This is a genomic window from Aeromonas sp. FDAARGOS 1418 (assembly GCF_019048585.1).
Taxonomy (GTDB): Bacteria; Pseudomonadota; Gammaproteobacteria; order Enterobacterales; family Aeromonadaceae; genus Aeromonas; species Aeromonas caviae.
On sequence record NZ_CP077387.1, the window covers coordinates 295,015 to 351,599 of the forward strand.

Sequence of the window (56,585 nt, forward strand, 5' to 3'; positions counted from 1 at the left end):
TCACCACCTCATTTAATGGCTAGGCACACCTTGTTCACCGCCTATCGTGCTGATGGCCGACGCAGGTTCATTGCCCCAAGGAGCACAATATGACTCAGGAAAGCATCCAGACCCGCTACACGCTGGCTCCCGCCCTTGCCAGCGCCACCGAACTGGAGCAGGCCATCGCCCGGGCCATCGAGGCCAACAAGCAGGACTTCTTCCCCCTGCTGGAGCGGCTGGTGGATGTGGGCGACAGCCGGGTCAAGCTCAGCCAGAAGGATCCCCTGCGGGTGCTGGGGGTGGAACTCGACGAGGCTCGCACCGGCGGCACTGCCCGCCTCAGCTACGAATCCAACTTTTCCGAGAGCTGCCGCCTTATCGACGAATACGACCAGCACCAGACCAGCGTGGCCTTCACCCTCGACGGGGATCAGCTCGTCTTCGATCTTGAGCTGCCCATTGCCTGGAACTTCGATAACTAGGACCCCGGCCCTCCCCCAGCGCCCCGCCCATCACAAGAAAGGAGCCTTGCCGGCTCCTTTTTCACTGATTCACCGCATCGCGCGGCTCCTCCCGCCCTCTGCGTCCCCCTCAGGTGAGGTAGTTCAGGTGAGATAGTAACGCCACGACCGGACCGGCTCGGCGAAACCGATCCGGATGCAGAAGGGCGCCAGATCGTGATTGGCCTGCTCCAGGCTGAGGGGCTGGTGAGTATCTTCCTGGCACCACTGCACGAACTCGCCACTGTTGAAGCTCTAGTGATCCCCGTGAAAGACTCCGTGGGCCTCGATCAGTCCGATGGCTTTGTCTGTTTCCATGATTGGCCTCCCGGATTTGTGCTGTTCCTTTCAAGGTTAGTGAGCGGGGGCGATGGGCGGGGTCTGAATATCCATGCTATTAGCACAGTGGAGAACGTAAAGAAGAGTGTGAAGCAGGCTTCCGGCAGGATAGCGGCAAGCGGTGCTCGCACACGTTTGGTTACGCTGTGCTAATCAAACATACAACCCTTTATATAAAAGCTGACCTAGTTCACGACAATATGTAACTTGATGATGTTAGTCTACTGACGCCTAAATTAATTCTTGTTTTGCCTCCACTGTAAAATAGTTCTTTCTGCATAATTACCCACCATGTGAACCTATGGTTTAATTAACAACAGAGTAATGAGTCATGATGAGAAGTATTGTGTTACTGCTATCTGTTTTTCTTTTACTTATCAGCCCCGCTCATGCCAAAAACTGCAAGAAAGGGCAACCATGTGGTAACTCATGTATCTCATGGAGTAAAACATGCCGAATAAACACATATAACTATCAATTGGCGACTCCATCGACCTCATCGACCTCATCGGTCTCATCGACACCAAAGGTTTACGAGAATAAAGAGACCACATTGAAGTCTAGTAATGTGCTTATCAGATACGTTATCCCCTCTAGATTGAATGTCCGTGCGAAGCCAAATACGTCATCATATATCGCTACACGACTTGTAAAGGGTGATTTTGTTTTGCTATATAAAATAGAAGGGGGATGGGCTTACGTCAGTAAGCAGGGAAGATATGGCTGGGTAAAGAATAAATATCTCTCTATGTCTCCCGTCAGCTAATTAAAAAAGAAAGGAGCGATTTAATCGCTCCTTTCTGTTGATTGGTTACTACCTTACCCTTCCTGATTTTCCCCGGCAGCCGGTTCGGCGCCGGCGACGGTTTCAATCTCGATGCGATCGACCCGCTGCAGACCACGAGGCAGTTTGGCGCCGCGGCGGCCGCGCTCGCCGCGGTAGTAGTCAAGGTCAGATGGCTTGAGGGTGAGCTTGCGCTTGCCGGCAAACAGGGTGACCGACTGGCCCTGCGGGATGACGGCAGCCATCACCACAAACTCCTCCCGCGTCTTCACGCGCGCCGACGGGATGCTGATAAGCTTGTTGCCCTTGCCCTTGCCGAGCACCGGCAGGGTGCTCAGCGGGAACAGCAGCATGCGCCCCTCGTTGGAGATGGCCATGCAGAGATCGGTCTCCGGCGCGCCTATCTTCTGGGGTGCCATCACCAGGCCCCCTTCCGGTACGGTCAGCAGCGCCTTGCCGTTCTTGTTCTTGCCAATCAGGTCGTCGTATTTGCAGACGAAGCCGTAACCGGCGTCGGAACAGATCAGATACGGCTCGCCTTCGTTGCCCATCACCAGATGACGTACCTCTTCGCCGGCGCCCAGAGCAAAGCGGCCGGTGAGCGGCTCGCCCTGACTGCGGGCGGAGGGCAGGGTGTGAGTCTCCAGGGAGTAGGTTCTCCCCAGGGTGGAGAGGAACACCGCCTGCTGGTTGCTGCGGCCATGGGCGTGGGCCAGATAACCGTCCCCCGCCTTGTAGGAGAGGCCCGTCACATCCACGTCGTGGCCCTTGGCGGCGCGCACCCAGCCCTTGTCGGAGAGGATCACGGTCACCGGCTCGCTCGGGGTCAGCTCCTTCTCGGTCAGGGCCACGGCGGTGGCACGCTCCACCAGCGGGGTGCGGCGATCGTCGCCGTACTTCTCGGCGTCCGCCAGGATCTCTTTCTTGAGCAATGTGCTGAGACGGCGCTCGGAACCCAGGATCAGTTCCAGCTTGTCGCGCTCTTCCGCCAGTTCGTTCTGCTCGGCGCGCAGCTTGAACTCTTCGAGCTTGGCCAAGTGGCGCAGTTTGAGCTCGAGGATCGCCTCGGCCTGGGTCTCGCTGATATTGAAACGCTCCATCATCACCCGGCCCGGCTCCTCCTCGGTGCGGATGATCTCGATCACCTCGTCGATGTTGAGGTAGGCGATGAGCAAGCCTTCGAGGATGTGCAGGCGGGCCAGCACCTTGTCGAGGCGATACTGCAGGCGGCGGCGCACCGTCTCACGGCGAAAACTCAGCCACTCGGTGAGAATGGTCTTGAGATCTTTCACCTGGGGACGGTTGTCCAGACCCAGGATGTTGAGGTTGACCCGGTAGTTCTTCTCCAAGTCCGTGGTGGCGAACAGGTGGGCCATCAGCCCTTCCACGTCCACCCGGTTGGAGCGCGGCACGATCACCAGACGGGTCGGGTTCTCGTGGTCCGATTCATCCCGCAGATCGGTCACCATCGGCAGCTTCTTGGCCACCATCTGGGCGGCAATCTGCTCCATGATCTTGGCGCCGGAGGCCTGATGGGGCAGCGCCGTGATAACGATGTCGCCATCTTCTTCGCTCCACACCGCTCGCTGCTTGATGGAGCCCTTGCCGGTCTCGTAGATTTTGCGGATGTCGTCGCGGGGCGTGATGATCTCGGCATTGGTCGGGTAGTCCGGCCCCTGCACATGGGCCATCAGCGCATCCAGGCCGGCATTGGGGTTGTCCAAGAGCTCCACGCAGGCGTGGGCCACTTCCCGCGCGTTGTGGGGCGGGATATCGGTCGCCATGCCCACCGCGATGCCGGTCACCCCGTTGAGCAGGATGTGCGGCAGGCGGGCGGGCAGCACCACCGGCTCTTTCATGGTGCCGTCGAAGTTCGGCGTCCACTCCACCGTGCCCTGGCCGAGCTCGGAGAGCAGCAGTTCGGAGAAGCGTGACAGGCGCGCCTCGGTGTAACGCATGGCGGCGAAGGATTTGGGATCGTCCGGTGCCCCCCAGTTGCCCTGACCGTCCACCAGCGGGTAGCGGTAGGAGAAGGGCTGGGCCATCAGCACCATGGCTTCGTAACAGGCGCTGTCGCCGTGGGGGTGGTACTTACCCAGCACGTCACCCACGGTACGGGCGGATTTCTTGTGCTTGGAGAGCGCCGACAGCCCCAGCTCGCTCATGGCGTAGATGATGCGCCGCTGCACGGGCTTGAGGCCGTCGCCGATATGCGGCAGGGCTCGATCCATGATGACGTACATGGAGTAGTTCAAGTAAGCCTGTTCGGTAAAGGTGCGCATTGGCTGGCGCTCTACCCCGTCCAGACTGAGCTCGATGGCATCACTCATGTGATTATCTCTTTCGGTTCGGGAGCCGCCACAGGGCGACTCCGGCTAAATGCTTGCTGGCCCTGTCCGGGCCAGCCGACGGCTTAGATGATGGCGAGGTTGCCCTTCTCTTCCAGCCACTCACGGCGATCACCGGCGCGCTTCTTGGCCAGCAGCATGTCCATCAGTTGCAGGGTCTCGTCCCCATCTTCCCCTTCTGCCCCCCCTTCCGCGCCCATGGTGAGCTGCACCAGACGGCGGGTGTTGGGATCCATGGTGGTTTCTCGCAACTGCTTGGGGTTCATCTCACCCAGCCCCTTGAATCGGGTCACCATCACCTTGCCCTTCTTCTTCTCGGCTTCGACCCGTTGCAGCACGCCGTTCTTCTCGTCCTCGTCGAGGGCGTAGAAGACCTCCTTGCCGATGTCGATACGATAGAGGGGCGGCATGGCCACATAGACATGGCCCTTTTCCACCAGCGTGCGGAAGTGCTTCACAAAGAGGGCGCAGAGCAGGGTGGCGATGTGCAGACCGTCCGAGTCCGCATCCGCCAGGATGCACACCTTGCCGTAGCGCAGGCCACTGAGGTCGTCGGAGTCGGGGTCGAGCCCGATGGCCACCGAGATGTCGTGCACTTCTTGGGAGGCGAGCACCTGACCGGCCTCCACTTCCCAGGTGTTCAGGATCTTGCCGCGAAGCGGCATGATGGCCTGGAATTCGCGGTCGCGCGCCTGCTTGGCACTGCCGCCCGCGGAGTCACCCTCCACCAGGAATAGCTCCCCCTGCATGGGATCGGCGCAGCCGCAGTCGGTGAGCTTGCCGGGCAGGGCCGGGCCTTGCGTTATCTTCTTGCGCACTACCGTCTTGGCGGCGCGCATCCGGCGCTGGGCGCTGGAGATGCAGAGCTCCGCCAGCTGTTCGGCCAGCTCGGTGTTGCTGTTCAAGTAAAGGCTGAAGGCATCCTTCACCACGCCCGACACGAAGGCCGAGCTCTGGCGGGACGACAGTCGCTCCTTGGTCTGGCCGGCAAACTGGGGGTCCTGCATCTTGATGGAGAGGATGTAGGCGCAGCGATCCCAGATGTCTTCCGGGGTCAGCTTGACCCCGCGGGGCAAGAGGTTGCGGAACTCGCAGAACTCGCGCATGGCGTCGAGCAGCCCCTGGCGCAGGCCGTTGACATGGGTGCCACCGAGCGCGGTGGGAATGAGGTTCACATAGGATTCGGCGAGGCATTCGCCCCCTTCCGGCAACCAGCACAGGGCCCAGTCCACCGCCGACTGCTCGGAGCTGAAAGAGCCGACGAAGGGCTGCTCCGGCAGGCAGGTGAACTGCTTGACCGCATCGATAAGGTAATCCTTGAGGCCGTCTTCGTAGCACCACTCAAGCTTGATGCCGGTGTTCTTGTCGAGGAACTTGATGGTGAGGCCCGGGCAGAGCACGGCCTTGGCTTTGAGCAGGTGCTCCAGCTTGGAGACCGAGAAGCGCGGCGAATCGAAGTAGCGCGCCTCTGGCCAGAAGCGCACCCGGGTGCCGGTGTTGCGGCGTCCGCAGGTGCCGGTGATGGTCAGATCAGACACTTTCTCGCCCCGCTCGAAGGCGATGTCGTAGACCTGGCCGTCGCGGCGCACCGTCACCTCGACCCGATCGGAGAGGGCGTTCACCACGGAGATCCCCACCCCGTGCAAGCCACCGGAGAACTGATAGTTCTTGTTGGAGAACTTGCCCCCCGCGTGCAGCTTGCAGAGGATCAGCTCCACGCCGGAGACCCCTTCCTCCGGGTGGATGTCCACCGGCATGCCGCGACCGTCGTCGATCACCTCGAGGGACTGATCCTCGTGCAGGATCACCTCCAGATTGCGGGCGTGACCCGCCAGCGCCTCGTCGACGCTGTTGTCGATGACCTCCTGGCCGAGGTGATTGGGCCGGGTGGTGTCGGTGTACATGCCGGGGCGGCGACGCACCGGTTCAAGGCCATTGAGGACCTCAATGGCATCCGCATTGTATTGAGTGGACATGGAGGGCCTTGCGAATTGACGTTTGGGGGGAATCTTACTCGCTGGGAGGGCCCGGGACAAATGGGGCGCTCGCAAAGGGTGATCCAGAGGGGCTCCCGCCTCCCCGCCCGGGATCAGGCGGGCTCCCCGGGCAGGGCCTGCACAAGCTGGGAGAGGGAGCAGTGAAGTCGCCACACCAGCCCCGCCAGAGCCCGGGCCGCCGGGTCTGCATGTTCCCCCAGCCCTTGGCTGATGCGGTCCAGCTCCGCCAGGGTGCGCCCCAGGGTCTCGTGCTGTACACCCCCTTCGGTCAGAATGCCTTTCAGGCAGCGCAGACAGCCGTCCCGCACCAGATAGAGGGCCGGATCCCGGCTGCGCCAGAGCCTGAGCTGCCAGACGATATGGCTGCAGTTGAGCAGCACCACGCCCCAGCGCAGCACCCAGAGCCGGGCCCCCTGATCCTGACTCTGGCTGAGCTGGCTCACCGCGTGATAGACCCGGGATTCAAACTCCCCCTCGCTCTGCTGCGGGGCCGGGGCCAGCTGGTCCACGAAATCACGCCGCAGACGATGCATCAGGCGGCGGCTCTTGCGCCGATCCGAGCTAGGTCGCAGCAGCTGGAACGCCAGCCCTGCGCTCATCACCCCCAGTGCCTGGGCAAGGCTGCTGTTGACGAAGGCGAGGTAGTCGTAGCTCGGCGGATTGGTGATGGCGAGGAAGGAGCCGAGCAGCACGATGAGCTGGCCCCAGAGCGCCGCTCCCTGGGGGCGCTGCAATTTCAGCAGTTGCAGGGTGATGAGGGCGGGGAACAGCAGGGCGCAGAAGATCCAGAAGTCGTCGATGCGGATCATCAGCCCGAACTTGACCCCGAAGCAGATAAAGCTGAGCAGCACGATGGCCTTGAGCATGGTCTGGGCCCCCTTGGCCGGGGCCGGGGTGGCGGAATAGAGCACGCAGCAGATGGCGAGCAGGGTCAGGGCTGCGGCGCCCGCATCCCACTGGGTGTGGATCCAGAAGGTGCAGCCCAGCATCACGCAGAGGAAGGTACGCCCCCCGTTGTAGGCCGCCTCCAGGCCGTCGGTGTGGCTGGTCAGAGAGCTGTGGCGCGGCGACGCCGGCCACTCCTGGCCATCGTGGCGGGCCAGCCTTTCCAGCCAGCGCTGACACTCCAGGTAGCTCCAGCAGAAGTGGCGCAGCCGCAGCCAAAAGGCCTGACAGCGATAATCATCCCCCGAGCGGGCCACGAAGGGCGCCATCAGGCGGGCAATGCGCAGCTTGTCGCAGCCCCCCTGTCCCAGCTCCCGCAGCACGGCGGCCAGCATGGGGGCCGGGTCGACTGCGTCCTCTGGCCAATGTTGCAGCATGCGGCGCAGCCCCGAGATGAGGCTGACCATCCTCAGCTGGCGATGGAGCAGATAGTTCAGCAACTGGTTGTGGCGACGCAGGCGGTGGTGGCTCCAGACTGCCTGGATGCGCAGCACGTTCAGGGTGAGGATCTGACCGATCACCCCCTCGTGGGCGGTACGCACATCGGCGCCCGTCTCCCCGAGCCAGAGCAGCTGGGCATGTTCCAGCAGCCGGGTCTGGCTCTTGCCAAGGGAGTCCAGCAGAGTCTCGCCATCGGAGAAACTCGGCAGGATCATCATCATCAGGCCGCCGCAGAGGATGCCGACAATCACCTCGCTCACCCGGGCCTGGGCGATGTCGAAGATATGTTGCGGGTCGGTCAGGTTGACGCAGGAGAAGGCGATGATGGCGGCGGTATAGCCCGCCAGGGCGAAACCGTAGGAGACGTTGTTCTGATGGTGGTTGGAGATGTAGGTGCACCCCCCCAGCCAGAGGGCGATAAGCAGGCTGAAGAGCCAGGGATCACCGATGCCAAGGCCGGTGATCATCACCGCCGCCATGGCGCCGATGAGGCTGCCCACCACTCGCCCCAGGCTCTTGCTGATGACGCCCCCCACGGTGGGAAAGCTCACCACGGCGGCGGAGGTCATGGCCCAGTAGGGAGAGTCGAGTTGCAGCACGAACGCCAGCCAGAGCGACAGGCACATGGCCAGGGCATTGCGCAGGGCATAACGCCACTGGCCGCCGTTGGCCTTGCCCCAGGGGGTCTGGCGCCAGAGCGAGGGGATCACTCTAGTCCCCTATGGTGATGGTACAGGTCGTGCCCGCGATCAAGACCAGATCCGGGGGAATCGCCAGCAGCCTGATCCGCACCGGCACCCGCTGGGCCAGACGCACCCAGGGCACGTTCGGCTTGACGTCGAGCAGCAGCCCCTCACTGCCTTCCAGGCTCTGATCGTGAATGGCGCGCCCTATGCTTTCCACCTCCCCTCTGAGTACCCGATCCCCGCTGTAGAGCACCACCTCGGCCGGTTTGCCGGGGGCAATGTGCCTGAGCTTGGTCTCTTCGAAATAGCCCTGCACATAGAAGGAGTGGGTGTCTATCAGGGCCACCAGGGGCACCCCGGCGGTGGCGTAGTTGCCGACCCTGGCCTGCAAATTGGTGATGTAGCCGTCACTCGCAGCATGGACCTCGGTCCGGGCAAGGGACCATCTGGCCTGCTCCAGATTGGCCTGAGCCACCTCATAGGCCGCCTTCATCGCCTGGGCATTGAGCCTGGACTCATCCACCGCCTCGGCGGAGATGACGGTGCGGGAGAGGCTCTGGCGACGGTTCGCCTCGTGCTCCGCCTTGTCGAGATCCGACCTGGCCTTGGCCAGGGCCGCGCTGGCGTTGTCCAGCGCGATGCGATAGGGCTCGGGATCCAGGGTGAAGAGCAGGTCCCCCGCCTTCACCAGCTGGTTGTCCTTGACCCCTATCCTGACGATCTTGCCCGACACCTGGGGCGTGATGCTGACCAGCTCGGCCCGCACCTTGCCATCCCGGGTCCAGGGACCCTGCATGTAGTCGTTCCACAGCCACCAGAGCGACACCAGCGCCAGGGCAAAGACCAGCAGAGTGGAGAAGTATTTGAGGGTCGCAAGGGGTGATTTAGCCATGTAGCAATATCCATAGGGCGCCGCTGACGGCGAGGATGAAGAGGGAGAGATCCATCAGCAGGGGGTGCCAGACCTCGCCGCCGTAGAGCCAGTCCCGCAGCAGATGGTGCAGCGGCAGCCAGCCCAGCAGGCCGAGCAGCACGGCCTTGAACAGGGGCGGAAAGTAGAGCGAGGCCCCGAGGATCAGATCCGGCAGCGCTGAAGCAGTCGTCACGGGTGTGCCCCCTGTTGGCAGAGATGGAATGAAGAGAGAGGCCGGGGTCCGCCGGGAGACGGACAGGGCAAGGTTAACACAGCCATGGCGGGGGCTACACAAGCAGATGACCCCCTGAGGTGTCGTCACGGGAGTGGCACGACAACGCCTCGCCCGTCCTCCCCGCCACCCGTCGGTGCAGTCACCTCGCGTTCAATCGGCAACGGTATCTGCCGGGTGATGCACCCCGTCCCGGGTCGGCACCTCTCCCAGATCGAACGGGTTGACCCCCTCCAGACAGGCGAGGTTGTAGCCATATTCCGCCGGATTGGATCGGCGCTGGTGATGGGTGTAGATGCCGCAGACGCTGCAAAAGTAGTGTTTCGCGGTGCGGGTGTTGAACTGGTAGCAGCGAAGCGCCGCCTCCCCTTGCAGGATGCGGATGCCGAAGCGCGGCACCGAGGCGACGATGGCCCCTCGCCGCCGACAGAAGGAGCAGTCGCAGCGGCGCGGGTCCACCACGCCATCCGGCAGGGTCAGCTCCAGCACCACGGCGCCGCAGTGGCAGCTCGCCTTGTGTTTCTTCTGGATGGGGGTATTGCCGATGCGTGTGATCATGCTGCCTCCTTGCCGCAGTGTCAGGCTGCGAACCGGTTAATCGAACAGGGTATCCCCCCGCCCCTGCGACAGATGGTCATGCAGGGTGCGCAACTGGGACGCCACCACCCGGTGGCGGGAGAGTTCGGGCAAGGCGTCGATGGGGAAGTACCCCGCCCCTTTGGTTTCATCGGTGTCGGTAAGCAGAGCGCCCCCCGTCACCTCGCACAGGAAGAAGGCCTTGTGGGCGTGGGGTAGCTGCGGGGGATGGGGATGCTTGAGCTTGTCGAACAGGGCCAGCAGCTGCACCGCCCGACATACGAGGCCGGTCTCCTCCACCACTTCGCGCACCACGGCGTCCGCAGGCGAATCGCCGATGTCGCACCAGCCCCCCGGCAGGGTCCAGCAACCGTCACTGCGTTCCTGCACCAGCAGGACATGGCCCGCGTCGTTCTGAATGAAGGCCCGCACATCGAGCTTGGGGGTGGGATAGCCGCTATCGAGGGCAATCCAGTCGCCGATGGCGTCGGGAGCCAGCTCGCTCTGGCTGGCGATGAGCGTCACCGTGGCCGCTCGCAGCGCCTCGAAGCGGGCGATGTCGAAGGGATCCCGGGAGTAGGTGAGCCCCGCCTGGGCCGTGGCCAGCACCTGTTCGAGGAAGGCGGCCAACGGCGGTTGCATGGCTAGAGCCCGAGGAAACGGACGATCTGGGCGGGGTAGCGCTCGAAGCCTGTGAAGGCGTGATCGCCGCCGCACTCCAGGGAGAGACGGGCAAAGCGGTATTCGTCCAGCGCCTTGCGATAGTCGAGCACCTCGTCCTCCTGCTGTTGCAGCACCCAGAGCCGCTCGGGAGCAGTCACCGGCACCGCCAGCGCACTCAGCTCGTCCATGTGTCCGGGCAACAGTTCATAGCGTTCGCCGCTGTAGGGGTTGGTCTGGGGGCCGAGGTAGTCGCAGAGCAGCTCGTGGGGGCGCACCGCCGGGTTGATGAGGGCGGCGCGGCAACCGTACATCTCGCTCACTCGCGTGGCCATGAAGCCACCGAGGGAGCTGCCCACGGCGCCCAGTCGCAGGGCGCTGCCGTGGCGGGCCTTCAGGTCGGCGATGGCCTGCTCGATGGCAGCCCAGGCGGCCGCAGGGGTGTTGGGCTGGGCCGGGATCACCACCTCGATATCGGGCCTGTTCTCTGCCACCCAGGCCGCCATCTGCTGCGCCTTGGCCGAGCCGGGGGATGAATTGAAACCGTGCAGATAGAGCAGGACGGGCTTCATGCCTGCCTCCCCATTGGCTGCGCCTTGGCCGCGCCGGGAGAGGAGTTGAAACCGTGCAGGTAGAGGAGTACGGGTTTCATGGCAACGCCTCAGTAACCGGTGGCATTGGGGTCGGGCACGAACTGCCCCAGCGGCAGGCGCCACACCTGGCTCGCAACCCGGCCATCCGGGTGCAGGGTGAGATAGCGCCAGCCCGGGCCGGATTCGTCCAGTGCGAAACCGTCGGAGAGCGGCTTGAACTGGATGCAGGTAGAGGGGCTGGCGATGAGCCGCACTCCGTGGTGCACCTCGTCAAACTCCTGATGGACGTGGCCGAACAGGATGGTCTTCTGCTGCGGGTGGCGGGCCAGCACGGCGAACAGGTCGTCGGCATTCTTGAGGTTGTGCTGATCCAGCCAGGCGCAGCCCACCGGCACCGCCTGATGGTGCAGGGCGATGAGGGCATGGCGCTCGGGATGCTGGCGCAGGGCCTGATCCAGGGCCGCCAGCTGGTGATCCCCCAGCACCCCGTGGGGTTTGCCGCGCACCTGGGTATCCAGCAGGATCACCTGCCAGTGATCCCCCACCAGTTGCTTGGCCTCGCTGATGCCGGCCGCATGGAGGTATTCGGTCATCAGGGGGCCGTCGTCGTGGTTGCCGGGCAACCAGTAGATGGGGCGAGCCAGGGGCGCCATCATGGAGGCGAAGCGCTGGTAGGACTCCGGGCTGTGATCCTGGGAGAGATCCCCGGTGGCGAGGATGAGATCGAACGGGTGCTCGTTGGCCTGCACCCGCTCCAGCACGGCGGCCAGACTCTGCGCCGTGGGCACGGCCAGCAGCCGCCCCTCGGCACTGGCGAAGAGATGGGTATCGGTAATCTGTAACAGGCGCACACTGCCGTCCGGCGCCTGAGGTAGCTCTGTTTCCAAAATCACGCTTCTTTTTTATGGGTTCGACTAGAGGATGTTAATCAGGCTGGTGCCGTGTTTGAGACAAAATCTCAACCAATCGGCCAAGAATAGATTTACCTGCTCCTTTTCATCCCTGTGATGCATTTTTTGATTGGGATAATCATAACGTGGTTGCAACATTGAAATCTGTTGCGCCGCACACACTTCCGCCATTCGCACATCATGATACAAACGAATCTCTATCCGGGCTTGCAAGTAGCTCGGCAATTCGGGGTTGTGCTGGGCCAGGATCACCTGGCTGGTGAAGCGGCTCTGCTCGGTCACCGTGAGCTGGAACTGCAGGCCGTTGCCGACCTGATAGCGGCGCTCGGCACCCACGCTGCCACCGGGCGGCAACAGTTTCATCAGCGCCATGTAATTGACCTCGCAGGTACGCTGCAAGGACATCAAATCAGGCACATAGCGCTTCATCGGGCTCTGGACTAATGACATGTCGCGGCTCCCTCAATCAGGGTCCATGAAGGCTGGACCCACTGCACAGTGTTCCAGTCGGACACAGGGCACCTGACCCGGGTCTGAACGAGCGCCACCTCAGCGCCCCGCCAGCCAGCGTGCCCGCAGCTCGCCGTGATTCAGGGCCAGCCACTGCAGGGCGATGACGGAGGCGGCATTGTCGATGCGCCCCTCTTTGAGCCAGGCATAGGCCTGCTCGCGGCTCACCACGTGGACCCGGATGTCTTCCCCCTCTTCCGCCAGACCGTGGATCCCCTTGGCCTGACTGGCATCCACCTCGCCCACGAACACCTCGATGCGCTCGGTGCTGCCACCCGGGCTCACCAGATAGCTGATGGCGTGTTCGCAGCGTCCCACCTCGATCCCTGCCTCTTCTACCGCTTCGCGCCGCACCACTGCCTCGGCGGTCTCCCCTTCATCGATGATGCCGGCCACCAGCTCCAGCAACCAGGGGGTGGCGCTGGTCTCCATGGCGCCGATGCGAAACTGCTCCACCAGCACGATCTCGTCCCGCACCGGATCATAAGGCAGCAGGGCGGCGGCATGGCCACGTTCGAACAGTTCCCGGACGATGGGGGCGTTCCAGCCACCGGCAAACAGCCTGTGTTGCAGGCGGTAGACATTCACCTTGAAGAAGCCATTATATCCAGCTGATTTTTCAATGATTTTCACATCATCGCTGGAGTAGTGGCAGGTTTGAGGCAAGGCTTGCTGTGACATTCGAGACTCCTGCCAGCTTGACTTGGCTTGGTTTGACCATAATATTCGGGGGCATGAATGAACATTCATTCACTCGCTCTCGCCGACGATGAGGGAAGGATTTTAGCAGCCACAGGGCATTTGGCTAGGCGCGTTGCCGAGAAAACTCGCCCCGGACCTTGACGTTTCCGCAGCTGTAAAAGAGACAGTTCGCAATGAAATCTGCTTATAGTAGAGTGGTTAAGCTGAAATCAAGCTTGGTCGGTGACAATCCCCCCTTCATCCAGCGGACAGCTTTGGGTTGATACAAAAGGTTAAAACTATCATATGAAAAGAACACTCTTGTCAGTCATGGTGATGCTGGGTGTGAGCGGCGCCGCTCATGCCGAAAACCTGCTCGATATTTACCAACAGGCCCAGATCAAGGACACCCAGCTGCTGGAATCCAAGGCCAAGCGGGACCAGGCCTTCGAGAAGATCAACGAATCCCGTGCAGCCCTGCTGCCCCAGATCAACCTGGGCGCCGGCCTGAACTACCTGCAAAACAAGAACGACACCATGACCAACACGGGCGCTACCGGCTCCGTGACCCTGGATCAATCCGTCTACCGTCGCAGCAACTGGGTCAACCTGGATCTGACCGAGAAGAGCGCCACCCAGTCCGACGTGGCCTACAACCTCGAGTACCAGAACCTGATGCTGCGTACCGCCCAGGCCTACTTCGACGTGCTCAAGGCCATGGATACCCTGGAATTCGTGCGTGCCAACAAGACCGCGGTCGAGCGTCAGCTTGAACAGACCCAGCAGCGCTTCGAAGTGGGCCTGACCGCCATCACCGACGTGCACGAAGCCGAGGCCGAGCGCGATCAGGCGCTGGCGGACGAGATCAATGCCGAGAACACCCTGGACAACAGCTACGAGAGCCTGCGCGAGCTGACCGGTATCGACCACCGTCAACTGGACGTGCTCAACACCGATCGCTTCAGCCCGCAGAAGACCGCGTTCAACTCCGACAAGTGGCTGGAACTGGCCCTGGACAAGAACCTGGAGCTGCACAGCGCCCGCATCGGCAAGGACATCGCCAAGGAGCAGATCGATCTGGCCAAGACGGGCCACGAGCCGACCCTGGATCTGGGCGCTGGCCTCACCGCCGGTTACAACGACTACAAGGACGAGATCCGCAACCCCGAGAGCAACAGCAATCAGGGCAATATAGGCCTGAACTTCAACCTGCCGCTCTACACCGGGGGCGCCACCACCTCCCAGGTCAAGCAGGCCCAGTTCAACTACGTGGCCGCCAGCGAGCAGCTGGAGCGCAGCTTCCGCTCGGTGCAGAGCACTGTGCGTTCTTCCTATAACAACGTGAACGCCAGCATCGGCTCGGTGCGCGCCTACAGCCAGTCCGTCATCTCCGCCGACAGCGCCCTGAAGGCGACCGAGGCCGGTTATGAAGTGGGTACCCGTACCATAGTCGACGTGCTGGATGCCACCCGCAAGCTGTACCAGGCCAAGCAGAAACTCTCCGAGGCCCGCTACAACTACATCCTCAGCATCCTCTCCCTCAAGCAGGCTGCCGGCATACTGGAGCAGAAGGATCTGGAAGACGTGAACCAGGGCCTGATGCCCGCCGCCCAGGTCACCAAGAAGTCCTGAGCCGGATTCACGGCATGAAAAAAGGCGACCTTATGGTCGCCTTTTTGCTGCCTGCTTGCCGCCCGCCAGGGGCGAGTGGTCAGGCACCTCCGGCCGAGGCCGGAGGTGCTCAGCCGCGTTCGCGTATGGTCTTGATGATCTCGCTGGTGGAGCAGCCGTCCTCGAAGTTCAGCACCCGCACCTCGCCGCCGTTGGCGGTCACCTCGGCGTAACCGGCGATCTCTTCGGGCTTGTAGTCACCCCCCTTGACCAGCAGATCCGGCAGGATCTCGGCGATCAGTCGCTGGGGGGTGTCCTCACCGAAGGGCACCACCCAGTCCACGGCACCCAGGGCCGCCAGTACCGTCATGCGGCGCTCTGTGGGGTTGACCGGACGGCCCGGCCCCTTGAGGCGACGCACGGATTCATCGGTGTTGACCGCGACTATCAGGCGATCCCCCAGCTTGCCCGCATTGGCCAGGTAGGAGACGTGGCCCGCATGCAGGATGTCGAAGCAGCCGTTGGTCATCACCACCTTCTCGCCGCGCAGGCGGGCGGCCTGTACCGCCACCTTGAGCTGGGCCTCGGACATGACGCCAAAGCCGGTCTCCTGCTCGGTGTAGAGGGCGTTGGCCAGCTCCACCGGGCTCACCGTGGAGGTACCCAGCTTGCCCACCACTATGCCGGCTGCTGTGTTGGCCAGGGCGCAGGCCTCGTCCAGACTCATGCCGGCGGCAAGCGACGTAGCCAGGGTGGAAATGACGGTATCGCCGGCACCGGTCACGTCATAGACTTCGTGAGCCTGGGCCGGCAGGTGCAGCTCGGGCTGCCCTTCGCGGATCAGGGTCATGCCGTTCTCGGAACGGGTCACCAGCAGGGCGTCCAGCTCGAAGCGCTTGACCAGCTCCAGCCCCTTGGCGACCAGCTCCTCTTCGCTCTTCACCTTGCCCACCACTGCCTCGAACTCGGACATGTTGGGGGTCAGCAGGGTGGCGCCGCGATACTTCTCGAAATCCGTCCCCTTGGGATCCACCAGCACAGGGATGCCGGCGGCGCGGGCGCGGGCAATCATGCCAGGCACGTCGTTCAAGGCGCCCTTGCCGTAGTCGGAGAGGATCATCACGTCGGCCCCTGGCAGCGCCTGCTCCACCTTGCCCATCAGCAGGCTGGCGTCCACGTCGTGGAAGGCCTCTTCGAAATCGAGGCGCAGCAGTTGCTGGTTGCGGGACAGCACCCGCAGCTTGGTGATGGTCGGGTAGTCGGTCAGACGAACGAAATCACAGGCGACCTTGACCCCTGCCATCTGGCCGGCCAGGGCATCGGCGGCCTCATCCTGACCGGTCAGCCCCAGCAACACGGCCTGGGCACCCAGGGCGGCGGAGTTCAGGGCCACGTTGGCGGCGCCACCCGGGCGCTCCTCGATGTGCTCGACCTTGACCACGGGCACCGGCGCCTCGGGGGAGATGCGGCCGGTGGGGCCATGCCAATAGCGATCCAACATGACATCGCCAACGACCAGGACGCGGGCTTTCTCAAACTCGGGCAGGGTGATTTTCATCTGTATCGGCTCTCAAAACCTGAAAATTTCAGCGGCCGATTTTATCACACTCTTTTCCAGGACGTGAAAAAAGCACTGCCATGCCCGCCAAGGCGCCCCCCGCCTGACCCCTCTGACCAGGTGATGGCGATTCGCACCCGCCCCCGTTTTTCGGATAGAATCCCCAGATTGCGAGTGACAGCCTGTCCACGGGCACCGATCCCCCGTGTCGGCTGGGCTCCCTCCTTTGCCTTTGTGAACAAGAGACTCTTCATGGCCCAAGAACACGCTCCCCGCCTCGAACCCCGTCTGTTCCATCCCCGTTACTGGGGGAGCTGGCTGGGCCTCTCCCTGCTCTGGCTGCTGGTGTTGCTGCCCTGGCGCAGCCAGATGTGGCTGGGCCGCCAGCTCGGCACCCTGGCCCGCAAGCTGCTGAAATCCCGCGTCAAGATTGCCCGCCGCAACCTGGAGCTGGCGATGCCCGAGCTCAGCCGGGATGAGCGCGAAGCCCTCCTGGTGCAGAACTTCGAGAGCGTGGGTTGCGCCATCTTCGAGGTGGGCATGGCCTGGTTCTGGCCAGACTGGCGGATGCGCCGCCTGATGAAGGTGGAAGGGGAAGAGCACGTCATCAACGCCATGGAGAAGGGCCAGGGGATGCTGCTGCTCTCCTGCCACTTCCTCACCCTTGAGCTCAATGCCCGCTGCTTCGGCCTGGTGCGCCCCGGGGTCGGCGTCTATCGCCCCAACACCAATCCGGTGCTGGAGTACGCCCAGTACCACGGTCGCTGCGCCTCCAACAAATACTTGGTGGACCGGATGGACGTGAAGGGGATGATCAAGGCGCTGCGCAACGGCGACGCCCTCTGGTATGCACCGGATCACGACTACGGCAGCCATGCCAGCGTCTTCGTGCCCTACTTCGCGGTGGAGCAGGCCGCTACCATCACGGGTACCGCCACCCTGGCCCGGGTGAAGAACACCGTCACCCTGCCCTGCTACAACATCCGCACCCGGGAGGGCTACACCCTGCATATCGGGGCCCCGCTCGCGGACTACCCGAGCGGTGACGACCTGGCGGATGCCAGCCGCGCCAACCGCGAGATTGAAGCCGCCGTGCGCAAGGCGCCGGAGCAGTACATGTGGCTGCACCGCCGCTTCAAGACCCGCCCCAATCCGGACGATCTCGGCTACTACTGATGCCCTCCCGCCCCGTCGACCGGGCAAGTCCAGACGAGGATGGCACCGCGCCCCATGAAAAAGCCCTCGCACTGCGAGGGCTTTTTTGTTGGCTGCCAGCGTCTGCCTTACTGGCGGATCAGGCGGTAGATGGCGTAGCCGGGGTGCTTGGCGTCATCCATCGGCAGGGTGGACTGGTACGACAGATCCGCCCCCGCCAGGGCCTTGGCCTCGTCGGTCGGCGAGGAGTAGAGGCGCACGTCCACGTTGGCGGGCAGGGCCTTCATGTGCCAGTTGTTGTTGGCCGCCGGGCTGAAGCCGGCCGGGTTGTCCGCAGACTGGGCCTTCAGGTACTGGGCGATGATCTCCCGCGTCTCGAAGGGATCTTCATGGACGATGTTGCTGCCGTCGATGCCCGGGAAGTGGCCGCCGCCGCTGGCGCGGTAGTTGTTGGTCACCACGTAGAACTTCTGGGCCGGGTCCACGGGCTGGCCGTTGAAGGTGAGGCCGCTGATGCGCTGGCCGTCGCTCACCTTGACCCCGTCCTTGCTGTAGCGGGCCGGCTGGGTGATGTCCACCTCGTAGTTGACCCCGTCAATCACATCGAAGTTGTAGGTGGGGAAGCTCTCGTTCACCAGCCACTGCACCCCGGTCTTGCCGGTGTCGATCTGGTTGAACTGGCCGGCGCTCATCTCCAGCCACTCCTTGACGGTGGCCCCGTTCACCTCGACCACCTGCAGGGTGTTCGGATAGATGTAAAGGTCGGAAACGTTGCGCAGGGAGATGTCACCCTGGGCCACGTAGGTGAAGTCGTTGATGCCGTTGCGACCGCCACGGAAGGGGGCCGCCACCGAGAGGATCGGGTAGGACTCCTTGAGCAGGCCGTCTTGTTGCAACTGCTCCGCGTGGCGGCGCTGGGCATCGCTCACCAGCTGCACCGAGGGGTCGTCCTGCACCAGGGCGAAGAAGCTGTAGATGGGGGAGGTGATCTTGCCGAGCGGCTCGTCCAGCCACTGGTTGGTGGCGTCGTGATCCGCCTGCACCAGGTCCACCACCCGCTGATCCACCGCACTGCCCTCGCTGGCGTCTATCTTGCGCAGGCTGGCCTGGCTCTGCTTCACCTGCCACTTGCCGTCCACCTGCTCCAGCTTGAGGTCGATGATGCCGAGGTGGTTGCCCCAGTAGCCGGGCATCACGGTGGGGATGCCGCTCAGGGTACCGGCCTGGTTGTCCACCTCCGGCAGATCCGGGAAGTCACCCGGGAAGTTCTTGTGGGCGTGGCCCAGCATCAGGGCATCCACCCCCTTCACCTTGGCCAGATGCCAGGCGGAGTTCTCCATCATGGCCTCGTAGCTGCTGGCATTGATGCCGGTGTGAGCCACCACCACCACGATGTCGGCGCCCTTGGCGCGCAGCTCGGGCACATAGTGATTGGCGGTCTCGACCATGTCGGCCACCACCACCTTGCCCTCCAGATGTCGCTTGTCCCACTGCAGCACCTGGGGCGGTGTCAGACCCAGGATGCCCACCTTGACGCGCTGGCGCTGGCCCTTGTCATCGGTCACCTCGCGCTCCAGCAGCAGATAGGGGGTGAACTTGTTGCCGCTCCAGTCAATTTGCCCCTTGGCATCGCGCTTGAAGGCCCCCGCCTCGAACACGTTGGCGTTCACATAGGGGAAGTCGGCTCCCGCCAGCACCTTGCCAAGGTAGTCCAGGCCGTAGTTGAACTCGTGGTTGCCCAGGTTGCCCGCGTCGTAGCCCAGCTCGTTCATCGCCTTGAACACCGGGTGCGCCTGTTTCTCGAGGTAGCCGGCACCGGACTGCTCGAAGATGTAGTCCGCCAGCGGCGTGCCCTGAATGAGGTCGCCATTGTCGAGCAGCAGGTTGTTGGGGTTCTCGGCGCGGGCGGCGCGGATCAGCAGGGCGGTGCGGGAGAGGCCGAACTTGCGATCCTCCTTGTTCTGGTAATAGTCGTACCCCAGCACGTTGGAGTGGATGTCGGAGGTCTGGATCAGGCGCAGGGAGACGGTCCCCGGCTGCGCCTTGCTGTCATTCTCGTTGCTGCAGGCAGACAGCAGCACGATGGCGGCAATAGCCCCCAGCTTCATGGTGTTATTCACTGTTTTTTCCCTTTTATTATGAGTAACGCTTTACCAGCGCCGGGAATTTAACAGACGAATATGTCAGCAGATGGCACCGGGACTCATTTTTATGAAGCCCGGCACAAAAATAGCCTCATGAGGCCGGTATGGCACCCAACGCCAGCTTGGCCGCCAGCACCAGCATGATGAGACCTACAACAAGATCAATGGCTTGCTGCACCCGGCCCCGGGCAAGCCAGGGGGAGAGGGCCGCCGCCCCGAACGCCAGTCCGTAGAACCAGACCAGAGAAGCCAGCATGGCCCCCGCCGCGAAGGCGGGTCTGAGCTCCTCGGCAAACTGGCTGCCGAACGAGCCAAGCAGCATCAGGGTATCCAGATAGACGTGGGGATTGAGCAGAGTGACTCCGAGGGTCATGGCCAGCACGCTCTTCACCCCCATCAACCGGGGCGAGTCCGCCAGGGCCGCCTCCTGGCCGCGCCAGGCACTGCGCAGGGAACGGATACCGAACCAGCCAAGGAAGAGCACGCCGCCCCAGGTCAGCAGGGCCAGGCCGATCGGGCTGGCCGCCAGCAGGTTGGCCCCGCCGAACACCCCGATCCCGATCAGCACGAGATCGCACAGGCAGCAGAGGGTCGCCGTCAGCAGGTGGTGGTTGCGGTGAATGCCCCGGCTCAGCACGAAGGCATTCTGGGCCCCGATGGGGATGATCATGGCAAGGCCGAGGGTAAAGCCTTGCAGGGTGGTGGCGAACATGGGGAGGAGTTCCTGTGAAAGAGAGAAACGCACTATAAGGGGGCGCGGGTAATCAGAGAAATTCATTCATTTTCTGATGCATTCATAAAACTGATGATAACCGGGCCGAAACCACACAAAGAAGGTTGTCAATTGCAGGATCTGACAATTGTGGGGTCACAGCCCCGCCCCGAGAATCGGCGGCAGGATGGGACGGCGCAGGACAGCGGTGATGGCGACAGAGGGGATGCCAGGCGACGAGCCGGTGCCGCCGGGCCTGTATTCACTGCAGCAGGGAGGGGAAGTTGGTGACCACCACCTGCTCCAGGTTCGGCAGCAGGATGCCGCTGCTCACCCCCTTGGCGATGGCCTGGTAGCGGTTCATCGACCCCGTCTTGCGGGTGACCTGATTGAGGTGGTAGTTCACGGTGCGCTCCGTGATGCCGAGGATGCAGGCGATCTCCCCCGATGTCTTCCCTTCGCTGGCCCAGAACAGGCACTCGGTCTCCCGCTCCGTCAGGGGCTCCTGGGGATCGTCCTCCCTCATGCTCTGGCGCACGATCCGGATCGCCGCCTCGAAGATGTAGTTGGACATCCAGGAGAGGATGGGCGAGGACTCCAGCATCAGATCGCTCGACGCCCGCTCCCGGGTGATGAAAGAGAGTATGCCGTTCTCCCCCGCCGCCCCGTGCAGCGGGAACGAGATGCCGTTGCGCAACCCGAATTCCGCCGCCAGCCCCATCACATCCATGCTCCCCTCTTGCAGGAAGCGCGCCTTCTCGTCCAGCCGGTTCCAGTAGATGGGCAGGGTCTGCCTGCGGGCGAGCTGGATGATGGGATCGCAGGCCAGCATGTTGTTCAGGGTGTAGGCCTGTACCCAGGAGTCGGGGCACTGGTTGAACAGCACCACCTTGGGCCTTTGCATCGACATGGGCAGGATGAGGGCGAAGCGGTAGTAGTCGTAACCCATTCCCAGGGTGAAGCGGCCGATGAGCTCGGACAACCGGTTGCCATCGGTCACCAGCGTGAAATGTTCCAGGTACTCAAGCAGTTGGTCGCGTCTCATAGGCAAGCCTCCCCTGGCCAAGGCCTTGGATTATAGCGCCTAACCATGAAATGGAGAGACATGAATGCTTGTTTTAAAAGGAAAATTGAAAGAACACCCCAGATGGGAGGTCGAAAACGAGCTCTACCGATTTCGCAACCGCGTCTTCTCCGATCGACTCGGTTGGGACGTGGAATCCCGCCGTGGCCTGGAGCGGGACAACTTCGACAAGCCCGACACCCACTGGGTGCTGATTGAAGACAAGCAGGGGCTGTGCGGCTGCATCCGCCTGCTCAGCTGCGCCCAGGATTACATGCTGCCCAGCATCTTCCCCACCGCCCTCGCTGGCGAAGCCCCGCCGCGCGGCAACGACGTGTGGGAGCTGACCCGCCTCGCCATCGACGCCGACCGGGCCCCTCGCCTGGAGAACGGCATCAGCGAACTCACCTGCGTCATCTTCCGCGAGGTGCTGGCCTTCGCCAGGGAGCAGGGGATCCGCGAGCTGGTGGCCGTGGTCAGCCTGCCGGTGGAGCGCATCTTCCGTCGCCTCGGCCTGCCCATCGAGCGCCTCGGCCATCGCCAGGCGGTGGATCTGGGGGCCGTGCGCGGGGTCGGTATCCGCTTCCACCTGGACGAGCGTTTCGACCGCGCCGTCCATCGCCCCCTGCAGGGCCATTACCGGCCGGCGGGGGATGCTCTGCTCGCCGTCATCTGAGCAAAAAAGTCCCGGGACCGGCCCGGGATTCAAGACGCTCGCTATGGTCCGTTTCCACCCCATGCAAAAACGGACCGGGTGAGTATCTTATGAACCTCATGTCAGGACTACTGTCACATCTCACAGGGGCAGCCCCGGGCACCGGCCCCCTCCATGGGGGCGGTCAGGTTGTCCTCTGGCGCTCCCTTGAGTAGCATTCTTGCTGAACTCCCTTTTTTCATAAGGAATGCTGATGAAGACGCTGGACTACAAGCTGCTGCTGGCCCTGGACGCGGTGATCCGGGAGCAAAACTTCGAGCGTGCCGCCCAGCGCCTGCACATCACCCAGTCCGCCATCTCCCAGCGCATCAAGCAGCTGGAGCAGCAGTTTGCGGAGCCGCTCATCATCCGCAGCCAGCCGCTGCAGGCCACGGGGCTCGGCCAGAAGCTGCTGGCCCACTATCGCCAGGTGCGCCAGCTGGAGCTGGAGCTGGCCGGCGAGCTCTCCCCCGACGAGCCCAGGGCCCCCATCCGAGTCAGCATCGCCGTCAATGCCGACAGCCTGGCTACCTGGTTCCTGCCCGCCCTGGCGCCGCTGCTGGAGCAATACCCCATCGAGCTGAACCTGCTGGTGGATGACGAGAGCCGCACCCTGAACCGGGTGCGCGAGGGGCAGGCGTTCGGCGCCGTCAGCCTGCAACCCCAGCCGCTGGCGGGCTGCTGCGTTGACGAACTCGGCGAGATGCGCTATCTGCTCACCGCCAGCCCCGCCTTCGTCGCCCGCCACTTCCCGAACGGCCTCACGGCGGCGGCCCTGGCCAAGGCGCCGGCGGTGGCCTTCGATCAGCGCGACGACATGCACATCAGCTACATGGCCCGTCATTTCGCCCTCCCCCCCGGTGGCTACCCCTGCCACACGGTGCGATCCTCCGAGGCCTTCGTCGCCATGGCGGAGCAGGGGCTGGCCTGCTGCCTCATCCCGGAATTGCAGATCCGCCAGCAACTGGAAGAGGGGCGCCTGCTCGATCTCAACCCGGATCACCACCTGGTCGAGCAGCTCTACTGGCACCGCTGGGTGCTGGAGCGGGGGCTGCACAAGCAGATATCCCAGCGCCTGATCCAGCAGGGGCGACGGGCACTGCAACCCCGTTGAGGGGGCCATTCACCTTGGCTTTGGGGGGGTAAAAACGTATAGTGCTGGGCGATTAACCATCAGGTCTCCACTCAGGTTCCCCATTTATGTTCCAAGACAATCCGCTGCTGGCCCAGCTCAAGCAACAAATCCGCGAAAACATCCCCAAGAAAGAGGGTGTGATCCGCGCCTCCGATCGGGGCTTCGGCTTCCTGGAGGTCGATGAGAAGACCAGCTATTTCGTGCCGCCTCCCTACATGAAGAAGGTGATGCACGGTGACCGGGTGAGCGCCCTGATCCGCACTGAAAAAGAGAAAGAGGTGGCCGAGCCGGATGCCCTGCTGGAACAGGCCGTCACCCGCTTCGTCGGCCGCGTCAAGATGTTCCGCGACCGCCTCAACGTGGTGCCCGATCACCCCCTCATCAAGGACGCCATCAAGGCCCGCGCCAAGAAGGGTCTGGACGAGAAATCCTTCAAGGAAGGGGACTGGGTGGTCGCCACCCTCAAGCGCCATGCCCTGGTGGACGGCAACTTCTCCGCCGAGATCACCCAGCTCATCGCCACCCAGGAAGATCACAACGTGCCCTGGTGGGTGGTGCTGGCGCGCCACAACCTGGCCCAGATTGAACCGGCGGACCTGCCGGAGTGGAAGGTGATCGAAGAGGAAGAGCTGCCCCGCCGGGATCTGACCCAGGTTCCCTTCTTCACCATCGACGGTGCCAAGACCAAGGACATGGACGATGCCCTGGCCATCACCAAGCTGGAGAACGGCTGGGAGCTGCTGGTGGCCATCGCCGACCCGACCGCCTATGTGGCCGAGGGGAGCGAGCTGGACAAGGAGGCCGCCCAGCGCGCCTTCACCGTCTACATGCCGGGGCGCAACGTACCCATGATCCCGCGCACCCTCTCCGACGAGCTCTGCTCCCTGAAAGAGGGCGAGGAGCGCAACACCCTGTGCGCCCGTCTGCTCATCGCCGAGGACGGCCTGCTGCTGGAGGAGACCGAGTTCTTCGCCGCCCGCATCGTCTCACATGCCCGTCTCAGCTATGACGACGTCTCCGACTGGGCCGAGCACGGCAAAGCGCTGGATATCGACGCCGGCGTCCTGGCCCAGCTGCCGCTGATGAAGGCGATGACGGAGGCCCGCATCAAGTGGCGTACCGAGCACGCCCTGGTGTTCCCGGACAGACCCGACTACGACTTCGAGCTGGGTGAAGACGGCGAAGTGCTGGCCATCCACGTGGAGCCGCGCCGCATCGCCAACCGCATGGTGGAAGAGTCGATGATCGCCGCCAACATCTGCGCCGGCCGCGTGCTAGGCAAAGAGGTCGGCTACGGCATCTTCAACGTCCACACCGGCTTTGACGAGGAGTCCCTGGACGGCGCCATCGAGCTGCTCAAGACCGCCGAGGCCCCGTTCGAGAAGGAAGAGATCGCGAGTCTCTCCGGCTTCTGCGCCCTGCGCCGCTGGATAGACAACCTGGACACCCGCTGGCTGGACGGCAAGATCCGCCGCTTCCAGAGCTATGCCCTGATGTCCGCCGAACCGGGTGCCCACTACGGCCTGGGTCTGGATGCCTACGCCACCTGGACCTCCCCCATCCGCAAATACGGCGACATGGTCAACCATCGCCTGCTCAAGGCGGTCATCGCCGGCAAGACCCCGGGTGAGCGCCCCAGCCTGGAGCTGACCGAGCACCTGACCGCCTGCCGCCGCCTGCACCGCATGGTGGAGCGCGACATCGGCGACTGGCTCTATGTGCGCTACCTCAAGGCCGATGCGGGCACCGACAAGGTGTTCAACGCCGAGATCATCGACGTGATGCGCGCCGGCCTCAAGCTGCGCCTGCAGGAGAACGGCGCCGTGGTCTTCATGCCCGCCCGCCATATCCTGGACAACAAGGATCGGCTGGAGTGCAACTGGGACAACGGTCGCGTCTATCTGGACAAGACCGAGGTGGTCTACGAGCTCGGCCAGATCATCGAGGTGAAGCTGACCGAGGCGGTGGAAGAGACCCGCTCCCTCATCGCCAAGCCGGCGGTGGATCTGGTGCCGGGTCCGGCGCCGGTGGCCCCCGCCAGCGAGGCCGATGCCGCGCCCGCCGACGAGGCCCCCAAGGCGCAGTGATCCCCCTGCTTGTCTGCTCTGCAAAAGCCCGCATCCCGCGGGCTTTTTTTTATGGCTGCGCTCCGCGGGCAGACGGGATGGGAGACCCGCTCGCAGGCCCCTGCCTGCGTCGCGACCGGCAGGGAGGAGCGAGACGGGAGCGGATCAGGATCCGCCACCCGGGCGTCACAAGAGGCCTTGTCGGAACCGATCCTCTCGGGGGAAAAACTGAAAGTGGGTTACAAAATAAATGATTCATTGATGATTAACGATGAACTGCGGCATATCCATCGTCATTACTTGCGAATACGAGGCGACAAGCCATGACTCATTTGAGTGCAAAATTTGATTTTGTGACGACAATCACGTTGACACCGCATTTGCGCAAACCACAAAACGAGACATCAATCACAAAAAATTGACACCCAGAGGCGAGAAGATCGAAATGTAGCCGAAATACAGTGACTGACTGTGATCTTCATCACTATGTCGGGAGGGGGGAGGTCGGGGTATTTGAGATCCAGGTCACAAGACACCCCGTTTTCAGCCTAATTTGATCACAAGCTGGTAGATTGAAGTTGCTTAGACGACTGGGATGGGAGTTCGGCAAAACTCGTCATCCCGACTACCACTTTTAATCACACAGGCTTAAAACGGGGTCCCGACATGTTATCACCGGATACCAAAGTCAAGATACAGAATTTTGGACGCTTCCTGTCCAATATGGTCATGCCCAACATAGGCGCCTTCATCGCCTGGGGCTTCATCACCGCCCTCTTCATCCCCACTGGCTGGCTGCCCAATGAAACCTTGGCCAAGCTGGTTGGTCCCATGATCACCTACCTGCTGCCGCTGCTCATCGGCTATACCGGCGGCAAGCTGATCGGGGGTGACCGGGGGGCCGTGGTCGGTGCTATCACCACCATGGGCGTCATCGTGGGGACCGACATCCCCATGTTCATGGGCGCCATGATGGTCGGCCCGCTGGGTGGCTGGGCCATCAAGCGCTTCGACAAGGCGATGGAAGGTCGCGTCAAGAGCGGCTTCGAGATGCTGGTGAACAACTTCTCCGCCGGCATCATCGGCATGTTGCTCGCCATTCTCGCCTTCTTCGTCATCGGTCCCTTCGTCAAGGTGCTCTCCGGCGCCCTGGCCGGTGGTGTCGACTTCCTGGTCGCCCACAGCCTGCTGCCGCTGACCTCCATCTTCGTCGAGCCGGCCAAGATCCTGTTCCTGAACAACGCCATCAACCACGGCATCTTCTCGCCGCTCGGGATCCAGCAAGCTACCGAACAGGGCCGCTCCATCTTCTTCCTGATCGAAGCGAACCCGGGTCCGGGCATGGGCGTGCTGCTGGCCTACATGGTGTTCGGCCGTGGCGCCGCCAAGCAGTCCGCAGCCGGTGCGTCCATCATCCACTTCTTCGGCGGCATCCACGAGATCTACTTCCCGTACGTGCTGATGAACCCGCGCCTCATCCTGGCGGTGATCGCAGGCGGCATGACCGGGGTCTTCACCCTGACCCTGTTCAACGCCGGTCTGGTCTCCCCCGCCTCCCCGGGCTCCATCTTCGCCGTGCTGCTGATGACGCCGAAAGCCTCCCTCATCGGGGTGCTGCTCTCCATCGTCGCCTCCGCCACCGTCTCCTTCCTGGTCGCCGCCGTGTTCGTCCGTGCCCAGCAGCCGGAAGCCGACGAGGCCGATGCCCTGGGTGAAGCCACCCGCAAGATGAAGGCCATGAAGGGTGCCAAGCCCGAGACCACCGCCGCCAAGAAGCCGGAAACCGAGCTGACCGCAGTGCGCAACATCGTCGTCGCCTGCGATGCGGGCATGGGCTCCAGCGCCATGGGCGCCGGCATGCTGCGCAAGCGGGTGCAGGCCGCCGGTCTCGACATCAGCGTCACCAACCGTGCCATCAACAACCTGGACGATCAGGTGGATCTGGTCATCACCCACAAGGATCTCACCGACCGTGCCCGTCGCCATGCGCCGCATGCACAGCACATTTCGCTGACCAACTTCCTCGACAACGCCCTCTATCAGGAGCTGGTGCAGAACCTCAGCCTGGCCAACGCGGCCAACGATGACGTCGCCAACCCGCAACTGCTGGTGGCGGCCAACGACGACAGCTACGAGCCGCAGGAGCCGGAAGTTTTCACCCTGAGCCTGCAGGACGTGCACCTGGGCCTCAAGGCCGAGAGCAAGGAAGCGGCCATCGTGACCGCCGGCAAGCTGCTGGCCGAGCGAGGCTATGTGGCACCGGACTACGTCGACGCCATGCTGGAGCGCGAACAGCTGGTCTCCACCTACCTCGGCGAATCCATCGCCGTGCCCCACGGCACCATCGCCGCCAAGGAGCACGTGAAGCGTACCGGCATCGTCATCTGCCAGTACCCGGCCGGAGTCGCCTTCGGCGAGGGCGCCGATGAGGTAGCGCGCCTGGTCATCGGCATTGCCGCCCGCAACGATGAACACATACAGGTCATAACCCGCCTGACCAATGCACTGGATGAGCCCGGTCTCGTCGACCGTCTGGCCAGCACCCAGGATCCCCAGGAGTTCCTGGCTCTGCTGGGGGCCGAGCAGGCCGCGTAATCATCCGTCATCGTCTTTGGTTGTAGAGGTTAATATCATGAAAACATTGCATTTTGGTGCCGGCAACATCGGTCGGGGCTTCATCGGCAAACTGCTGGCTGACGCCAGCCATCAGGTCACCTTCGCCGACGTCAACGAGACCCTGATCGACCAGCTCAACCACCGCCAGGAGTACAAGGTGCACGTGGTGGGCACGGATCAGAAGCTGGACGTGGTGCGCAACGTTGCCGCCGTCAGCTCCGCCGGACACGAGGTGATCGCCCGTATCATCACCGCCGATCTGGTCACCACGGCGGTCGGCCCCAACATCCTGGACAAGATTGCCAGCACCCTGGCCAAGGGGCTGCAGGCCCGCTTCGATGCCGGCAACCTGACTCCCCTCAACGTCATCGCCTGCGAGAACATGGTGCGCGGCACCAGCCACCTCAAGGAGGAGGTACTCAAGTACCTGCCGGTCGCGTATCATGCCACCCTCGAGCAGTGCGTCGGCTTCGTCGACTCGGCGGTGGATCGCATCGTTCCGCCCGCCGCGGCGAACGACGATCCCCTGGAGGTGACGGTGGAGAGCTTCAGCGAGTGGATCGTCGATCGGACCCAGTTCAAGGGGGAGCTGCCCCAGGTGGCAGGCATGGAACCCACCGACAACCTGATGGCCTTCGTCGAGCGCAAGCTGTTCACCCTCAACACCGGCCACATCGTCACCGCCTATCTCGGCAAGCTCAGGGGATATCGCACCGTGCGCGAGGCGATCGAGGATCCGCTGATCCGCAGCAAGGTGCGCCGCGCCATGGAGGAGAGCGGGGCCGTGCTGGTGAAACGCTATGGCTTCGACCCGCGCCTGCACGCCGCCTACATCGAGAAGATCCTCTCCCGCTTCGCCAACCCCTATCTGGTGGACGAGATTGACCGGGTCGGTCGCCAGCCGCTGCGCAAGCTGGCGGCGGGGGACAGGCTGGTGAAGCCGCTGCTCGGCACCCTGGAGTACGGCCTGCCGAGCGATCACCTGCAGGAGGGCATCGCCGCCGCACTGCATTACCGCAATGAGGACGATCCCCAGGCGGTGGAGCTGCAGGCCATGCTGGCGGAACTTGGTCCGGCACGGACCCTGGCCCGCGTCACCGGCCTGGATGAGCACAGCGATGTGGTACGCACCATCGTCGCCCGTTACAACAACTTGAAGTGACCTGATGGGGTGGCGTCACACCGCCCGTGACGGACCCCATACGATACAAACCGGGGGAGGGCCTGCTCTCCCCCTGTCAGCCGGACCCGAAGCACTTATGACCACACACCAGGAAGATGAAGTACTGGAGCGACTGAACGAGCAGGATGGCCCCCGCGGCTTCTTTCTCGAGGTCGTGACCATCCTGGAAGAGGCGGTCGACTCCCTGATGCGGCGAGCCTTTCGTCAGGAGGAGTATGCCGTCAAATACGCCATCGAACCCCTGCTCAACCAGAGCGGCCCCCTCGGCCAGCTGGAGGTGCGCCTCAAGCTCATCTTCGCCCTCGGCCTCATCTCCCTCGAGCGCTATCAGGATCTCGAGGCATACCTGAAGATCCGCGACTTTCTGGTACGCGACCCCAAGGATTACCGCTTCAGCGACAAGCCGGTCCGCGATCTGCTCGAGCGCCTGAATGCCATCCAGCAGGGCAGCATGATGCCGCAGGATCCCCCGGCCAACGAGGAGGACTGGCCCCTCTACCAGATGCAGCTCAACCGGCTCGATCAGATGGTGCGCTCCGCCCTGGTGCTGGCGGTGACCGATTGCGTCACCGAACTCCACAAAGAGAGCCCCATCTGATCTGAGTGGCTCTCCCCTGCACGCCTGGCGGGTGTCATCTTGCCCCCCTTCCCCGCTACACTAGGTCCAACCCCATCACCTGTACGAGGTTGGCATGATTGCTCTCTCCCTCGCCGGAATAGCCCTCATCTCCCTGCTCGCCCAATGGCTTGCCTGGTCCGTGCGCGTTCCCGCCATTTTGTTCCTGCTGCTGAGCGGCCTATTGCTCGGCCCGGTGACCGGTCTGCTCGATCCCGATCAGTTGCTGGGGGATCTGCTGTTTCCCCTGGTCTCCCTCTCGGTCGCCATCATCCTGTTTGAAGGAGCGCTGACCCTGCACCTGACCGAACTCAAGGGGATCGGCAAGGTGGTACGCAACCTCTGCTCCACCGGCATGGTGACCAGCTTTGCCGTCATCGGCGCCGCCAGCTACTTCCTGCTTGGGCTGGACTGGCGTGTCGCCATGGTGCTCGGCGCCGTGCTGGTAGTGACCGGCCCCACGGTGATCGCCCCCATGCTCAACGTGATCCGCCCGGTCCGGGAGGTGGACAAGATCCTGCGCTGGGAGGGGATCGTCATCGACCCCATCGGCGCCCTGTTCGCGGTACTGGTGTTCGAGGCGGTGCGCCTCGGCAGCCAGGGAGATCTGGTCGGTCATACCCTGCTGGCCCTGGCCAAGACGGTGGGAGTGGGGTCGCTCATCGGGGTCGGTGCCGGCTGGCTCACCACCCTGCTCATCCGCAAGGACTGGCTGCCGGTCAGCCTGCACAAGTTCGGGGTACTGGCGCTGGTGCTGGTGACCTTCACCCTGTCTGACTGGCTCAGTCACGAATCCGGCCTGCTGGCGGTGACGGTGTTCGGCATCTGGCTCGCCAACCAGGAGGGGCTGGATCTGGAGGAGGTGCTGGCCTTCAAGGAGGATCTCGCCGTCATTCTCATCTCCTCCCTCTTCATCCTGCTGGCGGCCCGCCTCGATCTGGCCCAGCTCTGGCAGCTCGGCCCCATGGTGCTGGCCCTGCTGTGCGTGGTGCAGTTCGTGGCCCGTCCGCTCTGCATCCTGGTCTCGACCCGGGGGTCGGACCTGCCCTGGCGCGCCCGCGCCCTGCTCGCCTGGATAGCCCCCCGGGGCATAGTGGCGGCGGCGGTCAGCGCCTCCTTCGCCATCAGCATGCACGAGGCCGGCATCGAGGATGCCGACAAGCTGGTGCCCCTGGTGTTTGCGGTCATCATCTTCACCGTGGTGCTGCAGAGCCTGACGGCCACGCCATTGGCCAGATTGCTCGACATGCGCCAGAGCGCCCCCAATGTCTGGCTGCTCATCGGCGCCAACTCGGTGGCCCGGGCCATCGGCAAGGCGCTGGCGGATCAGGGGATCCCGGTGCAGCTCTCCGATCCTGCCTGGGAGCACTGCAAGCTGGCCCGCATGAGCGGCCTGCCCTGCTACTTCGGCAACCCCCAGTCGGAGCACGCCGAGCGGCACCTGCCCCTCACCAGCATCAGCACAGTGCTGGCGCTCTCTCCCAGCCGCCACAACAACGCCCTCGGGGTGCTGCACTTCGCCCACCTCTACGGGGAGGAGAAGGTCCACTCCCTGCGTTCCAGCGAACAGCACGGCAAGGCCAACCGGGAGAGCGCTACCTTCCGTGCCCGCCAGAACCTGTTCGGCGCCGACATCAACTTCGCCAGGCTGAGCGGCCTGCTGAGCCGGGGCGGGCAGATCAAGGCAACCCGCCTGAGCGACACCTTCGACTGGGACCAGTATCAGGAGGCCAATCCCGGCGCCATTCCTCTGTTCGTGCTGGATGCCAAGGCCAGACCCAGGGTGGTCACCGGTCCTGTCACGCCGCTGCCCGGAGAGCTGCTGATCGCCCTGCAACCGCCCCGTGAGGGGGCGACGGGGCCCTGATCCGATGACGGCGCCACCGGGAAGGAGAACTAGACTTGAGGGTGGCGCCATGAGTCATAGGAGGATGTCATGACAGTCAGTGAATTGCGCGCGCTTCACCAGCAGCACAGGTTCAAGGAGGCGGAGATCATGCACGACATCGTCTCCCCCGGCTGGATCGTGGAGTTCAGGGGGCAGGACGGCCACCTCTACGTGATGACGGACACCCTGGGGTGCCCCATGAGCTTCTCGTCCACCGAGGAGGCACGGGACCACATCCACCTGGTGGCCGACTGCCCCGTCCAGGTCGAGCACCTCTACCGCTTCTTCGAACGCTGAGCACCCATCGAAAAAGGCTCCCGAGGGAGCCTTTTCTCATTCCGGCTGCGTGGACTCAGCCTCCTTTCCCTCCAGCCGCCTCACCGGCTTTTGCAGAATAAGGTTCGCCGGATAGGTGACCAGATCGCCGTTGTCATCCCTCACCCGCACGTAGAAGAGGCCGATCTCGGTGATGATGCCGGTAACGGAGTCATCCTTGTCGAGGATGCGGATGCGATCGCCAATCTTGTAGGGGAAGGCGAAGAAGATGGTGATGCTGGCGGTGATGTTGGAGAGGATCGACCACTGGGCCACCATGGCGACCCCCAGCACCGCGAAGAAGGAGGAGGCGAGCACCACCAGCCGGGAGAAGTCGAGCCCCCAGACCCCGGCCAGGATCAGCAGGGTGGCGCAGCCCAGCAGGAAGTGGAATACGTGCTCCACGTAGAGTACCCGGTTCTCGCTCACCTGCCGGCTCTGGCCAAGGGCCATCAGGCTCTTGTGAATGAGGCCGCGCACCAGGGTGTGCCCCAGCAACAGCAGCAGGGTCACGCCAAAAGATTCCCATGTCGTCATGTTCACTCCTTACCACCAGCGCCTGTGCTTGAGCCAGACCGCCAGTCCGGTCGCCAGCACCAGCAGGAAGCCACAGAACACCCAGAAGGCGGTCGGACTCTCGGCCCCGGGGATCCCCCCCAGGTTGATGCCGAACAGGCCGGTCAGGAAGCTGGCGGGCAGGAACAGCAGCGCCATCACCGACATCTGGTAGGCGCGGCGGTTGGTCGCCTCCGCCATCAGGTTGTTGATCTCGTCCGCCAGCACGGCGGTGCGCGCCACCCCGGCATCCAGATCGTCGAGCCAGCGCCGCAAGCGGTCGGCGATGTCGAGCAGGCGTCGCCTGTCATCTTCGTCCAGCCAGCTGATCTTCTCGTTGGCCAGGCGCGCCACCAGATCCCGCTGGGGGGAGAGGTAGCGACGGATCATGATGAGCTGCTTGCGGATGCGCGCAAGCCGACCGTTGGCGGGCAGGTCGCGCATCAGCACCATCTCCTCCAGATCCAGGATCTGGTCATGCAGCTCCTCGACGAACTCCCCGGCCCGGTCGGTCAGGGCGTCGCATATCTCCACCAGCCAGTCGGCGGGTGTGTCGGCACCGCCCCCCAGCGACAGCTGCTCGAACACATCTTTCTCGGAGAGCAGCGGACGACGTCGGCTGCTGATGATGAGATCCGGCGTGATGAAGATCCGCAGGGCAACCATCTCTTCAGGCCTGTGATCCTTGTTGTGGTTGATGCCGCGCAGGATCAGCAGCACCGTCTCTCCCATCCGCACCAGCTTGGGACGATTGCTCTGGCCGAGCAGGGCCTCACGGGCCGCCTCCCCCAGCAGCGGCGTCTGCAGCAGCCAGCGCGCCGACTCCGGGTTGCCGTAGTCCAGATGCAGCCAGCCGGGCTGGGCACAGGGGATCTCGCTACCTTCGGCCAGCGGGGTCATGCCCCCCTTGCCGTCCAGGGTCAGGCCATAAATCACGTCACCGGGCACCCGATCCATCTCGTCTCCTTCTCGTTTCATGTGCAGGCCCCAGCTTACACCAAAGGCGGGGACGACTCAGCCCCGGGCAGCCGCCCCGCGCCAGCCATGCTAAGATGCGCCACCCGTTCCAGACACAGGAAGCCATGCCATGCCCATCTGGGTTGATGCCGATGCCTGCCCCATCCCGGTCAAGGAGATCCTCTACCGCGCCGCCCACCGCGCCCAGGTGGTGACCACGCTAGTGGCCAACCAGGGGCTCAGAGTCCCCCCCTCCCCCTTCATCAAGACCCAGCAGGTGGAGAAGGGCTTCGATGTGGCAGATCATGTCATCGCCCAGCAGGTCAAGCCAGGCGACCTGGTGATCACCGGCGACATTCCCCTCGCCTCCTGGGTCATCGACGCCGGGGGCGAGGCGCTCAATCCCCGGGGCGAGATCTACACCCGGGAGACCATCCAGGCACGGCTCGGGATGCGCAACTTCATGGAGGAGCTGCGCTCTGCCGGCGTCCAGACCGGTGGCCCTGCGCCCTTCAACGCCGCCGACAAGCAGCGCTTCGCCAATGCGCTGGACAAGTGGCTGGTCAGGGGCAAGCTGAGCTGATCACCCTCTCCCCGGCCCACCGCCGGGGAGAGCCATTCAGTTCCCTTTTCCCTTAATTCTTCCTTAATGCGCCTTGATTAGCCTTGCGACTGTTGACCCAACCAGCCGCAAGGAGCAAGCAATGAAACTGACCCCCCTGTTGTTACTGATCCCCCTGTTGAGCGGCGCAGCCCTGGCCGACCCCCAATGCACCCAGGCCGATAAGAGCAAGTGGATGAGCGAAGCCGACGCCCAGCAGCAGATCAAGGCGATGGGCTACGACATCAAGAAGTTCAAGGCCACCAAGACCGGCTGCTACGAGATCTACGGCTGGGACAAGGAGAAGCGCAAGGTCGAGATCTACTTCGACCCGACCGACCTGAAAAAGGTGAAAGAAGAGATCGACGAGTAACGCCGCCCCGGGCCGGTCTTCCCCCGGCCCCCACCATGGAGCCTTGCCATGACACCTGCCTCTGAAGTGAAAGTCTGGGATCCCCTCATCCGGGTGTTTCACTGGGCGACCGTCACCCTCTGCCTGCTCAACTTCTTCGTGCTGGAAGAGGGTAGCAAACCCCACAGATATGCTGGCTACGCGGTGGGCATCCTGCTCATCATCCGCCTGCTGTGGGGACTGGTCGGCCCCTATTACGCCCGCTTCGGCCAGTGGTGGCCAACCCCTGCCCGGATCCGCTACTACCTGCGTCAGCTCGCCCAGGGGCGCCACCCCTACTACCTCGGCCACAATCCGGTCGGCTCCCTGATGATCTGGTTGCTGCTGCTGTCCCTGGTCGGGACCGTCGTCACCGGCTGGCTCACCACCTGGGATGCCTTCTGGGGCGAGGAGTGGCTGGAGGAGCTGCACGGCATCATCGCCAACACCCTGATGGCCGCCGTTGGCATCCATGCGGCCGTGGTACTCCTGACCGATCGCCTCACCCGCAGCGATTTGGTCCGCGCCATGGTGCTGGGCAAAAAGCGGGTCCCCGCCAACATCAAGGTGGAAGACCCCCGCGCTTGATGGCCGGGCTGCCAACCAGTCCCCTCCTCTGTTCACCCGCTCATCTGCCCAAAAAAAGACCCCCTGCCAAGGCAGGGGGTCGTCATGAGCAGCGCGGGGGGAGGACCTAGATCATCACACCGGCGATAACGGCGGAGAGCAGGCTCACCAGGGTGGAGCCATAGACCAGCTTCAAACCGAAGCGGGAGACCATGTTGCCCTTCTCTTCGTTCAGCGCCTTCACCGCACCGGCGATGATGCCGATGGAGCTGAAGTTGGCGAACGACACCATGAAGATGGAGAGGATGCCGATGGTGCGCGGAGAGAGCTGGGCTGCGATCTTGCCCAGATCCATCATGGCCACGAACTCGTTGGTCACCAGCTTGGTCGCCATGATGGAGCCGGCTTGCAGCGCTTCACCACTCGGGATGCCCAGGATCCAGGCGATCGGGTAGAAGAGGTAGCCCATGACGAACTGGAAGTTGACGCCGAATGCCATCTCGAACAAGTAGTTGATGAGAGCAATCAGGGCGATGAAGCCGACCAGCATGGCGCCCACGATGACCGCCACGGTGAAACCGGCCATGATGTACTCGCCCAGCATCTCGAAGAAGTTCTCTTTCTTCGGGCTGTGGTGCTCGTCACCTTCGGCCAGCGCCTTGGCGTCGGTCACGGTATTGTCGGGCTCGTAGGGGTTGATCAGCGACAGCACGATGAAGGTGCTGAACATGTTGAGCACCAGCGCGGCCACCACGTAGCGCGGCTCGATCAGCTGCATGTAGGCACCGACGATGGACATGGAGACGGTGGACATGGCCGTCGCGGCCAGGGTGTACATCTGCTTCTCGTTCAGGTGCGGCAGTATGTTCTTGAGGGCGATGAAGTTCTCGGACTGGCCGACGATCATGGAGCTGATGGCGTTGAAGGACTCCAGCTTGCCCATGCCGTTGATCTTGGCCAGCACGGTACCGATGCCGCGGATCACCAGCGGCAGCAGACGGATGTACTGCAGGATACCGATCAGCACGGAGATGAAGACGATGGGCATCAGTACCATCAGGAAGAAGGAGAAGGCCCCTTCATTGACCAGGCCGCCGAACACGAAGTCGGTACCCTGTTTGGCAAACTCCATCAACTTGGTGAAGCCGGCCGCGAAGCCGCCCACCACCGCCAGACCCACTTCGGAGTTGAGCATGAACCAGGCGAGCGCCAGCTCGACCACCAGCAGCTGGCCGATGTAACGCAGCTTGATCTGTTTCCAGTTGCGGCGGTTTGCCAGCAACGCCAATGCCAGGACCATCACGAGTCCGAGCACGAAATGAACGTATTCCATACCAGTAGCACCCATTGAATTGTTATTTTTGACCGGCGCCATCATAAAGAACTGCATATTTAAAAATCAGAGAATCATCACAATCCGCGGTAAAAATATGCATGCGAAATAATACAAACGTTTTTAAATTAATTGCCAAGGCACATAATTATTAATCGTCACTTGGAAAGTTTAAAAATAAATCAAAAACAATAAGTTATGCCAATTTGTTAATTTTATTCCTCATTCATATATATTTCATAACGGCCATATCCCATATGGCATCCTCCGATGACTCATCATCACCAAGACATGTTTAATTAAAAACGTTTTCTCGCCATTCATCATGATCTGGCCATGACCACCCTGTTCCATTGTGCTCTTTTTACATACCGCAAGCCCGCCAACGCAGACAGAAGCCTACATCGGCAACCCATGACACCAACCGTTCAAATATTCACCGCATCCGGTGGCACATTCTGGTATGATGCGCCCCCTTGCGCACCGCGCACCCCCATTTCTGGTTTTCCGACATAGAGTCCTTTTGTGAACAACAGCGAATTTAGCAGCCTGAACCTCTCCTCCGCCCTGCAGGACAACCTCGCCAGCCTGGGCTATCTGCAGATGACCCCGATCCAGGCCCAGAGCCTGCCCCTGGTGCTCGACGGCAAAGATTTGATCGCCAAGGCGAAAACCGGCAGCGGCAAGACCGCGGCCTTCGGCCTGGGTCTGCTGGCCAAGCTGGACGTCAACCGGCTGGCCGTGCAGGCGCTGGTGCTCTGTCCGACCCGCGAGCTGGCGGATCAGGTGGCCACCGAGATCCGCCGTCTCGCCCGCACCCTGCCCAACGTCAAGCTGGTGACCCTGTGCGGCGGCACCCCGACCGCACCGCAATCCGCCACCCTGGGCTTTGGCGCCCACATCGCCGTCGGCACCCCGGGCCGGATCCTCAAGCACCTGGAGCAGGGCACCCTTGAGCTCGACGACCTCAAGACGCTGGTGCTGGACGAAGCGGATCGCATGCTGGACATGGGCTTTGGCGAAGACATCAACCGCGTCATCAGCCACGCCCCGCGGGATCGCCAGACCCTGCTCTTCTCCGCCACCTATCCGGAAGGGATCGCCCAGATGAGCCGCGGCGTGCAACGCAACCCGGTGGAGGTGAGCGTGGAGTCCCTGCACGAAGAGAGCGCCATCGAACAGAAGTTGTATGAAGTGCCGGCCGGCCAGCGCCTCGATGCCCTCACCTGGCTGCTCAGCCACTACCAACCGGGCTCCTGCGTGGTGTTCTGCAACACCAAGCGCGCCTGCAACGACGTGGCCGATCACCTGGCCGCCAAGGGCTTCTCGGCGCTGGCGCTGAACGGTGACCTGGAACAGCGTGAGCGGGATCAGGTGCTGGTGCGCTTCGCCAACGGCAGCGCCACCATACTGGTCGCCACCGACGTGGCGGCCCGCGGCCTCGATATCAAGGAGCTGGGGGCCGTCATCAACTACGAGCTGACCTACGACCCCGAGGTGCATGTGCACCGCATCGGCCGTACCGGCCGCGCCGGCCAGCAGGGCCTGGCCCTGAGCCTCTACCAGCCGAACGAGGCCCAGCGCGTCAACTTCATCGAGGAGTACCAGCAGGCCCCCATTCCCCAGGGCGACCTGGCCGGGATCGGCCGCGACATCAAGCCGATCGCGCCGCAGATGGTGACCCTCTCCATCGATGCGGGCCGCAAGAGCAAGGTGCGTGCCGGTGACATCCTCGGCGCCCTGACCGGCGAAGGCGGCATTGCCGGGGCCGATGTGGGCAAGATCCAGATTTCCGAGCAGTACTCCTACGTGGCGGTGAAGCGCCAGGTGGCGAGCGCCGCCCTCAAGCGGTTGCAGGAAGGCAAGATCAAGGGGCGCAGCTACCGTGCCCGCAAACTGGGCTAAGGTATTTCACACGCCCGGCCAGACCACAGGCGCCTGACAGGCGCCTGTTTCATATCATTCGCCGCCATGCGGCAAGACAGGTGACATGACCCAAGCAATCCAGAGCGATGTGAGCTGCCAGAACTGCGAAGCCTGCTGCTGCCGCCTCGAGGTGATGCTCTTCACCGACACCGGCGTGCCGGACCGCTATATCGAGGAACGGGAAGGAGAAGTGCCCGTGATGCACAGACTGGAAGATGGTTGGTGCGCCGCCCTCGACCGCAACACCATGATGTGTCGCATCTACGAGGTGCGGCCGCTTATCTGCCGTGAATTCGAGATGGGGGAGCCCGACTGCCTCGACGAGCGGGACAAGTGGTTCATCAGGCTGGAATGAACGGGAAGTTCAACCCGTGCTGACGTGGTTCTCCTTGCCTTACAGCCCCTCGAGGCGCTGTGTCAGCCAGTGGATGGCCTGCGCTTCCTCCTCGAAATAGCGCACCTCCTGAAAGGGAAGCTCGCTGAAGACGTGATCCGCCAGATAACGTTTGAAATCCCCGATCATGACCACCGCCAGAAAGGCGCAGCCATGAGTGGCGCACCAGTTGAACTGGCGACGAAAACGGGCCAGCACCTCGGGGCCGGCGGCCTCGAACTCGGTCGCGACCTCGACGATGCCCCAGGGGGCTCCCTGCAAACGGCTTATCTGCTGGCTGAACTTGCCCTCATAGGCCATGGCGCCTGCCAGGTTGAAAGGGCCGCTCGGCCGACAGATCAGCAGTTGCCCTTGTCGCTGCATCTCAAAATGGCCGTGTGCTTGCACGTTCACCTCCTGCCTTGAGTCCTTCGCTGCGGCTGATATGCCCTGTGTTGCCACAAAGTAAGAATTTATCCCCGAAAAGTCCATGAAGCTCCCCGCATTGTGAACGGAGAGCTCCATTCAACCCCCGTTTTTACCCCGATGGTGGAATGTACATTTCTTCGACATGTTCTGTTGCAGTTAACAAAACGTTGCTGCTATTATCCGCGCCACTCAAAACATTCCACCTACTGAAACCTTTTGGCGTTCACCCAGGGATCAACGATGAAGCAACAAGACGCAAGTTATTACCAACGGATCTGGCGCTGGCATTTCTATGCCGGTCTCTTCGTCGCCCCCTTCCTGATCCTGCTCTCCCTCACCGGCATCGTCTATCTGTTCAAACCGCAGCTGGACAACCTGCTCTACCCCCAGCTGATGAAGGTGACGCCCGCCACCCAGACCCTGAGTGCCGACCAGCTGCTGGCCAAGGCAACCATCGCCATGCCGGACGCCAGCCTGCGCAAATACCTGCCCCCGGTGGCAGCAGACGCGAGCGCCCAGATAGTCGTGATGCGTGAAGGGCAGGAGCTGACCCTCTTCATGGATCCCGCGAACGGCGCCCTGCTCGGTACCATGGACAACAAGTGGAACCTGCAGGCGGTGGCGCGCGCTCTCCATGCGGAGCTGATGCTTGGCACCACGGGAGATCGCCTGATCGAGCTGGCCGCAGGCTGGGGAATCGTGCTCCTCGTCAGCGGACTCTATCTCTGGTGGCCCCGCAAGGGACCGGGTGTGGGGGGCATCCTCTGGCCGAGAATGCACCAGCGCGGCCGTCTCTGGTGGCGTGATCTGCACGCCGTGGTCGGCTTCTGGGGCGCGGGTTTCCTGCTGCTGCTGCTGCTGACGGGCATGACCTGGACCGGTTTCTGGGGCGGCCAGTTCGCCGATGTCTGGAACCGCTTCCCTGCGGCCATGTGGAACGAGGTGCCCAAGTCGGCCCCCCTCACCCGCAGCCTCAACCAGGCTCACGAACAGACCGTCTCCTGGGGGGCCGAGACCCTGCCCATGCCGAGCTCCCAACCCACGGCAGAGAGCCATGATCACAGCGCCATGACCCATGGCGGCGGACACGAGGGCATGGTCATGGCCAGCCATCGCATTCCGCTGCAACAGGTGGTCGACATCGCCAGCGAGCGTGGGGTCAGCCCGGGTTACAGCATCACCCCCCCGGTCGGTGAAACCGGCGTCTATACCATCGCCATCTTTGCCGATGATCCCCGCAACGACGCCACCCTGCACATCGACCAATACAGCGGCAAGGTGCTGGTCGACGTGCGCTGGCAGGATTACGGCCCGGTCGCCAAGACGGTGGAAACCGGCGTCATGCTGCACATGGGCAAGCTCTACGGCTGGCCGCACCAGCTCGTCATGCTGCTCATCTGCCTGATGATTCTGGCAAGCTCGGTGAGCGGGCTCTGGGTCTGGTGGAGCCGCCGTCCCAGTGGTCGCCTCGCCGCCCCGCCCCTGCCCGCCAAGCTGCCTCCCATGGGCGGTGCCATCGCGGTGCTGGTCGTACTCGGGATCTGCTTCCCGCTGGTGGGGGCCTCCATGGTTGCCATCTGGCTGCTGGACAGTCTCTTCTTCTCTCGCCGCACGGCCGTGGCCCAGGCAAGTTGACCCAGGGGCAAGCCCGCCTCATGCACACGAGGGCTCCCTGTCGGGGGCCCTCGTCGTCTGCATCACCTGGCATCATCCTTCGCCTGGCGGCATGCTCCTCCCCTGGCGCTCATCACATCGGTCTGATGAAACAACAACGCGTCGACACATCAACAAAAAGGGCTCCCGTTCGGGAGCCCTTTTTGTTGCCAAACGCGTCGGCCTCAGGTGAGCGCCAGCCCGGCGGAGAGCAGCAGGCTGAACAGAAATGCGCTGATGGCGGTCTTCTTGAGGGCGCCGGTCAGCACCTCGCCATCGAAACTCTCTCGCAGGGTGCGGGCGGCATCGGTGAGGGGCTTCATGGCGGGCAGGAAGATCCAGGGCCAGAGGCTCGCAGGCTGGGTCAGCAGGAAGGCGATGGTCGCCAGCAGCGCCGCCCCCAGCAAGACCCAGTGATAGGCGATGGCACGGTTGCGGCCAAGGCGCACCGCCAGGGTGATCTTGCCGCTGGCGGCATCGGTCTCGATGTCCCGCACGTTGTTGATGTTGAGCACGGCAGTCGCCAGCAGGCCGCAGGCGGTGGCGGGCAGCAACAGGTCCCACTCCAGGCTATGGGTGAAGAGGTAGTAGGAGCCGAGCACCCCCAGCAGGCCGAAGAACAGGAACACCGAGATGTCCCCGAAGCCGCGATAGCCGTAGGGGCTCTTGCCCACCGTGTAGGTGATGGCCGCGACGATGGCCGCTCCCCCCAGCAGGATGAACGTCAGGATCTGCTGCCACGCCTCCCCGAAGGCGCAGACCAGCAGGGAGAGGCCGCTCACCACGGCCGCCAGAGCGGTCAGCCCCATGGCCACACACATCTGGTGCCGGGTGATGAGGCCGGAAACCACGGCGCGCTGGGGACCGATCCGCTCCCCGTTGTCGGCACCGGAGACCGCATCGCCATAGTCGTTGGCCAGATTGGAGAGAATTTGCAGCAGGATGGCGGTCAGCAGGGAGAGCCCCATGATGGTGCCGTCGAACGCTCCCCGGCTGGCTGCCAGCCCCGAGCCCAGCAAGATGGAGGAGCACGCCAGGGGCAGTGTTCGCAAACGCGCCGCCAGCAACCAAACAGAGAAGGTATTTGTCATATTGTGATGGCCAAACAATCAGATATTGATCGTGTTAAGGGTTATCGAACCGGATTTAGGTATACTTGGCTGCGCGGGGGCGTCGGCTCCCCCGGGCAATTTACATGGACGAATGGGCAGATAATATATAGGAAATCGTCGCCCTTTGGCATCAACCTGCGCCATCCTCCCCCGGAGCGATCGCGATTATCCGGCTCAGACTAGACATCCATGTTGGCTCAGACCCACCTCAAGCAACAACTGGACGCCCTGCGTCACAGCACTGTCAGCGGTTTCGTGCGACTGCGCGTGGCCGCTCACGTCGACGTCTTTCCCGGCTGGTTGGCGGCCCAGACGCTCTACCCCCGCATCTATTGGCGCGCCAGAGGGCAACAGAGCCCCGAGTACGTGGCGCTTGGCGCCATCCACGAACTGACCCGGCCGGAGGATATCCAGCGGGTCTGCGACCTTGCCGGTACGGCCAGTGAAGACAGCCCTCGCTACTACGGCGGTCTGGCGTTCGACCCGGATCTGCCCGGCTGGCAGGGTTTTGGCCCCTGCCGCTTCGTGCTGCCCCGTATCGAGCTGGTACGCCGGGGGGAGTGCACCAGCCTCTGCCTCAATCTCTGGCTGCCAGCCCGGGAAGAGGGTCACGCATTCGAAGCCGAACTCTGCGCCGCCGAGGCGGCGCTCGATGCCCTGCAACCCGAAGCCCCCCTGCCCGCCCTGCAAAAGCGGCCATGGCAGCGCCAGGACCTGCCGGGCCCTGCCCAATGGCGGACCCTGGTGGAGCAGGTCACGGCCCCCGACTTCCAGGCCCGCACCCCCAAGGTGGTGCTGTCCCGGGAGAGCCTGCTCCAGAGCGAGGCGCACGATGCACCCCTCTGCCCCTGGTCCCTGCTGACACAGTGGGCCCGCCACGCCCAGGAGTGCTTCCACTTCGGCTTTCAGTTCTCCCCCGAGCAGAGCTTCATCTCCTGCTCCCCCGAGCGCCTCTACCGCCGGGAGAAGGGCCACCTCTTTACCGAGGCGCTGGCAGGCACCATTCGCCGTTCCGGGGATGAGGCGACCGACGCGGCCCTGGCCGCCGAGCTGCTGGCCGACAGCAAGAACCGGCTGGAGAACCGGCTGGTTCATGCCGACATTCTCAGCCGCCTGGCCCCCCTCACGACCGATGCCACCCTGACCGAGCCGCGCATTCTGAAATTGCGGCTGCTGCAACACCTCAAGTGCGACATTGAGGCCGAGCTCAAACCCGGCGTCTGCGACTGGCAACTGCTGGCTGCCCTGCACCCCACTCCCGCCGTGGGGGGCGCCCCCCGCGAGGCGGCGCTAGCTTTCATCCGTGAATGCGAGCCCCATGATCGCGGCTGGTATGCCGGTGCCTGCGGCATGCTGAGCCGGGAGACCTCGGAGTTCTCCGTCGCCATTCGCAGCGCCCGGATCAGGGGCCCGCGCATCAGCCTGTTCGCCGGTGCCGGCATAGTGGCGGGATCGGAGCCCGCCGCCGAATGGGCCGAACTCGACAACAAGATCGCCAACGTGCTCTCCCTGCTGGGATAGCGTTTCTCACCGACTCCTCACTGCGAGAGCTTCATGTCCGCCAGCCACGTGTCCGCGCATCACGCCTTTGCCAGCCATCACGCCACCTTCAACCATGTCTGGTCCTCCCTCTTGCTGGAAGAGCTCTTTCGCCTCGGCGTACGTGACATCGCCCTGGCCTCCGGCTCCCGCTCGGCGCCGCTCACCATGGCCGCCGCAGCCCACCCGGGCTTTCGCCGCCATCTGCACTTCGACGAGCGGGGTCTGGGCTTCATGGCGCTGGGGCTGGCCAAGGGGAGCGGCCGCCCGGTGGCGGTGATCATGACCTCGGGCACTGCGGTGGCCAACCTCTGGCCCGCGGTGGCGGAAGCCCAGCTCACCGGGGTCCCGCTCATCATTCTCTCTGCCGACAGGCCACCCGAGCTCATCGACAACGGGGCCAACCAGGCCATCGATCAGCCGGGGATCTTCGGTCGCTACCCCGTCTACCAGCAAAATCTGCCGAGCCCCACGCCCGCCATTCCGGCGGCCTTCGTGCTGAGCTCGGTGGATCAGGCCCTGGCCCGACAGGCGCACACCCCGGGGCCGGTGCACTTCAACTGCATGTACCCCGAGCCCCTCTACCCCGGCGACCACTATCTGGACTTTTCCGATTACCTGGCGCCCCTCGGCGACTGGTTGCACTCGGCCAAGCCCTGGAGCCCCTGGCTGGCTGGCGAGCCAGGCTGCCCCGCCCAGCCGGACTGGGAGGAGCTGAAGGGCAAGCGCGGTGTCATCGTCGCCGGACGCATCCAGGATCCGGGGCAAGGCAAGGCGGTGGCCGAGCTGGCCGACCGCCTCGGCTGGCCCCTGCTGGCGGATCTGCAAAGCCAGATCCGCTTCGATGATCGCAACCTCGTCCACACGGATCTCGCCCTGCAACACAGCGACTTCGTGGCCGAGCTGGCCCGCGCCGAGGTACTGCTGCAATTCGGCGCCCGCCTCATCTCCAAGCGCCTCAGCCAGTTCATCAAACAACACCCCTGGCAGGATTACTGGCTGGTGGACCCGCAGCCGGCACGCCTCGACCCCGACTACCGGCTGCGCCGTCGCCTGGTGTGCGATCCCGCCGCCTTTGCGGCCGCCCATCCAATCCCCCATTCGCAGCAGCCCTGGCACCAGTTGGCCGCGCGCCAGCAGGCCATCAGCCAGCAGATCCGCACCGCCTGTGATCGCTTCTCGGAGCTCGGGGTGTGCCACCGCCTGAATCAGCTCATCCAGGGTCAGTTGTTCGTCGGCAACAGCATGCCGGCCCGGCTGATGGACATGCTGGGCGAGGTGGGCAAGGGCCCCAGCCGGGTGATGACCAACCGCGGCGCCTCCGGCATCGATGGCCTTATCGCCACCGCATACGGCTTCGCACAGTCGGTCCCGCCTGACAGTCGCGAGCCCACCACCCTGCTGCTCGGGGATCTCAGCGCCCTGCACGATCTCAACAGCCTGGCGCTGCTCGGCAAGGGGAGCCGCCCCCTGGCGGTGATCCTGCTCAACAACGACGGCGGCAGCATCTTCCGCATGCTGCCTGTACCCACCCAGGACGCCCTGCTGGAGACCTACTACTGCCTGCCCCACGGCCTGCACTTCGAGCACGCCGCCGCCATGTTCGGCCTGCACTACCGGGCCCCCACCACCCTCGACGCATTTGAGCGGGACTATGCCGCAGCCCTGAAAAACGGGGTAACCCTGATTGAAATCAAGGTACCGAGCAGTGAAGTCGCCGAGGATCTCAAGGCACTGGGAGCCGCTATCCGTGGTCTCTGATCCCGCCGTACCACTGGTGCTGCTGCACGGCCTGCTGGGGGACGCCGACGACTGGCGACCTGTCATCCAGGCCCTGCCCGGCATCCCGTGCCATGCCCTGGATCTGCCGGGCCACGGCCGCAACCGGGCACTGCGGGTGAGCGGCTTTGACGAGGCCCATCGCTGGATCTGCGACGAGCTGGCCGCACGGGATATCGCCCACTACCGGCTGGTGGGGTATTCGCTGGGGGGGCGGCTCGCGCTTCATCACGCCAGCCACTCCCCGGCGGGGTTGCAGGCCCTGCTGCTGGAGAACTGCCACCCCGGGCTGCCTGCCGGTGAACGTCCGGCCCGCATCGCTCACGATGAAGCCTGGGCCCGGCGTTTCGAGTGCGAGTCCCTGACCCGGGTGCTTGCCGACTGGTACCGCCAGGGCGTCTTCGCCGACCTGGACGACGATGCCCGCACCCGCCAGGCCGCACGCCGCCTTGGCAACGACGGCAAGGCCGTGGCCGCCATGCTGAGGGCAACGTCCCTGGGGCGGCAGCCGGATCTCGCCCCCTGGCTTCGGGATACCCGGCTGCCGGTGCAGTGGATCTCCGGCAACCGGGATCACAAATTCCATGCCCTCGCTTGCCAGTTGGTAAAGCAAGGCTGCAATATCAAACACTTGGCTCTGGATGGCGGACACAATCTGCACACAAGCCAGCCCGATACCTTTGCCCGGCTCCTGCGGGAGTGGGCTCACCAACCAGAAGAGAAGATCCATGATTGAAGCAATGACGGAAGCCGAGCTCTATGCCCCTGTCGAGTGGCACGACTGCTCCGCCGGTTACGAGGACATCCTCTATCACAAGTCCCCAGAGGGCATTGCCAAGATCACCATCAACCGTCCCCAGGTGCGCAACGCCTTCCGCCCCCGTACCGTGAAAGAGATGCTGCAAGCCCTGGCCGATGCCCGCTACGACGACAAGGTCGGCTCCATCATCCTCACCGGCTTCGGCGAGAAGGCCTTCTGCGCCGGCGGCGACCAGAAGATCCGCGGCGACTACGGTGGCTACAAGGACGATGAAGGCACCCATCACCTCAACGTGCTCGACTTCCAGCGTGACATCCGTACCTGCCCCAAACCCGTGGTGGCCATGGTGGCTGGCTACGCCGTCGGTGGCGGCCACGTGCTGCACATGATGTGCGACCTGACCATCGCCGCCGACAACGCCCAGTTCGGTCAGACCGGCCCCAAGGTGGGCTCCTTCGACGGCGGCTGGGGCGCCTCCTACATGGCCCGCATCGTCGGCCAGAAGAAGGCTCGGGAGATCTGGTTTCTCTGCCGCCTCTACGACGCCAAACAGGCCCTCGACATGGGGCTGGTCAACACCGTCGTGCCCCTGGCCGAGCTGGAGCGTGAAACCGTGCGCTGGTGCCGCGAGATGCTGCAACACAGCCCCATGGCCCTGCGCTGCCTGAAGGCGGCCCTCAACGCCGACTGCGACGGCCAGGCCGGTTTGCAGGAGCTGGCAGGCAATGCCACCATGCTGTTCTACATGACCGAAGAGGGTCAGGAAGGGCGCAACGCATTCAACGAGAAACGCCGTCCCGACTTCTCCAAATACAAGCGGAATCCCTGATGACACTCGCCCTCTACCGCTACCAACTGCCCTTTACCCAGCCCCTGGCCTTTCATGGTCAGTTGCAGGTAGCGCGCGAGGGCCTGCTGGTACGCATCGATGATGGCTGGGGGGAGATAGCCCCCCTGCCAGGATTTTCCAAAGAGACCCTGGCCGACGCCCAGGCCGAGGCCCTCGACTGTCTGGCGCAACTGGCGCGGGGACAGACCCCGACGCCACAGCTGCCCTCGGTGCAGTTCGGGCTCGACTGCGCCCGTCGTAGCTGGCCCGAGCAGGGTGCCCCCCTGCCCGAGCCCTATCCGCTGATCCAGGGCTCCCCCCAGGAGCTGCTCAAGAACTGGAAACAGTGGCTGCACGAGACCCCCCTCAAGGCCAAGCTGAAGGTAGCCCGCTACCCCATGCGCGACGAGCTGGCGCTGATCCGGCTGCTGCTCGATCGGCGCCCCAACCTCAAGCTGGTCCTGGACGCCAACCAGGGCTGGACCCGCGAGGAGGCCTGGGCCTTCTGCGGCCACCTGGATCCGAATCGCATCGAATACCTCGAAGATCTGTGCGCCGACTTCGAGGACATCGCCTTCGTCGCCAGCCGCACCGGCATGCCGGTGGCACTGGACGAATTGCTGGCCCAGGGCAAGCCCTGGAAGCCCATCCCGCAACTGCGCGCCCTGGTGCTCAAGCCGACCCTGCTCGGCGCCCTCGCCAACAGCGAGGCCCTGGTAGCCCGCGCTCGCGAACTGAAACTCAAGGTGATCGTCTCCTCCTGTTTCGAGTCCGGTCTCGGCATCGGCCAGCTCGCCCGCCTCGCAGGGGAGTGGGCGCCGGATCAGGCCCCTGGCCTCGATACCCGCCGCTGGCTGGCCAGGGATCTGCTGGACAAGCAGGGGCAACCCGATCCGGGCAGGATGGACCCCCTGTTTCACCGTGACTGACCCATGGTGACCCGTCAGATCCCACGGCAGGAAACCTGCCCGGTACGACGCTGGGCGACACAGGCCCCTCATCGCATTGCCATCCACAGCGGGGAGCCTCTTAGCTACCAGCGCCTCGACCTGCGCCTCAACAGCCTGTGCAATCAGCTCGCCCGGGCCGGGCTGGAACGGGGGGATCATCTCGCCGCCGTGGTGCGCGGCGCTCTGGAGGATGTGTTGCTGGCCTGGGCCTGCGTGCGCAGCGGCATCGTCTTCTGCCCGCTCAATCCCGCCTTTCCGGCAACCAGACACAGCGAACTGGCGAGCCAGCTCGAGGCCCGGGCATTCTGGTCGGCAGGCGAGATCCCGGCGGGCGACTGGCAAGCCCTCAGCCTCGACTTCACGGGCGAGCTGGCCGCAGATGGGGAGTCCCCGCTGGTACCCGACCAGCCGAACAACATGATCCTCACCTCGGGATCCAGCGGTACCCCCAAGGCGGTGGTCCACCGCCTCGCCAACCACCTCGCCTCCGCCCGGGGTTCCGCCACCCTGATCCCCCTGGACGAAGCCTGCGGCTGGCTGCTCTCCCTGCCACTGTTTCACGTCGGCGGTTACGCCATCCTGTTCCGGGTCTTCCTGGCGGGAGCCGCCCTGGTGCTGGACGATCGCACCCGGCCCCTCAAGGCGCGGCTCGAGGATCAGCCCATCACCCACCTCTCGCTGGTGCCGACCCAGCTCTGGCGCCTGCTGGCACAGGGGTTCGACCCATCCCGCACCCGGGTGCGAGAGCTGCTGCTCGGGGGCGCCGCCATCCCGGCGCCCTTGGTCAACCGGCTGACCGCCCTGGGGCTGGAGCCCAAGGTGAGCTATGGCCTTTCCGAGATGGGCAGCCAGGTCTGCACCGGGCAACCCTGCGCCGCCGGCGTGGTGGGTCGCCCGCTGCCGGGGCGGGAGGTCTGCATCCGCCAGGGGGAGATCTGCGTGCGCGGTGAGACCCTGTTTGCCGGCTATTTCAGGGAAGGCGAGCTGGTGCGCCCCCTCGATGAAGAGGGCTGGTTCCACACCCGGGACAAGGGCCGCCTCACTCCGGGGGGTGATCTGGTGGTGGAGGGGCGGCTCGACAACCTCTTCATCTCGGGAGGGGAGAACATCCAGCCCGAGACCATAGAACAGCGGCTGGTGGATCACCCCGCCGTGGCCCAGGCCCTGGTGGTGCCGGTGCCAAGCGACGAATGGGGGCATAGGCCCGCCGCCTTTATCGACTGGCTCGGGGCCCCCGTTTCTTATGCCGAACTGGCGAACTGGATCAGAGACACACTGCCCGGCTTTATGGTGCCAGATCGCTGGCTGCCCTGGCCGGATCTCGGCGGCAATCTGAAACCCTCCCGCACCCTGCTCGCCCGCAGCTTGCGACAAGAGGAGTGACGCCTCCCCCATATGGGGCGGAGTCCTTGCTATCAATACAGCCCCCTTTGGGGCTGTTTTTATGCTGTTTGCTCCCGAATGCATCATTTCGCTGCGCCATCTGGCCAATTGATATTCCTTTGGAGCCCAATACCCTCTCTGGTCCCCACGCCTCTCCATCCACCAAAGGGATCATGATGAAGCACCTCTCTCCCCGGCTGCTGCTGCTGGCAGCCCCAAGCCTGCTCGCCACTTCGGCGCTGGGCAACTACTCCCCCTCCGACTGGCAAGAGTATCGACTCAACGGTGAATCCAGCCGTCAGCTGGGGGATCGTCTCACCGAAGTGACCTTTGAACTGAGCGCCCACAGCAGCGACGCCCCTTATCAGCAGTTGAGGGTGTATCGCCGCTTCGACTGGCGCGATGCCAACCTGGCCGCGCTGGCAGAGCAGCAGTGCGGCGAGCCGCAACTCAAGATCGAGCAGGGCTGGCAGATCCGCTACCTCAGCTGTGAAGAGGTGGTACCGGCCGGCAAGGCCGTCCCGGCCAGCAGCTATGACTATGGCTACGGCATGAAGCAGGGCCGCTGGGAGCCGCTGGCGGGCACCCCGACCGCGCCGCGTCAGGATCGTCTGCCGCTGGCGGAGCGGGTCATCCTGGGTCACAGCGAGCAGGAGCTGGATCGCTGCGAGCTCAACGCCGAAGGTCGCTGCGCCGAGCAGGCATGGCAGTACCAGCCGCAAAACTGGCAGCAATTGAAGGTGCTGGAAGAGACCCCCAATGAACGGGATGGCCGCCTCGAGCAGATCTTCTTCCGCCTGCAGCCCATCGCGGGCAGCCAGGCCGCCAAGCAGGTGAGCGAGTTGCACGTCTGGCGCCAGTACACCTGGTTGCTGGACGAGATCAAGGCCCAGCAGGAGTGCGATGAACCCCAGACCCGTCAGGAAGGGGACAAGACCATCAGCTACCGGGTGTGCCGTCAGACCCTGCCCGCCGGCAGCGAAGTGCAGGTGATCTTGAAGGACACCGGCTATCAATACCCGGTGGGGGGCAGCGAATGGCAGACCCTGCCGGAAACAACCGATTGGCAGGAGAGCCGGGTGCTCAACCGCCCCATCGTGCTGGCCAGCAAGGAAGAGCAGATCGACTGTCGCCGTGCCGACGGCCGCGCCTGCTCCGAGCCGGATCTGCCGGGCACCGAACTGCTGGACGCCGAAGCAGCCAGGATAGTGCAGGATGCCAGTAGCCAGCCCGCACCGGTCTGGCAGGAGAACTATGGTCACGATGACACCAAGCTGCTGGCCGTGTCCCGCGGCATCCAGAGCCTGCTGGCGGCCAATCAGCCGGCCCATCCGGCCATGAAGCTGCTGCTGGAATACGTGCGCGCCCACAACTACCACAACTACGGCAAGCACAAGGAAGACGGCCCGGCCGCCGCCGAGGCGCTGGCCGAGGCATTGACCGCGTTAGGCGCCCATCCGCTGCTCTTCCCGGAGCAAGCCAGCGACGAAGTAGGCGCCGTCATGGGTGCATGGAGCATCGCCCTGCACGGTCAGTTCAAGAGCCCGGCAGTGCAGAGCCGCTTTGGCACCCTGCTCGGCGAATTCAACCAGATGCTGGCCTACAGCACCCGCCATGCCAGCGAGATCAACGGTCAGCACGCCTGGGCGACCGGCCTGTTCGATCTGCTCAACTTCCTCGACTTCGCCAGCGACTACAGCGATCCCTTCGCCAACGACTTCCGCCAGCAGGATGGCGAGCTGCGCAAGCAACTGCACGCCCTCGGCATGAGCGAGCTCGCGTTGTGGCAAGGAAGGAATGGTGCCGATCTGTTCCTGCTCAACAACGTGCTGGATGCCTACACCCGCCTCTACCGGGTCGCCCGCTATACCCGCCCGGACGAGCTCGACGGCTACCGCAAGCTGCTGGATGACTCCGTCATCGCACAGGTTCGCCACCACGACCTGATCCCCGGTGGCCAGCAGAGTCAGGACCTGCTGGAAGACATGTCACTGACCCTCTCCACCTACTACCTGATCTACACGGACCGCACCAGCGAAGCCTGCATCAGCGGTAACTTCGCCGGGCTCTGCACCCCTGTCCGGGTGGAGGACGTGCTGCCGTTCGAGCACACCTGCTCGCCGACCCTGCGCCTGCGGGCCCAGGATCTGACCATGAGCCAGGCCGAGGGGATCTGCCGTGAACTGGGTGCCGAAGAGCAGCAGTTCCACCAGCAGATGGAGACAGGCTGGCAGCCGGTGGCGGACGATCACAACGAGGCGCTGGAACTGGTGGTCTTCAACTCCTCCGCCGACTGGAAACGCTACGGCAGTGCCCTGTTTGGCGGCGTCTCCACCGACAACGGCGGCATCTACCTCGAAGGGGATCCGGCTCGCCCCGGCAACCAGGCCCGCTTCTTCGCCTACGAGGCGGAGTGGAAGCGCCCTGCGTTCCAGGTGTGGAACCTGCGCCACGAGTACGTGCACTACCTGGACGGCCGCTTCAACCAGTACGGCAGCTTCGGCCACTACCCGCTCAACCGCACCACCTGGTGGTCGGAAGGGCTGGCGGAATTCATCGCCCACGGCCAGTGCTTCGCCCGCGGTCTGGACAACGTCGCCGGCCGCCCGGCCAGCGACCGTCCGGCCCTGGCCGACATCCTGCACCTGGATTACGACAAGGGTGGCGAGATGGTCTACTCCTGGTCCTACACGGTGCACCGCTTCCTCAACGAAACCGGTCGCGGCGCCAGCTGGCTGGCCATGGCCCGGGCCCTGCGAGGCCCGGATCGAGAGCAGGCCATGAGTGCCTTCGAAGCCGAGCTGGACCAGCTGATTGCCAATGACAGCGAGGCCTACCAGCAGTGGCTCGGCCGCGAGCTGCTGCCCTGGTGGGAAGCCAACAAGGACTCCGACGAGTGCAAGGCCAACGACTCTTCCCACTGAGAACGAGACGGCTATGACAAGGGGCGGCCATGGCCGCCCCTTGTTTATGGCGCCGTTTGATAAGCCCGGGATCATGGCGCGCGCTGCGACAACCTCTGCCCGAGTGAGACCCTGCGCCGCCATCAAACCTGACGCGCCACAACAACTTGTAATAGAATGGCCCCCTGTCTTCTCTTACTTCAGACCCGAACCGCACCGCGCATGAAGAAGTTTGCCAAGATCCTGCTCGCCTGCCTCTGCCTGTTGCTGGCCTCCATCGCCGCCCTGCTTGGCTACAGCGAGTGGACCGTCTCGGACGCCCGTCACTACACCTACGACGACGTCAACGCGGTGCCCTACAACCGGGTCGCCCTGGTGCTCGGCACCTCCAAATACCTGATTGGCGGGAGCCCGAACCACTACTTCAAATACCGGATCAAGGCCGCCGCCGAGCTCTACAACAACGGCAAGGTGGACTACATCCTGGTCTCCGGCGACAACGCCACCGTGCAGTACAACGAACCGCGCCAGATGCGGCGGGCCCTGATCCAGGCCGGCATTCCGGCCAGCGCCATCTACAGCGACTACGCCGGTTTTCGGACTCTGGACTCCATCGTACGTGCCAAGGAGGTGTTCGGTCAGGCCCACTTCACCGTGGTCTCCCAGGCCTTCCACAACGAGCGCGCCATCTTCATCGCCCGCCATTTCGGCATCGAGGCGGTCGGCTTCAACGCCGTGGATCCCAGCGCCTATCAGGGCATCAAGACCCGGGTACGCGAGGTGTTCGCTCGCCTGATGGGGCTGCTAGACCTCTACGTGCTGGACAAGGGGCCCAAGTTCCTCGGCGAGCCCATCGTCATCGGCGCTCCCGTTCCCTGCCAGGCGTTGAGCACCATAGGGGCTAGCCAACCCTGCCTGCCCATTGCACCGCCCCCTCATCAGCCGAAGGCCAAGCAGGCAGCGGCAGTGAGCGCTGCAACCGCCACCAGTGCAGCGGCTGCAACCAGCAGTGCCTTGGCCACCAGCGCCGCCGTGCCGAGCGAAGCTACGCCCATGGATAATCCGGCTGCCGCCAGCGCGGCAACGTCAACCGGCAGCACACTGACCCCTCAATAGCAGAGACCCGCCAACAGGCGGGTCTCTTTCATCAGGTGAAATGGGTCGTCAGGCCAGCGCCGCCACGTAACGCCGTGCCACCTCGTCCCAGTCGATCACGTTGTAAAACGCAGCTATGTAGTCGGGACGCTTGTTCTGGTACTTGAGATAGTAGGCATGCTCCCACACATCCAGCCCGAGTATGGGGGTGAGCCCCTCCATCAGGGGGCTGTCCTGGTTCGCGCTGCTCACCACCTGCAACTTGCCGCGCCCATCGACCACCAGCCAGGCCCAGCCGCTGCCAAAACGGCTCAGCGCCGCCTGGGTAAAGGCCTGCTTGAAGGCCTCCAACCCGCCCAGATCCCGCTCGATCGCTGCGGCCAGCTCGCCGTCCGGCTCGCCGCCACCCTGCGGACTCATCACCTGCCAGAACAGGCTGTGGTTGGCGTGACCGCCGCCGTGATTGCGCACCGCCCCCTGAACCTGGGCCGGCAGGCTGTCGATACGGGCAAGCAGCGCCTCCAGCGGCAGAGCAGCCAGCTCCGGCAGATCGGCCAGGGCGGCATTGAGGTTGGTGACATAGGTCTGATGGTGACGGCTGTGATGGATCTCCATGGTCTTTGCATCGATATGGGGTTCCAGTGCGTCATAGGCGTAAGGAAGGGCTGGCAGGGTATGGCTCATGTTCATTGTCTCTCCTGTTGGGCTCAATGCAGTTGATGGGCAGAGCCGGTCTGACACAGACATTGACCCAGGCTGCGCTGGATGCCGTCGTGATGACCGTGTTTGCCCAGAAAGGCGAGCAGCTCGGTACGGGTGCTGCGGGCGTGGCGAACAGCCGCCTCCCGCAGGGCAGCGGAACTGGTGGGGGACTGGCTGGTGGCCAGCAGGCAATCATGGATGTGACACAGCAGGTCGGCGGCCCGATCCGGCAGGGTCATGGCCACCAGCAGATCCGCCAGGTTGTGATGGGCCACCACCAGGGCCGCCACCGCTTCGTCAGCATCATGCCAGTCGGCAAACTGCTGGCGGGCAAGCCACAGCGCCTGCTGATAGCAGTCGAGCGCCCTGGCGTACTCCCCCGCATCGAAATGACGGTTGCCACTCAGGGTCTGCGCCTTCCAGTGCGCCATACTGCTGTCCGCTCCGGTGGTACCGACCCACCCCTTCACCCAGGTTCCCGTCATGACTCGACCACTCAAATGATAATAATTATTATTTAACTTATTTGATGAGCAGACACAAGGAATAGTTGGTGCCGCCTTTTTTGCCCATATGGGTAGGGTTTTTCTGCAATCCCCGGTTTAGTGATCCCATCCACAGATACATTTGAGTTCAGCCACCATGCTGCCGGTACTGGCATGAGGCCGGTGGCTGCCCGGTGACGACCCCCGGTGACGACCAGAGTGCAGCCGGTTTTTTCACAAGGACGGTGAAGATGAAAAGATGGCTATTGATGCTGTTGTGCGCCCTGCCCATGCTGGGTCAGGGGGCCGGTTATGCCCAGACCCGCTACCCCATAGTGCTGGTGCACGGTCTGTTCGGTTTCGACAAGCTGCTCGGAGTCGATTACTTCTACGGCATCCCCCAGGCCCTGACCCGGGATGGCGCCAAGGTTTACGTGGCACAGGTCTCCGCCACCCAGAGCTCGGAGCTGCGCGGTGAACAGCTGCTCAAGCAGGTGCAGCAGGTGCTCGCCATCACGGGGGCGGAGAAGGTGAACCTCATCGGCCACTCTCACGGTGGCCCCACCATTCGCTACGTCGCTTCGGTCGCCCCCGAGCTGGTCGCCTCCGCCACCAGCGTGGGCGGGGTCAACCATGGCTCGGAGATCGCCGACCTGGTGCGGGCCAAGGTGACGCCGGGCTCGGCGGCCGAAGGTCTGGCAGTGGCCGCCGCCTCGGCCCTGTCCGGGGTCATCTCGCTGCTCTCCGGGGGCAGCCAGCTGCCGCAGGATCCCCTCGCAGCCCTCGACGCCCTCACCAGCACCGGCGCCCAGCGCTTCAACCAGCGCTATCCGGAAGGGCTGCCGAGCCAGCATTGCGGTGAAGGGCCCATGCAGGCCGCCAACGGGGTCTACTACTTCTCCTGGAGCGGACGCGGCACCATGACCAACATCCTGGATCCGGTGGATCCGGCGCTGGCGCTGACCGGCAGCTTCTTCAAGGAGCCCAGTGACGGCCTGGTCGGGGTGTGCAGCAGCCACCTCGGCAAGGTGATCGGCACCCACTACCGCATGAACCATCTGGACGAGGTGAACCAGTCGTTCGGCATTCGCCACCTGTTCGAGACCGACCCGGTCAACCTCTATCGCCAGCACGCCAACCGCCTGCAGAGGCTGGGACTATGAACAGGGCATGGCTGATGGCCGCTCCGCTGGCGGCGGCCCTGCTGCTGGGGGGCTGGCAATATTGGCCCTCCGCTGACGCAACCGCCCCTTCGCCGCAACATGCCGGGCCCGCTTCCCCTCTGGTCAGGCAGGCCGCACCGCCGTCGGACAAGGGCTCGCTGCAGGCCCGCCATGAAGCCTTTCTCGCGGCCGAGGGCAGCCTGACGGTGCCGGCGGATCCGGGCCTGGCCAGCTTGCAAAAGCTGTTCGACGAGCGCGAGCAGTTGCGCAGGCAGCGCTTCACCCCGGCCGAGCAGGAGCAGCTGTTTGCCGAGGACAGGCTGATGGAGCAGTGGACCCTGCGCCGCAAGGCGCTGGCGGAGGCCAGCGATGCCGACAAGCCGCTGCTGGTGAGCGAGCTGGAGCTCTGGCTGGCGGAGCAGCCCCAGTGGTTTCGGGAGGCGGAGGCCAACAGCCGCCTGCTGGGCGATCTGCAGGCTCTGGAACAACTCCCCGCAGCCGGGCGTGACGCCGCACTGCGCGAACAGTTGGGACCGGAGGCGGCAGACCGATTGCACCAGCTGGCAGAGAGCCAGCAGGGGTTCGAGCAGCAGCTGGCCGGCTATCTGGCCGAGATCAGGCCCCTGCCTGCCGAGGCCCGGGCCAGCCAGCAGCCGGAGATCCTGGCACGCTGGTTCGAGCCCGGTCAGTGGCGACGGGTGGAGGTCCTCACCCGGCTCACCCTGGGCGAGCAGTAACCGGCATGAAAAAGGGGCCCGCAAGTGGGCCCCCATTCTTTGACGCTGCCGCCCTTACTGCGGCTTGTTGGCACCCGGCAGTGGCTGCCAGGTGAGGCGAGTCACCCGGTTGCCCTGCACCTCGCAGGTGAGGCAGAGATCCTGCCACCCCTTCTCCTGGCGCAGGGAGACCTCTCCCTTGATGCCCTCTGCACTCCTCTTGAGTTTGGCCGGCTCGAAAGTCACCTTGTCACCTCCGGCGAGCGCCATCAGCTTGCCATTGCAGAGCCACTGGGCGAGCTCCGCCCCCTTGAGCTTGCCCCCCCCCCTTGTCAGCCTTCTCCTCGGCGGTGCTCGGTGCAAACAACCCGCCCAGCTCGGCAGCCCGTCTGGTCAGCCAGGCTTCCCGCTGCTGCATGCTCATCTTGCTGACAAACTCCGCAGGCTGCCCCTTGTCGTCCAGCCATTGGGTCAGCTTGCCACTGTCATCGAAGGCGAACTGGGCGGTGGGCTCCTTCACCCCGAACAGC

50 protein-coding genes and 3 pseudogenes (1 of these 53 running past the window's edge) are annotated in these 56,585 nt (G+C 63.8%); 28 read left to right on the forward strand and 25 right to left on the reverse strand.

The features are described from left to right. The first annotated feature begins 89 nt into the window (after positions 1-89). A complete protein-coding gene (locus I6L48_RS01505) occupies positions 90-464 on the forward strand; it encodes a hypothetical protein (RefSeq protein WP_216987704.1) in 375 nt (124 codons plus the stop codon). A gap of 123 nt (positions 465-587) precedes the next feature. Here I6L48_RS01505 and I6L48_RS20935 read toward each other — a convergent pair. Further along, a pseudogene (locus tag I6L48_RS20935) lies at positions 588-800 on the reverse strand (hypothetical protein). Between the two features lie 355 nt (positions 801-1,155). Here I6L48_RS20935 and I6L48_RS20940 point away from each other — a divergent pair. Then, complete coding sequence (locus I6L48_RS20940; RefSeq protein ID WP_367949427.1) at positions 1,156-1,587, forward strand: SH3 domain-containing protein; 432 nt, start codon at positions 1,156-1,158, stop codon at positions 1,585-1,587. A 53-nt stretch (positions 1,588-1,640) separates the two neighbouring features. Here I6L48_RS20940 and parC read toward each other — a convergent pair whose 3' ends face one another. The 12 genes and pseudogenes from parC to nudF all read right to left on the reverse strand — a co-directional run bounded on the left by parC (position 1,641) and on the right by nudF (position 13,098). Further along, positions 1,641-3,935, reverse strand: coding sequence for a DNA topoisomerase IV subunit A (gene parC / locus I6L48_RS01515; protein WP_216987705.1), 2,295 nt, complete (start codon positions 3,933-3,935; stop codon positions 1,641-1,643). A gap of 83 nt (positions 3,936-4,018) precedes the next feature. Beyond that, on the reverse strand, positions 4,019-5,929 hold the full coding sequence (gene parE / locus I6L48_RS01520; RefSeq protein ID WP_010672780.1) for a DNA topoisomerase IV subunit B: 1,911 nt from the start codon (positions 5,927-5,929) through the stop codon (positions 4,019-4,021). A 113-nt stretch (positions 5,930-6,042) separates the two neighbouring features. Continuing rightward, positions 6,043-8,046, reverse strand: a complete 2,004-nt coding sequence (locus I6L48_RS01525) for an FUSC family protein (protein WP_216987706.1) — start codon at positions 8,044-8,046, stop codon at positions 6,043-6,045. 1 nt (position 8,047) lies between these two features. Beyond that, complete coding sequence (locus I6L48_RS01530) at positions 8,048-8,914, reverse strand: HlyD family secretion protein (protein WP_039039753.1); 867 nt, start codon at positions 8,912-8,914, stop codon at positions 8,048-8,050. After that, on the reverse strand, positions 8,907-9,149 hold the full coding sequence (locus I6L48_RS01535) for a DUF1656 domain-containing protein (protein ID WP_039039819.1): 243 nt from the start codon (positions 9,147-9,149) through the stop codon (positions 8,907-8,909). The genes I6L48_RS01530 and I6L48_RS01535 overlap by 8 nt, the downstream gene beginning before the upstream one ends. Positions 9,150-9,320: 171 nt before the next feature. Then, entirely contained in the window at positions 9,321-9,725 is a 405-nt protein-coding gene (locus I6L48_RS01540; RefSeq protein WP_216987707.1) for a GFA family protein, read from the reverse strand. A gap of 36 nt (positions 9,726-9,761) precedes the next feature. After that, a complete protein-coding gene (locus I6L48_RS01545; RefSeq protein WP_113069050.1) occupies positions 9,762-10,385 on the reverse strand; it encodes an NUDIX hydrolase in 624 nt (207 codons plus the stop codon). Between the two features lie 2 nt (positions 10,386-10,387). After that, on the reverse strand, positions 10,388-10,975 hold the full coding sequence (locus I6L48_RS01550; protein ID WP_151027210.1) for a YqiA/YcfP family alpha/beta fold hydrolase: 588 nt from the start codon (positions 10,973-10,975) through the stop codon (positions 10,388-10,390). A gap of 11 nt (positions 10,976-10,986) precedes the next feature. Further along, positions 10,987-11,055, reverse strand: a pseudogene (locus tag I6L48_RS01555) (YqiA/YcfP family alpha/beta fold hydrolase); the annotation flags it as partial. A 9-nt stretch (positions 11,056-11,064) separates the two neighbouring features. Next, complete coding sequence (gene cpdA / locus I6L48_RS01560) at positions 11,065-11,883, reverse strand: 3',5'-cyclic-AMP phosphodiesterase (RefSeq protein ID WP_039039757.1); 819 nt, start codon at positions 11,881-11,883, stop codon at positions 11,065-11,067. 27 nt (positions 11,884-11,910) lie between these two features. Continuing rightward, positions 11,911-12,357, reverse strand: a complete 447-nt coding sequence (locus I6L48_RS01565) for a DUF1249 domain-containing protein (protein WP_216987708.1) — start codon at positions 12,355-12,357, stop codon at positions 11,911-11,913. Positions 12,358-12,456: 99 nt separating this feature from the next. Then, positions 12,457-13,098 (reverse strand): ADP-ribose diphosphatase, encoded by a 642-nt coding sequence (gene nudF, locus I6L48_RS01570; RefSeq protein WP_010672772.1) that lies wholly within the window; start codon positions 13,096-13,098, stop codon positions 12,457-12,459. Positions 13,099-13,404: 306 nt separating this feature from the next. Here nudF and tolC point away from each other — a divergent pair, with 306 nt between their 5' ends. Then, positions 13,405-14,730: an outer membrane channel protein TolC gene (gene tolC, locus I6L48_RS01575; protein WP_216987709.1), complete on the forward strand. Its 1,326-nt coding sequence runs from the start codon at positions 13,405-13,407 to the stop codon at positions 14,728-14,730. Positions 14,731-14,839: 109 nt separating this feature from the next. Here tolC and hldE read toward each other — a convergent pair whose 3' ends face one another. Next, the gene (gene hldE, locus I6L48_RS01580; protein WP_106885090.1) at positions 14,840-16,267 is read right to left on the reverse strand and encodes a bifunctional D-glycero-beta-D-manno-heptose-7-phosphate kinase/D-glycero-beta-D-manno-heptose 1-phosphate adenylyltransferase HldE; all 1,428 of its coding nucleotides are present in this window, start codon (positions 16,265-16,267) and stop codon (positions 14,840-14,842) included. A 252-nt stretch (positions 16,268-16,519) separates the two neighbouring features. Between hldE and lpxL the strand changes: the two genes are divergently transcribed. Further along, complete coding sequence (gene lpxL / locus I6L48_RS01585; RefSeq protein ID WP_201920870.1) at positions 16,520-17,443, forward strand: LpxL/LpxP family Kdo(2)-lipid IV(A) lauroyl/palmitoleoyl acyltransferase; 924 nt, start codon at positions 16,520-16,522, stop codon at positions 17,441-17,443. A 107-nt stretch (positions 17,444-17,550) separates the two neighbouring features. On the opposite strand, the gene I6L48_RS01590 is transcribed toward lpxL, so the two are convergent. The 3 genes from I6L48_RS01590 to I6L48_RS01600 all read right to left on the reverse strand — a co-directional run bounded on the left by I6L48_RS01590 (position 17,551) and on the right by I6L48_RS01600 (position 21,323). Continuing rightward, on the reverse strand, positions 17,551-19,530 hold the full coding sequence (locus I6L48_RS01590) for a bifunctional 2',3'-cyclic-nucleotide 2'-phosphodiesterase/3'-nucleotidase (RefSeq protein ID WP_216988055.1): 1,980 nt from the start codon (positions 19,528-19,530) through the stop codon (positions 17,551-17,553). Positions 19,531-19,657: 127 nt separating this feature from the next. Further along, on the reverse strand, positions 19,658-20,278 hold the full coding sequence (lysE, locus tag I6L48_RS01595; protein ID WP_103243798.1) for an L-lysine exporter: 621 nt from the start codon (positions 20,276-20,278) through the stop codon (positions 19,658-19,660). Positions 20,279-20,540: 262 nt separating this feature from the next. Further along, complete coding sequence (locus I6L48_RS01600; RefSeq protein ID WP_201920867.1) at positions 20,541-21,323, reverse strand: LuxR family transcriptional regulator; 783 nt, start codon at positions 21,321-21,323, stop codon at positions 20,541-20,543. Between the two features lie 64 nt (positions 21,324-21,387). Between I6L48_RS01600 and I6L48_RS01605 the strand changes: the two genes are divergently transcribed. The 8 genes from I6L48_RS01605 (at position 21,388) to I6L48_RS01640 (ending at position 31,836) form a co-directional block, all read left to right on the forward strand. Next, positions 21,388-22,017 (forward strand): acyl-homoserine-lactone synthase, encoded by a 630-nt coding sequence (locus I6L48_RS01605; RefSeq protein WP_201920864.1) that lies wholly within the window; start codon positions 21,388-21,390, stop codon positions 22,015-22,017. Between the two features lie 232 nt (positions 22,018-22,249). Then, entirely contained in the window at positions 22,250-23,149 is a 900-nt protein-coding gene (locus tag I6L48_RS01610; RefSeq protein WP_216987710.1) for a LysR family transcriptional regulator ArgP, read from the forward strand. Positions 23,150-23,235: 86 nt separating this feature from the next. Then, on the forward strand, positions 23,236-25,257 hold the full coding sequence (locus I6L48_RS01615) for an exoribonuclease II (protein ID WP_103243799.1): 2,022 nt from the start codon (positions 23,236-23,238) through the stop codon (positions 25,255-25,257). 645 nt (positions 25,258-25,902) lie between these two features. Beyond that, the gene (locus I6L48_RS01620) at positions 25,903-27,831 is read left to right on the forward strand and encodes a PTS mannitol transporter subunit IICBA (RefSeq protein ID WP_216987711.1); all 1,929 of its coding nucleotides are present in this window, start codon (positions 25,903-25,905) and stop codon (positions 27,829-27,831) included. Positions 27,832-27,868: 37 nt separating this feature from the next. Next, positions 27,869-29,014: a mannitol-1-phosphate 5-dehydrogenase gene (locus I6L48_RS01625; protein WP_052815685.1), complete on the forward strand. Its 1,146-nt coding sequence runs from the start codon at positions 27,869-27,871 to the stop codon at positions 29,012-29,014. A gap of 97 nt (positions 29,015-29,111) precedes the next feature. Continuing rightward, the gene (locus I6L48_RS01630; protein WP_010672759.1) at positions 29,112-29,633 is read left to right on the forward strand and encodes an MltR family transcriptional regulator; all 522 of its coding nucleotides are present in this window, start codon (positions 29,112-29,114) and stop codon (positions 29,631-29,633) included. A gap of 94 nt (positions 29,634-29,727) precedes the next feature. Continuing rightward, positions 29,728-31,518: a sodium:proton antiporter gene (locus tag I6L48_RS01635; RefSeq protein WP_041214376.1), complete on the forward strand. Its 1,791-nt coding sequence runs from the start codon at positions 29,728-29,730 to the stop codon at positions 31,516-31,518. Positions 31,519-31,587: 69 nt separating this feature from the next. Beyond that, positions 31,588-31,836 (forward strand): hypothetical protein, encoded by a 249-nt coding sequence (locus I6L48_RS01640; RefSeq protein ID WP_010672757.1) that lies wholly within the window; start codon positions 31,588-31,590, stop codon positions 31,834-31,836. Between the two features lie 36 nt (positions 31,837-31,872). Here the strand turns inward: I6L48_RS01640 and I6L48_RS01645 are convergent, their stop codons facing one another. Both I6L48_RS01645 and zntB read right to left on the reverse strand, forming a co-directional pair. Continuing rightward, positions 31,873-32,391: a mechanosensitive ion channel domain-containing protein gene (locus tag I6L48_RS01645; RefSeq protein WP_039039767.1), complete on the reverse strand. Its 519-nt coding sequence runs from the start codon at positions 32,389-32,391 to the stop codon at positions 31,873-31,875. Between the two features lie 9 nt (positions 32,392-32,400). Beyond that, complete coding sequence (gene zntB, locus I6L48_RS01650; protein WP_174213885.1) at positions 32,401-33,366, reverse strand: zinc transporter ZntB; 966 nt, start codon at positions 33,364-33,366, stop codon at positions 32,401-32,403. Between the two features lie 130 nt (positions 33,367-33,496). On the opposite strand from zntB, the gene I6L48_RS01655 reads away from it, so the two are divergent. From I6L48_RS01655 to I6L48_RS01665, 3 genes are all read left to right on the forward strand, one after another. Then, entirely contained in the window at positions 33,497-33,949 is a 453-nt protein-coding gene (locus tag I6L48_RS01655; RefSeq protein ID WP_039039769.1) for a YaiI/YqxD family protein, read from the forward strand. A 121-nt stretch (positions 33,950-34,070) separates the two neighbouring features. Continuing rightward, a complete protein-coding gene (locus tag I6L48_RS01660; protein WP_010672753.1) occupies positions 34,071-34,340 on the forward strand; it encodes a PepSY domain-containing protein in 270 nt (89 codons plus the stop codon). A gap of 48 nt (positions 34,341-34,388) precedes the next feature. Further along, complete coding sequence (locus tag I6L48_RS01665; protein ID WP_216987712.1) at positions 34,389-34,946, forward strand: cytochrome b/b6 domain-containing protein; 558 nt, start codon at positions 34,389-34,391, stop codon at positions 34,944-34,946. A 106-nt stretch (positions 34,947-35,052) separates the two neighbouring features. Here I6L48_RS01665 and I6L48_RS01670 read toward each other — a convergent pair whose 3' ends face one another. After that, entirely contained in the window at positions 35,053-36,258 is a 1,206-nt protein-coding gene (locus I6L48_RS01670) for a NupC/NupG family nucleoside CNT transporter (RefSeq protein WP_216987713.1), read from the reverse strand. 525 nt (positions 36,259-36,783) lie between these two features. Between I6L48_RS01670 and dbpA the strand changes: the two genes are divergently transcribed. Both dbpA and I6L48_RS01680 read left to right on the forward strand, forming a co-directional pair. Next, entirely contained in the window at positions 36,784-38,163 is a 1,380-nt protein-coding gene (gene dbpA, locus I6L48_RS01675) for an ATP-dependent RNA helicase DbpA (protein ID WP_039039771.1), read from the forward strand. Between the two features lie 85 nt (positions 38,164-38,248). Continuing rightward, complete coding sequence (locus I6L48_RS01680) at positions 38,249-38,539, forward strand: YkgJ family cysteine cluster protein (RefSeq protein ID WP_039039772.1); 291 nt, start codon at positions 38,249-38,251, stop codon at positions 38,537-38,539. A gap of 39 nt (positions 38,540-38,578) precedes the next feature. Here I6L48_RS01680 and I6L48_RS01685 read toward each other — a convergent pair whose 3' ends face one another. Continuing rightward, entirely contained in the window at positions 38,579-38,971 is a 393-nt protein-coding gene (locus I6L48_RS01685) for a hypothetical protein (RefSeq protein WP_113069059.1), read from the reverse strand. A 255-nt stretch (positions 38,972-39,226) separates the two neighbouring features. Between I6L48_RS01685 and I6L48_RS01690 the strand changes: the two genes are divergently transcribed. Beyond that, entirely contained in the window at positions 39,227-40,621 is a 1,395-nt protein-coding gene (locus I6L48_RS01690; RefSeq protein ID WP_201984869.1) for a PepSY domain-containing protein, read from the forward strand. A gap of 203 nt (positions 40,622-40,824) precedes the next feature. Here I6L48_RS01690 and I6L48_RS01695 read toward each other — a convergent pair whose 3' ends face one another. Next, positions 40,825-41,730 carry a 1,4-dihydroxy-2-naphthoate polyprenyltransferase gene (locus I6L48_RS01695; RefSeq protein WP_029313608.1) on the reverse strand — a complete coding sequence of 302 codons (906 nt, stop codon included), beginning with the start codon at positions 41,728-41,730 and terminating at the stop codon, positions 40,825-40,827. A 210-nt stretch (positions 41,731-41,940) separates the two neighbouring features. Between I6L48_RS01695 and I6L48_RS01700 the strand changes: the two genes are divergently transcribed. The 8 genes from I6L48_RS01700 to I6L48_RS01735 all read left to right on the forward strand — a co-directional run bounded on the left by I6L48_RS01700 (position 41,941) and on the right by I6L48_RS01735 (position 53,010). Beyond that, positions 41,941-43,272 carry an isochorismate synthase MenF gene (locus tag I6L48_RS01700; RefSeq protein WP_041212280.1) on the forward strand — a complete coding sequence of 444 codons (1,332 nt, stop codon included), beginning with the start codon at positions 41,941-41,943 and terminating at the stop codon, positions 43,270-43,272. A gap of 33 nt (positions 43,273-43,305) precedes the next feature. Next, entirely contained in the window at positions 43,306-45,051 is a 1,746-nt protein-coding gene (menD, locus tag I6L48_RS01705; protein WP_201920839.1) for a 2-succinyl-5-enolpyruvyl-6-hydroxy-3-cyclohexene-1-carboxylic-acid synthase, read from the forward strand. After that, positions 45,041-45,805, forward strand: coding sequence for a 2-succinyl-6-hydroxy-2,4-cyclohexadiene-1-carboxylate synthase (menH, locus tag I6L48_RS01710; protein WP_201920836.1), 765 nt, complete (start codon positions 45,041-45,043; stop codon positions 45,803-45,805). Before menD ends, menH begins: the two co-directional genes overlap by 11 nt. Positions 45,806-45,809: 4 nt before the next feature. Next, entirely contained in the window at positions 45,810-46,658 is an 849-nt protein-coding gene (gene menB, locus I6L48_RS01715; RefSeq protein WP_010672740.1) for a 1,4-dihydroxy-2-naphthoyl-CoA synthase, read from the forward strand. Next, positions 46,658-47,587, forward strand: a complete 930-nt coding sequence (gene menC / locus I6L48_RS01720; RefSeq protein WP_201920833.1) for an o-succinylbenzoate synthase — start codon at positions 46,658-46,660, stop codon at positions 47,585-47,587. The genes menB and menC overlap by 1 nt, the downstream gene beginning before the upstream one ends. A gap of 3 nt (positions 47,588-47,590) precedes the next feature. Then, positions 47,591-48,991: an o-succinylbenzoate--CoA ligase gene (menE, locus tag I6L48_RS01725; protein ID WP_201920829.1), complete on the forward strand. Its 1,401-nt coding sequence runs from the start codon at positions 47,591-47,593 to the stop codon at positions 48,989-48,991. Positions 48,992-49,167: 176 nt separating this feature from the next. After that, on the forward strand, positions 49,168-51,915 hold the full coding sequence (locus I6L48_RS01730; protein WP_216987714.1) for a collagenase: 2,748 nt from the start codon (positions 49,168-49,170) through the stop codon (positions 51,913-51,915). 156 nt (positions 51,916-52,071) lie between these two features. Further along, a complete protein-coding gene (locus I6L48_RS01735; protein ID WP_216987715.1) occupies positions 52,072-53,010 on the forward strand; it encodes a vancomycin high temperature exclusion protein in 939 nt (312 codons plus the stop codon). Between the two features lie 48 nt (positions 53,011-53,058). Here I6L48_RS01735 and I6L48_RS01740 read toward each other — a convergent pair whose 3' ends face one another. After that, positions 53,059-53,673, reverse strand: coding sequence for a superoxide dismutase (locus I6L48_RS01740; protein ID WP_010672736.1), 615 nt, complete (start codon positions 53,671-53,673; stop codon positions 53,059-53,061). 23 nt (positions 53,674-53,696) lie between these two features. Beyond that, entirely contained in the window at positions 53,697-54,122 is a 426-nt protein-coding gene (locus tag I6L48_RS01745; RefSeq protein WP_029313599.1) for a hypothetical protein, read from the reverse strand. Between the two features lie 305 nt (positions 54,123-54,427). Here I6L48_RS01745 and I6L48_RS01750 point away from each other — a divergent pair, with 305 nt between their 5' ends. Together I6L48_RS01750 and I6L48_RS01755 are read left to right on the forward strand one after the other, a co-directional pair. After that, positions 54,428-55,339 (forward strand): triacylglycerol lipase, encoded by a 912-nt coding sequence (locus tag I6L48_RS01750; RefSeq protein WP_216987716.1) that lies wholly within the window; start codon positions 54,428-54,430, stop codon positions 55,337-55,339. Beyond that, on the forward strand, positions 55,336-56,076 hold the full coding sequence (locus I6L48_RS01755) for a lipase secretion chaperone (RefSeq protein ID WP_216987717.1): 741 nt from the start codon (positions 55,336-55,338) through the stop codon (positions 56,074-56,076). Before I6L48_RS01750 ends, I6L48_RS01755 begins: the two co-directional genes overlap by 4 nt. A gap of 54 nt (positions 56,077-56,130) precedes the next feature. On the opposite strand, the pseudogene I6L48_RS01760 reads toward I6L48_RS01755, so the two are convergent. Further along, positions 56,131-56,585: pseudogene (locus I6L48_RS01760) on the reverse strand (hypothetical protein) (it continues 260 nt past the right edge of the window).

Excerpts from the sequence above, each read along its gene's own strand:
- I6L48_RS01600 (WP_201920867.1), bottom strand. The coding sequence starts at position 21,323 with ATGAGACGCGACCAACTGCTTGAGTACCTGGAACATTTCACGCTGGTG.
- lysE (WP_103243798.1), bottom strand. The coding sequence starts at position 20,278 with ATGTTCGCCACCACCCTGCAAGGCTTTACCCTCGGCCTTGCCATGATC.
- I6L48_RS01735 (WP_216987715.1), top strand. The coding sequence starts at position 52,072 with ATGGCCCCCTGTCTTCTCTTACTTCAGACCCGAACCGCACCGCGCATG.
- menB (WP_010672740.1), top strand. The coding sequence starts at position 45,810 with ATGACGGAAGCCGAGCTCTATGCCCCTGTCGAGTGGCACGACTGCTCC.
- I6L48_RS01635 (WP_041214376.1), top strand. The coding sequence starts at position 29,728 with ATGATTGCTCTCTCCCTCGCCGGAATAGCCCTCATCTCCCTGCTCGCC.
- I6L48_RS01745 (WP_029313599.1), bottom strand. The coding sequence starts at position 54,122 with ATGGCGCACTGGAAGGCGCAGACCCTGAGTGGCAACCGTCATTTCGAT.
- I6L48_RS01755 (WP_216987717.1), top strand. The coding sequence starts at position 55,336 with ATGAACAGGGCATGGCTGATGGCCGCTCCGCTGGCGGCGGCCCTGCTG.
- tolC (WP_216987709.1), top strand. The coding sequence starts at position 13,405 with ATGAAAAGAACACTCTTGTCAGTCATGGTGATGCTGGGTGTGAGCGGC.
- I6L48_RS01630 (WP_010672759.1), top strand. The coding sequence starts at position 29,112 with ATGACCACACACCAGGAAGATGAAGTACTGGAGCGACTGAACGAGCAG.
- I6L48_RS01690 (WP_201984869.1), top strand. The coding sequence starts at position 39,227 with ATGAAGCAACAAGACGCAAGTTATTACCAACGGATCTGGCGCTGGCAT.
- I6L48_RS01545 (WP_113069050.1), bottom strand. The coding sequence starts at position 10,385 with ATGCAACCGCCGTTGGCCGCCTTCCTCGAACAGGTGCTGGCCACGGCC.
- I6L48_RS01625 (WP_052815685.1), top strand. The coding sequence starts at position 27,869 with ATGAAAACATTGCATTTTGGTGCCGGCAACATCGGTCGGGGCTTCATC.
- lpxL (WP_201920870.1), top strand. The coding sequence starts at position 16,520 with ATGGCCCAAGAACACGCTCCCCGCCTCGAACCCCGTCTGTTCCATCCC.
- parC (WP_216987705.1), bottom strand. The coding sequence starts at position 3,935 with ATGAGTGATGCCATCGAGCTCAGTCTGGACGGGGTAGAGCGCCAGCCA.
- I6L48_RS01700 (WP_041212280.1), top strand. The coding sequence starts at position 41,941 with ATGTTGGCTCAGACCCACCTCAAGCAACAACTGGACGCCCTGCGTCAC.
- I6L48_RS01565 (WP_216987708.1), bottom strand. The coding sequence starts at position 12,357 with ATGTCATTAGTCCAGAGCCCGATGAAGCGCTATGTGCCTGATTTGATG.
- menE (WP_201920829.1), top strand. The coding sequence starts at position 47,591 with ATGGTGACCCGTCAGATCCCACGGCAGGAAACCTGCCCGGTACGACGC.
- I6L48_RS01505 (WP_216987704.1), top strand. The coding sequence starts at position 90 with ATGACTCAGGAAAGCATCCAGACCCGCTACACGCTGGCTCCCGCCCTT.
- I6L48_RS20940 (WP_367949427.1), top strand. The coding sequence starts at position 1,156 with ATGAGAAGTATTGTGTTACTGCTATCTGTTTTTCTTTTACTTATCAGC.
- I6L48_RS01540 (WP_216987707.1), bottom strand. The coding sequence starts at position 9,725 with ATGATCACACGCATCGGCAATACCCCCATCCAGAAGAAACACAAGGCG.
- I6L48_RS01640 (WP_010672757.1), top strand. The coding sequence starts at position 31,588 with ATGACAGTCAGTGAATTGCGCGCGCTTCACCAGCAGCACAGGTTCAAG.
- I6L48_RS01665 (WP_216987712.1), top strand. The coding sequence starts at position 34,389 with ATGACACCTGCCTCTGAAGTGAAAGTCTGGGATCCCCTCATCCGGGTG.
- I6L48_RS01730 (WP_216987714.1), top strand. The coding sequence starts at position 49,168 with ATGAAGCACCTCTCTCCCCGGCTGCTGCTGCTGGCAGCCCCAAGCCTG.
- zntB (WP_174213885.1), bottom strand. The coding sequence starts at position 33,366 with ATGGATCGGGTGCCCGGTGACGTGATTTATGGCCTGACCCTGGACGGC.
- I6L48_RS01645 (WP_039039767.1), bottom strand. The coding sequence starts at position 32,391 with ATGACGACATGGGAATCTTTTGGCGTGACCCTGCTGCTGTTGCTGGGG.
- I6L48_RS01655 (WP_039039769.1), top strand. The coding sequence starts at position 33,497 with ATGCCCATCTGGGTTGATGCCGATGCCTGCCCCATCCCGGTCAAGGAG.
- I6L48_RS01605 (WP_201920864.1), top strand. The coding sequence starts at position 21,388 with ATGCTTGTTTTAAAAGGAAAATTGAAAGAACACCCCAGATGGGAGGTC.
- I6L48_RS01660 (WP_010672753.1), top strand. The coding sequence starts at position 34,071 with ATGAAACTGACCCCCCTGTTGTTACTGATCCCCCTGTTGAGCGGCGCA.
- I6L48_RS01740 (WP_010672736.1), bottom strand. The coding sequence starts at position 53,673 with ATGAGCCATACCCTGCCAGCCCTTCCTTACGCCTATGACGCACTGGAA.
- hldE (WP_106885090.1), bottom strand. The coding sequence starts at position 16,267 with ATGAAAATCACCCTGCCCGAGTTTGAGAAAGCCCGCGTCCTGGTCGTT.
- menD (WP_201920839.1), top strand. The coding sequence starts at position 43,306 with ATGTCCGCCAGCCACGTGTCCGCGCATCACGCCTTTGCCAGCCATCAC.
- I6L48_RS01695 (WP_029313608.1), bottom strand. The coding sequence starts at position 41,730 with ATGACAAATACCTTCTCTGTTTGGTTGCTGGCGGCGCGTTTGCGAACA.
- I6L48_RS01615 (WP_103243799.1), top strand. The coding sequence starts at position 23,236 with ATGTTCCAAGACAATCCGCTGCTGGCCCAGCTCAAGCAACAAATCCGC.
- menC (WP_201920833.1), top strand. The coding sequence starts at position 46,658 with ATGACACTCGCCCTCTACCGCTACCAACTGCCCTTTACCCAGCCCCTG.
- parE (WP_010672780.1), bottom strand. The coding sequence starts at position 5,929 with ATGTCCACTCAATACAATGCGGATGCCATTGAGGTCCTCAATGGCCTT.
- I6L48_RS01680 (WP_039039772.1), top strand. The coding sequence starts at position 38,249 with ATGACCCAAGCAATCCAGAGCGATGTGAGCTGCCAGAACTGCGAAGCC.
- I6L48_RS01750 (WP_216987716.1), top strand. The coding sequence starts at position 54,428 with ATGAAAAGATGGCTATTGATGCTGTTGTGCGCCCTGCCCATGCTGGGT.
- I6L48_RS01550 (WP_151027210.1), bottom strand. The coding sequence starts at position 10,975 with ATGAAGCCCGTCCTGCTCTATCTGCACGGTTTCAATTCATCCCCCGGC.
- I6L48_RS01610 (WP_216987710.1), top strand. The coding sequence starts at position 22,250 with ATGAAGACGCTGGACTACAAGCTGCTGCTGGCCCTGGACGCGGTGATC.
- I6L48_RS01590 (WP_216988055.1), bottom strand. The coding sequence starts at position 19,530 with ATGAAGCTGGGGGCTATTGCCGCCATCGTGCTGCTGTCTGCCTGCAGC.
- I6L48_RS01530 (WP_039039753.1), bottom strand. The coding sequence starts at position 8,914 with ATGGCTAAATCACCCCTTGCGACCCTCAAATACTTCTCCACTCTGCTG.
- I6L48_RS01620 (WP_216987711.1), top strand. The coding sequence starts at position 25,903 with ATGTTATCACCGGATACCAAAGTCAAGATACAGAATTTTGGACGCTTC.
- nudF (WP_010672772.1), bottom strand. The coding sequence starts at position 13,098 with ATGTCACAGCAAGCCTTGCCTCAAACCTGCCACTACTCCAGCGATGAT.
- I6L48_RS01670 (WP_216987713.1), bottom strand. The coding sequence starts at position 36,258 with ATGGAATACGTTCATTTCGTGCTCGGACTCGTGATGGTCCTGGCATTG.